Annotated in this window: 57 protein-coding genes, 2 pseudogenes and 1 riboswitch (1 of these 60 running past the window's edge); of the genes and pseudogenes, 48 read left to right on the forward strand and 11 right to left on the reverse strand. The window is 38.2% G+C overall.

Features of this window, described 5'->3' with window-relative positions; genetic code table 11:
* Positions 1-1030: 1030 nt before the first annotated feature.
* The 4 genes from HNQ85_RS05710 (at position 1031) to HNQ85_RS05725 (ending at position 4235) form a co-directional block, all read left to right on the forward strand.
* Positions 1031-1231 carry a site-specific integrase gene (locus HNQ85_RS05710; protein WP_246326787.1) on the forward strand — a complete coding sequence of 67 codons (201 nt, stop codon included), beginning with the start codon at positions 1031-1033 and terminating at the stop codon, positions 1229-1231.
* Between the two features lie 153 nt (positions 1232-1384).
* Positions 1385-3208, forward strand: a complete 1824-nt coding sequence (locus HNQ85_RS05715; protein WP_181536800.1) for an APC family permease — start codon at positions 1385-1387, stop codon at positions 3206-3208.
* Between the two features lie 160 nt (positions 3209-3368).
* Positions 3369-3500 carry an ArpU family phage packaging/lysis transcriptional regulator gene (locus HNQ85_RS05720; RefSeq protein WP_181536801.1) on the forward strand — a complete coding sequence of 44 codons (132 nt, stop codon included), beginning with the start codon at positions 3369-3371 and terminating at the stop codon, positions 3498-3500.
* 222 nt (positions 3501-3722) lie between these two features.
* Positions 3723-4235 carry a DUF3231 family protein gene (locus HNQ85_RS05725; protein ID WP_181536802.1) on the forward strand — a complete coding sequence of 171 codons (513 nt, stop codon included), beginning with the start codon at positions 3723-3725 and terminating at the stop codon, positions 4233-4235.
* Between the two features lie 253 nt (positions 4236-4488).
* On the opposite strand, the gene HNQ85_RS05730 is transcribed toward HNQ85_RS05725, so the two are convergent.
* Positions 4489-4734 (reverse strand): WGxxGxxG family protein, encoded by a 246-nt coding sequence (locus HNQ85_RS05730; protein WP_181536803.1) that lies wholly within the window; start codon positions 4732-4734, stop codon positions 4489-4491.
* A gap of 669 nt (positions 4735-5403) precedes the next feature.
* On the opposite strand from HNQ85_RS05730, the gene HNQ85_RS05735 reads away from it, so the two are divergent.
* Positions 5404-5997: a hypothetical protein gene (locus HNQ85_RS05735; RefSeq protein WP_181536804.1), complete on the forward strand. Its 594-nt coding sequence runs from the start codon at positions 5404-5406 to the stop codon at positions 5995-5997.
* A gap of 151 nt (positions 5998-6148) precedes the next feature.
* On the forward strand, positions 6149-7045 hold the full coding sequence (locus tag HNQ85_RS05740) for a CPBP family intramembrane glutamic endopeptidase (RefSeq protein ID WP_181536805.1): 897 nt from the start codon (positions 6149-6151) through the stop codon (positions 7043-7045).
* A 199-nt stretch (positions 7046-7244) separates the two neighbouring features.
* Here HNQ85_RS05740 and HNQ85_RS05745 read toward each other — a convergent pair whose 3' ends face one another.
* The 3 genes from HNQ85_RS05745 to HNQ85_RS05755 form a co-directional block, all read right to left on the reverse strand.
* Complete coding sequence (locus tag HNQ85_RS05745) at positions 7245-7964, reverse strand: polysaccharide deacetylase family protein (protein WP_181536806.1); 720 nt, start codon at positions 7962-7964, stop codon at positions 7245-7247.
* A 347-nt stretch (positions 7965-8311) separates the two neighbouring features.
* Positions 8312-8497: a hypothetical protein gene (locus HNQ85_RS05750; RefSeq protein ID WP_181536807.1), complete on the reverse strand. Its 186-nt coding sequence runs from the start codon at positions 8495-8497 to the stop codon at positions 8312-8314.
* A gap of 716 nt (positions 8498-9213) precedes the next feature.
* Positions 9214-10860: an alkaline phosphatase gene (locus HNQ85_RS05755; RefSeq protein WP_181536808.1), complete on the reverse strand. Its 1647-nt coding sequence runs from the start codon at positions 10858-10860 to the stop codon at positions 9214-9216.
* A 421-nt stretch (positions 10861-11281) separates the two neighbouring features.
* On the opposite strand from HNQ85_RS05755, the gene HNQ85_RS05760 reads away from it, so the two are divergent.
* The 4 genes from HNQ85_RS05760 to HNQ85_RS05775 all read left to right on the forward strand — a co-directional run bounded on the left by HNQ85_RS05760 (position 11282) and on the right by HNQ85_RS05775 (position 15819).
* Entirely contained in the window at positions 11282-11671 is a 390-nt protein-coding gene (locus HNQ85_RS05760; RefSeq protein WP_181536809.1) for a MerR family transcriptional regulator, read from the forward strand.
* A 1-nt stretch (position 11672) separates the two neighbouring features.
* Entirely contained in the window at positions 11673-13208 is a 1536-nt protein-coding gene (locus HNQ85_RS05765; RefSeq protein ID WP_181536810.1) for a class I adenylate-forming enzyme family protein, read from the forward strand.
* Positions 13186-14859 (forward strand): acyl-CoA dehydrogenase family protein, encoded by a 1674-nt coding sequence (locus tag HNQ85_RS05770; RefSeq protein WP_181536811.1) that lies wholly within the window; start codon positions 13186-13188, stop codon positions 14857-14859. The genes HNQ85_RS05765 and HNQ85_RS05770 overlap by 23 nt, the downstream gene beginning before the upstream one ends.
* A 195-nt stretch (positions 14860-15054) precedes the next feature.
* Positions 15055-15819, forward strand: a complete 765-nt coding sequence (locus HNQ85_RS05775; RefSeq protein WP_181536812.1) for an enoyl-CoA hydratase — start codon at positions 15055-15057, stop codon at positions 15817-15819.
* Positions 15820-16561: 742 nt separating this feature from the next.
* Here the strand turns inward: HNQ85_RS05775 and HNQ85_RS05780 are convergent.
* Positions 16562-17086 carry a GNAT family N-acetyltransferase gene (locus HNQ85_RS05780; protein ID WP_181536813.1) on the reverse strand — a complete coding sequence of 175 codons (525 nt, stop codon included), beginning with the start codon at positions 17084-17086 and terminating at the stop codon, positions 16562-16564.
* Positions 17087-17390: 304 nt separating this feature from the next.
* On the opposite strand from HNQ85_RS05780, the gene HNQ85_RS05785 reads away from it, so the two are divergent.
* From HNQ85_RS05785 to HNQ85_RS05805, 5 genes are all read left to right on the forward strand, one after another.
* Positions 17391-18743 carry an MDR family MFS transporter gene (locus tag HNQ85_RS05785; RefSeq protein WP_181536814.1) on the forward strand — a complete coding sequence of 451 codons (1353 nt, stop codon included), beginning with the start codon at positions 17391-17393 and terminating at the stop codon, positions 18741-18743.
* 493 nt (positions 18744-19236) lie between these two features.
* On the forward strand, positions 19237-19872 hold the full coding sequence (locus tag HNQ85_RS05790; RefSeq protein ID WP_181536815.1) for a DUF4004 family protein: 636 nt from the start codon (positions 19237-19239) through the stop codon (positions 19870-19872).
* A 3-nt stretch (positions 19873-19875) separates the two neighbouring features.
* On the forward strand, positions 19876-20610 hold the full coding sequence (locus HNQ85_RS05795; RefSeq protein WP_181536816.1) for a polymer-forming cytoskeletal protein: 735 nt from the start codon (positions 19876-19878) through the stop codon (positions 20608-20610).
* Positions 20611-20652: 42 nt separating this feature from the next.
* Positions 20653-21381 carry a polymer-forming cytoskeletal protein gene (locus HNQ85_RS05800; RefSeq protein ID WP_181536817.1) on the forward strand — a complete coding sequence of 243 codons (729 nt, stop codon included), beginning with the start codon at positions 20653-20655 and terminating at the stop codon, positions 21379-21381.
* A gap of 34 nt (positions 21382-21415) precedes the next feature.
* Positions 21416-22933, forward strand: coding sequence for an MDR family MFS transporter (locus tag HNQ85_RS05805; RefSeq protein WP_220129133.1), 1518 nt, complete (start codon positions 21416-21418; stop codon positions 22931-22933).
* A 97-nt stretch (positions 22934-23030) separates the two neighbouring features.
* On the opposite strand, the gene pdxR is transcribed toward HNQ85_RS05805, so the two are convergent.
* The gene (pdxR, locus tag HNQ85_RS05810) at positions 23031-24509 is read right to left on the reverse strand and encodes a MocR-like pyridoxine biosynthesis transcription factor PdxR (protein ID WP_181536818.1); all 1479 of its coding nucleotides are present in this window, start codon (positions 24507-24509) and stop codon (positions 23031-23033) included.
* Positions 24510-24607: 98 nt separating this feature from the next.
* Between pdxR and HNQ85_RS05815 the strand changes: the two genes are divergently transcribed.
* The 3 genes from HNQ85_RS05815 to HNQ85_RS05825 all read left to right on the forward strand — a co-directional run bounded on the left by HNQ85_RS05815 (position 24608) and on the right by HNQ85_RS05825 (position 26577).
* Entirely contained in the window at positions 24608-25516 is a 909-nt protein-coding gene (locus HNQ85_RS05815; protein WP_181536819.1) for a DMT family transporter, read from the forward strand.
* A gap of 95 nt (positions 25517-25611) precedes the next feature.
* A complete protein-coding gene (locus tag HNQ85_RS05820) occupies positions 25612-25983 on the forward strand; it encodes a manganese efflux pump (RefSeq protein WP_181536820.1) in 372 nt (123 codons plus the stop codon).
* A 240-nt stretch (positions 25984-26223) separates the two neighbouring features.
* The gene (locus HNQ85_RS05825) at positions 26224-26577 is read left to right on the forward strand and encodes a hypothetical protein (RefSeq protein WP_181536821.1); all 354 of its coding nucleotides are present in this window, start codon (positions 26224-26226) and stop codon (positions 26575-26577) included.
* A gap of 27 nt (positions 26578-26604) precedes the next feature.
* Here the strand turns inward: HNQ85_RS05825 and HNQ85_RS05830 are convergent, their stop codons facing one another.
* Positions 26605-27060: a hypothetical protein gene (locus tag HNQ85_RS05830; protein WP_181536822.1), complete on the reverse strand. Its 456-nt coding sequence runs from the start codon at positions 27058-27060 to the stop codon at positions 26605-26607.
* A 176-nt stretch (positions 27061-27236) separates the two neighbouring features.
* Between HNQ85_RS05830 and HNQ85_RS05835 the strand changes: the two genes are divergently transcribed.
* From HNQ85_RS05835 to HNQ85_RS05925, 18 genes and pseudogenes are all read left to right on the forward strand, one after another.
* Positions 27237-31478: a cation-translocating P-type ATPase gene (locus HNQ85_RS05835; protein WP_181536823.1), complete on the forward strand. Its 4242-nt coding sequence runs from the start codon at positions 27237-27239 to the stop codon at positions 31476-31478.
* A 60-nt stretch (positions 31479-31538) separates the two neighbouring features.
* Positions 31539-31808: a DUF5132 domain-containing protein gene (locus HNQ85_RS05840; RefSeq protein ID WP_181536824.1), complete on the forward strand. Its 270-nt coding sequence runs from the start codon at positions 31539-31541 to the stop codon at positions 31806-31808.
* A 26-nt stretch (positions 31809-31834) separates the two neighbouring features.
* The gene (locus HNQ85_RS05845) at positions 31835-32071 is read left to right on the forward strand and encodes a hypothetical protein (protein ID WP_343046483.1); all 237 of its coding nucleotides are present in this window, start codon (positions 31835-31837) and stop codon (positions 32069-32071) included.
* 145 nt (positions 32072-32216) lie between these two features.
* Positions 32217-32303, forward strand: a riboswitch (cyclic di-GMP riboswitch).
* Between the two features lie 170 nt (positions 32304-32473).
* Positions 32474-34165, forward strand: coding sequence for a methyl-accepting chemotaxis protein (locus HNQ85_RS05850; RefSeq protein WP_181536825.1), 1692 nt, complete (start codon positions 32474-32476; stop codon positions 34163-34165).
* A 307-nt stretch (positions 34166-34472) separates the two neighbouring features.
* A complete protein-coding gene (locus HNQ85_RS17430) occupies positions 34473-34673 on the forward strand; it encodes a DUF2243 domain-containing protein (RefSeq protein WP_409994120.1) in 201 nt (66 codons plus the stop codon).
* Positions 34674-34878: 205 nt separating this feature from the next.
* Positions 34879-35826, forward strand: coding sequence for a tRNA (adenosine(37)-N6)-dimethylallyltransferase MiaA (miaA, locus tag HNQ85_RS05860; RefSeq protein ID WP_181536826.1), 948 nt, complete (start codon positions 34879-34881; stop codon positions 35824-35826).
* A 32-nt stretch (positions 35827-35858) separates the two neighbouring features.
* Positions 35859-36083 (forward strand): RNA chaperone Hfq, encoded by a 225-nt coding sequence (hfq, locus tag HNQ85_RS05865; protein WP_181536827.1) that lies wholly within the window; start codon positions 35859-35861, stop codon positions 36081-36083.
* A 271-nt stretch (positions 36084-36354) separates the two neighbouring features.
* On the forward strand, positions 36355-37284 hold the full coding sequence (gene spoVK, locus HNQ85_RS05870; protein ID WP_181536828.1) for a stage V sporulation protein K: 930 nt from the start codon (positions 36355-36357) through the stop codon (positions 37282-37284).
* Between the two features lie 99 nt (positions 37285-37383).
* Entirely contained in the window at positions 37384-37743 is a 360-nt protein-coding gene (locus tag HNQ85_RS05875; RefSeq protein WP_181536829.1) for a YunG family protein, read from the forward strand.
* Positions 37744-37898: 155 nt separating this feature from the next.
* The gene (locus HNQ85_RS05880) at positions 37899-38075 is read left to right on the forward strand and encodes a hypothetical protein (protein WP_181536830.1); all 177 of its coding nucleotides are present in this window, start codon (positions 37899-37901) and stop codon (positions 38073-38075) included.
* A gap of 163 nt (positions 38076-38238) precedes the next feature.
* Complete coding sequence (locus HNQ85_RS05885; protein WP_181536831.1) at positions 38239-38694, forward strand: GNAT family N-acetyltransferase; 456 nt, start codon at positions 38239-38241, stop codon at positions 38692-38694.
* Positions 38695-39031: 337 nt separating this feature from the next.
* A complete protein-coding gene (locus tag HNQ85_RS05890) occupies positions 39032-40609 on the forward strand; it encodes a fatty acid--CoA ligase (RefSeq protein ID WP_181536832.1) in 1578 nt (525 codons plus the stop codon).
* Positions 40606-41751 (forward strand): acyl-CoA dehydrogenase family protein, encoded by a 1146-nt coding sequence (locus tag HNQ85_RS05895; RefSeq protein WP_181536833.1) that lies wholly within the window; start codon positions 40606-40608, stop codon positions 41749-41751. The genes HNQ85_RS05890 and HNQ85_RS05895 overlap by 4 nt, the downstream gene beginning before the upstream one ends.
* A gap of 21 nt (positions 41752-41772) precedes the next feature.
* Positions 41773-42858, forward strand: a complete 1086-nt coding sequence (locus HNQ85_RS05900) for a CaiB/BaiF CoA transferase family protein (protein ID WP_181537005.1) — start codon at positions 41773-41775, stop codon at positions 42856-42858.
* Between the two features lie 8 nt (positions 42859-42866).
* Positions 42867-43229: pseudogene (locus HNQ85_RS05905) on the forward strand (AMP-binding protein); the annotation flags it as partial.
* A gap of 371 nt (positions 43230-43600) precedes the next feature.
* The gene (locus HNQ85_RS05915) at positions 43601-43969 is read left to right on the forward strand and encodes a hypothetical protein (protein WP_181536835.1); all 369 of its coding nucleotides are present in this window, start codon (positions 43601-43603) and stop codon (positions 43967-43969) included.
* A 157-nt stretch (positions 43970-44126) separates the two neighbouring features.
* Positions 44127-44438 carry a hypothetical protein gene (locus tag HNQ85_RS05920; protein WP_181536836.1) on the forward strand — a complete coding sequence of 104 codons (312 nt, stop codon included), beginning with the start codon at positions 44127-44129 and terminating at the stop codon, positions 44436-44438.
* Complete coding sequence (locus HNQ85_RS05925; RefSeq protein ID WP_181536837.1) at positions 44422-44739, forward strand: hypothetical protein; 318 nt, start codon at positions 44422-44424, stop codon at positions 44737-44739. The genes HNQ85_RS05920 and HNQ85_RS05925 overlap by 17 nt, the downstream gene beginning before the upstream one ends.
* Positions 44740-44961: 222 nt before the next feature.
* Here the strand turns inward: HNQ85_RS05925 and HNQ85_RS05930 are convergent, their stop codons facing one another.
* Complete coding sequence (locus tag HNQ85_RS05930) at positions 44962-45306, reverse strand: hypothetical protein (protein ID WP_181536838.1); 345 nt, start codon at positions 45304-45306, stop codon at positions 44962-44964.
* A gap of 434 nt (positions 45307-45740) precedes the next feature.
* Between HNQ85_RS05930 and HNQ85_RS05935 the strand changes: the two genes are divergently transcribed.
* Both HNQ85_RS05935 and HNQ85_RS05940 read left to right on the forward strand, forming a co-directional pair.
* Positions 45741-45878, forward strand: a complete 138-nt coding sequence (locus HNQ85_RS05935; protein ID WP_181536437.1) for a YjcZ family sporulation protein — start codon at positions 45741-45743, stop codon at positions 45876-45878.
* Between the two features lie 57 nt (positions 45879-45935).
* Complete coding sequence (locus HNQ85_RS05940; protein ID WP_181537007.1) at positions 45936-46019, forward strand: YjcZ family sporulation protein; 84 nt, start codon at positions 45936-45938, stop codon at positions 46017-46019.
* A gap of 477 nt (positions 46020-46496) precedes the next feature.
* Here the strand turns inward: HNQ85_RS05940 and HNQ85_RS05945 are convergent, their stop codons facing one another.
* Positions 46497-46646 carry a YjcZ family sporulation protein gene (locus HNQ85_RS05945; protein WP_181536839.1) on the reverse strand — a complete coding sequence of 50 codons (150 nt, stop codon included), beginning with the start codon at positions 46644-46646 and terminating at the stop codon, positions 46497-46499.
* Between the two features lie 419 nt (positions 46647-47065).
* Here HNQ85_RS05945 and HNQ85_RS05950 point away from each other — a divergent pair, with 419 nt between their 5' ends.
* From HNQ85_RS05950 to HNQ85_RS05965, 4 genes and pseudogenes are all read left to right on the forward strand, one after another.
* Positions 47066-47329 carry a SunI/YnzG family protein gene (locus HNQ85_RS05950; RefSeq protein ID WP_181536840.1) on the forward strand — a complete coding sequence of 88 codons (264 nt, stop codon included), beginning with the start codon at positions 47066-47068 and terminating at the stop codon, positions 47327-47329.
* Between the two features lie 219 nt (positions 47330-47548).
* A pseudogene (locus tag HNQ85_RS05955) lies at positions 47549-48136 on the forward strand (AMP-binding protein); the annotation flags it as partial.
* Positions 48137-48231: 95 nt separating this feature from the next.
* The gene (locus HNQ85_RS05960) at positions 48232-49080 is read left to right on the forward strand and encodes a 3-hydroxyacyl-CoA dehydrogenase family protein (RefSeq protein ID WP_343046489.1); all 849 of its coding nucleotides are present in this window, start codon (positions 48232-48234) and stop codon (positions 49078-49080) included.
* A gap of 76 nt (positions 49081-49156) precedes the next feature.
* On the forward strand, positions 49157-50305 hold the full coding sequence (locus HNQ85_RS05965) for a thiolase family protein (RefSeq protein ID WP_181537009.1): 1149 nt from the start codon (positions 49157-49159) through the stop codon (positions 50303-50305).
* Positions 50306-50352: 47 nt separating this feature from the next.
* On the opposite strand, the gene HNQ85_RS05970 is transcribed toward HNQ85_RS05965, so the two are convergent.
* Positions 50353-50967, reverse strand: a complete 615-nt coding sequence (locus HNQ85_RS05970; RefSeq protein WP_181536841.1) for a trimeric intracellular cation channel family protein — start codon at positions 50965-50967, stop codon at positions 50353-50355.
* A 175-nt stretch (positions 50968-51142) separates the two neighbouring features.
* Between HNQ85_RS05970 and hflX the strand changes: the two genes are divergently transcribed.
* From hflX to HNQ85_RS05995, 5 genes are all read left to right on the forward strand, one after another.
* On the forward strand, positions 51143-52408 hold the full coding sequence (gene hflX / locus HNQ85_RS05975) for a GTPase HflX (RefSeq protein ID WP_181536842.1): 1266 nt from the start codon (positions 51143-51145) through the stop codon (positions 52406-52408).
* A gap of 13 nt (positions 52409-52421) precedes the next feature.
* Positions 52422-53690 carry a methionine gamma-lyase family protein gene (locus tag HNQ85_RS05980; RefSeq protein ID WP_181536843.1) on the forward strand — a complete coding sequence of 423 codons (1269 nt, stop codon included), beginning with the start codon at positions 52422-52424 and terminating at the stop codon, positions 53688-53690.
* Between the two features lie 207 nt (positions 53691-53897).
* On the forward strand, positions 53898-54311 hold the full coding sequence (locus HNQ85_RS05985) for a MerR family transcriptional regulator (RefSeq protein ID WP_181536844.1): 414 nt from the start codon (positions 53898-53900) through the stop codon (positions 54309-54311).
* Between the two features lie 54 nt (positions 54312-54365).
* Positions 54366-55700 carry a type I glutamate--ammonia ligase gene (gene glnA, locus HNQ85_RS05990; protein ID WP_181536845.1) on the forward strand — a complete coding sequence of 445 codons (1335 nt, stop codon included), beginning with the start codon at positions 54366-54368 and terminating at the stop codon, positions 55698-55700.
* Between the two features lie 262 nt (positions 55701-55962).
* Positions 55963-56664: a class I SAM-dependent methyltransferase gene (locus HNQ85_RS05995; protein WP_181536846.1), complete on the forward strand. Its 702-nt coding sequence runs from the start codon at positions 55963-55965 to the stop codon at positions 56662-56664.
* A 126-nt stretch (positions 56665-56790) separates the two neighbouring features.
* Here the strand turns inward: HNQ85_RS05995 and lexA are convergent, their stop codons facing one another.
* Complete coding sequence (gene lexA, locus HNQ85_RS06000) at positions 56791-57414, reverse strand: transcriptional repressor LexA (protein ID WP_181536847.1); 624 nt, start codon at positions 57412-57414, stop codon at positions 56791-56793.
* A gap of 155 nt (positions 57415-57569) precedes the next feature.
* On the opposite strand from lexA, the gene yneA reads away from it, so the two are divergent.
* Positions 57570-57671, forward strand: the start of a protein-coding gene (yneA, locus tag HNQ85_RS06005; RefSeq protein WP_181536848.1) for a cell division suppressor protein YneA. 204 nt of this gene lie beyond the right edge of the window; the window shows 102 of its 306 coding nt (coding positions 1-102); it begins with the start codon at positions 57570-57572; the stop codon falls past the right edge of the window.

Consider the following 57671-nt stretch of genomic DNA (forward strand, 5'->3'; position numbering starts at 1 on the left):
ACAGCAAGAAAGAAGGCTTTTTCTATACAGGCGGGGCGATGTACGAATTGAGAAGCTTGTAAGGAGGAAAATGCCCTAACTGTTTAAAGGAATTTGACGATCAAGATGAGTTCTTTGAGTATTACACGGCATGGTGTGAAAAAGTCGACGAACACATTTAAGAAACAAAATGATTATGATAAAGAGGGGGGAGAAAGAACGGATCAATGTCTAATGAATTCTAGGTACAATGCCAACGCTTTTGCCCTAAATGTGGAATGTTAGAAAGTGAAATGGAAGAAATACATACTGATTATTAAACAATAAAAACAGACCACGCTTTATGATAACGTGATCTGTTGCTCTTGACTGAATGGAAGAAGCATATAAAACGCATAAAACAATATTATAAATACAATAAGTGATAAGAATGAAGTGGATAGGAAATAAATGGATGATGTTATGAATAGACAATGAGAGTAGTACCTTTTTCCATTTTTCAGAATAATAGAAATCAGCAACAAGCCTATATCCTATGACAATAGCTAAACATCTATAAATAATTGAGATAACAAGAAAAAGGAGTATTCCTTCTGCATAGACTTTAGGATGATTCGACTCATATTGGATTAATTAGTTCCGAAATCGTATCAGGATTGGTTAAATCTTTAATCTCGTAAATAACTTAGAACAATGGCTAATAACAAGGTGATAAAAAAAGGAATCCATTCACTAAAATAATAAACTGCATCTTTCAATCATGACACCTCCATATATTAAACCATTTTTTGTATCGACATTATTTTTCAAAATTTGAGTTTTTTTGTTTAATATTTACAATGTTTACGAAAAATTTACCGATTGATGTAAATTAAAGTCGAAAAATGTAAATCTAGAATTGATAAATTTTTACATCAATGGACTGCTTGATTGACTCCTTCATTAAAAAGAAATACAAATGGTATATTGAGGGCAAAGAAGGAGGAGAATATACACAATGGATATAACAAGCCATCAGCAGCAACATCGCTTATAAAATTCTGAGGCAGGTGTGGAACGACTCCATTTAGACGAAATCAGAACGCATACGCGCTGTAAAACATTCTGTTATGACTTTTACCAGCAGACAAAAGAGGTGGCAATGCTGCAAGAAATCTGTCACTATCCATCGCCTACAATGACATTAAAGTATATTGGTGTTAACGAAGATTCAATGGACCGAGCTGATTTAATGCACGCATTGTTTCGTTAAGACTCGTTATTATTCCATTTATCACCTAATCCTTTTACTAATTATCAGAATGTAAGCAATATTAATAATTCAATCAAGGACTATTCATTTTCTAAGAGAAATGATAATATTTTCATTGATTTCATTGAAATTTTGCATATTGGTGGTGTATATATGTTTTCATCATTAAAACGATTCTTGATCGGCAGACCGTTGAAATCAACCGAACTGGGAGAGCAAAAGTTGAGCAAATTAAAGGCATTAGCTGTTTTATCTTCTGATGCTCTATCTTCGGTTGCGTACGGTACGGAACAGATTTTACTTGTTCTCGCGTCGATTGGAGTCATTGCATTTTGGTACTCCATTCCTATTGCGATTGGGGTTCTTATTCTATTGGTGGCCCTTATTTTATCGTATCGCCAAATCATTTATTCTTATCCGCATGGAGGCGGAGCTTACGTCGTTTCCAAAACGAACTTAGGTGTAAATCCGGGTCTCATTGCCGGAGGCTCTTTACTGGTCGACTATATTCTAACCGTGGCAGTAAGTGTGTCCGCGGGAACGGATGCCATTACATCCGCATTTCCAACTTTACATAAATATACAGTAGGAATTGCTATCGCACTGGTTGTGTTTATTACGATTCTTAATCTTAGAGGCGTAACCGAATCTGCTTCTGTTTTGGCATATCCTGTTTATTTGTTTGTGTTGGCACTCGTTATTCTCATTGGTGTTGGGATTTTTAATATTATAAATGGGCAAGTACCATCGACCTTACATACACCTATCGGTACTGCAGTGCCTGGAATTACACTATTCTTGTTACTGAGGGCATTTGCTTCTGGATGCTCTGCATTGACAGGGGTAGAAGCAATCTCCAACGCCATTCCAAATTTTAAGGAACCGGCGGCCAAAAACGCTGCCAAAACGTTAGTGATGATGGGTTTCATTCTTGCAATCCTATTTGCAGGAGTCACTTTTTTAGCATACTGGTATGGAATTGCTCCGAAAGCAGAAGAGACGGTTGTTTCCCAACTCGCTTCCGAAGTGTTTGGAAGAGGCTTTATGTATTACTTTATCCAAGGAACAACGGCCCTTATTTTAGTATTGGCTGCTAATACGGGGTTTTCTGCATTTCCACTGCTGGCATATAATCTGGCATCCGATAAATACATGCCAAGAATGTATCTTATGCGCGGTGACCGCTTAGGATATTCGAACGGAATCATCACGCTGGGTCTTGCTTCTATTTTGTTGATTATCGCTTTTAAAGGGCAAACGGAACAGTTAATACCTTTATATGCTGTTGGTGTATTCATTCCTTTCACTTTGTCGCAAACAGGAATGATTGTAAAATGGGTGCGTGAAAAACCAGCGGGGTGGATACCGAAGCTGCTTACAAACTTGCTAGGAGCTATCATTACATTAACCGTACTGTGCATTTTCTTTATTACAAAATTTACTCAAGTATGGTCTGTGCTTGTATTTCTTCCGATCATCGTATTTATTTTTCATCAAATCCATAAGCACTATGATGCTGTGGCAGAACAACTGAGAGTCAATCCAAATGAGATTCCGGACAAAATAGAAGGGAATGTCGTGATTGTACCTATTGCGGGAATAACAAAGGTAGTAGAGCACTCCTTAAATTACGCCCAATCCATTGGAGATTATGTAGTGGCTGTATATGTGGCATTTGACCGGGAAAGCGCACTCCGAATGGAAGAGAAATGGGAGAAATGGAGACCGGATGTTCGCCTTGTTACACTCATTTCTTCTTATCGCGATCTGATAGCACCCATTTCCAAGTTAGTGGATACCATTGAAGGTAAGGCAGAGGAAAGCAACCATACAGTAACGGTGTTGATTCCTCAATTTATACCGAAAAAGGGCTGGCATAACTTTTTGCATAATCAATCCAGCATTTTGTTGAGAATGTATCTTCTATATAAGAAAAATGTGATTGTCTCAACAGTTCCTTATCGACTCCAAAAGTAGAAGGAACGTGTTCTTTCTTAAATAGAAATAAAACCAAATATGTCCAAGGCCGAGAGTGCGAGGGCACTGATCGTACGGAGTAGCATGGCTGTCTCTGTATGATTAGTGTCCTCTTTTCTTTTTATCAAAATGGAAACGTGCGATTCTCATCCGCCGTTATATGACGGAAGACGATGTATATGATTACGAAATTTGCAATGACCTTGGAATGAGCGAGCGGAAATATTATTGCATCAAATCACGGGTGTTTTATAAGCCCGCTTTTGTTCTCAAAATTGAAGTATACAAATAAAGGAAGAAAGTGGAGTGATTTCATCATGAATTTTGTCCAGTCGATTCGAGATCTAGAGAAGGTTGATCTACCTTATTATGCATTACGCAAACTTCTTGAGGGTACCATCGTCCAGCAGTTTTCGTACTTGAAAACTTTACTTTTCTTTGCATAATTGTATTTCAATCAATCCATAATAGCTAAAGAAAAGGTGATATTATGAATTATTTTAGGAGGGCTATTATGGGAATTTTAAGCGGTAATCCAAAAGAAGAGCCGATGCACTACGGAGAAGTATTTGGTGTATGGTCGCATTTACTAGTGGCTAAAGGATTAGTAGCTGGGTATCAAACATTACTCAACCATACAGGTGATGAAGATTTAAAACGTTTTATTGAGGATAGTATTGAAAACGTTTTAAAACCCGAAATACAAGAAGCAGAAAACTTGTTAAAAGAAAATGGAATAGCACTTCCACCATCACCGCCAGAACGGCCAAAAGCGTGTTTGGAAGACATTCCTGCAGGTGCGAGATTTACTGACCCGGAAATCGCTGCAATGCTTAGTAAAGATATTGCGGAGGGCTTAGTAGCATGTAGTACGATTATGGGGCAGTGCATCAGGGAAGATATTGCTTTAATGTATGGTCAATTTCACATGAAAAAAGCACAATATGGTGCTATATTGCTTAGAATGAACAAAGAAAAAGGTTGGCTTGTTCCACCGCCGCTCAATTTGAAAAGTTCGGATTGTTAAAAGGAGCTTTAATATGTTTATAAAAGCTTGCGATGCCGCAAGCTTTTATTTTTTGACTCTGTTAAAGGTTTTCTTGTTCAACTAACGGGCAGTTTAGTTTAATAAGAAGTAACCATCAGGAAATTTCCCCATAAGAAAAGGATCCTTAGTAAGAAAAGGATCCTTAGTTTGAAGACAAACTCAACCGAGTGAGTTTGTCTTTTTTCGGTATATTAGAATTGAAAAAGATCAATTTATTAATAATATACTGGTTCTAATCTCTTCTGTCATTTCTTCTTCTTAACCCTAACAGTCCTGCTAAACCAACTAAACCAATCCAACCCCAATCTGTATCGTCATCATCATCGTTATCAGTCACGTCTGTATTTTGAGCCATGTGAGTTATTTTGTTTGTATTGTTATTAATATCAGTGTTATTATTTTGAGCATAAACGGCTGCCCCAAAAAGCATGACTGTAACTGATAGAGCAAAAAATAAATTGAGAATTTTTTTAAACAAGGTTTTTACCTCCTTTCAATATTTATTAACTTTAATATGTCCAATCAAAAGAACAATTATTCTGTAATAATATAATAAGGGAGCTATTTTAGGGGTAACTTATTCAAAAAACAAATGCGCTACTTCAAGAACAAGGAAGTAACGATTGATTACAGATGTAAAAAAACGAGAAATCAATCGCATTTACAAGGCATAGAACGTTCTATAAAAGAAGGGGAAAGTAGTAATTATCAAATGGATGAAGGTAGAGATTGGCGATTAATTTGTTATTCCACTAACGGGGAGCGATAGTTGAATAAGACACGCAAAAAGACCGGGAAATCTCGGTCTTTTTTCTGTGGTCTAAAAATCACTAAAAAATAAAAGCGCCCGCGGCAAAAATATAACGATCACAATAATCGTAGGCTGATCGGTGCTGGGCACAGAATCAGAAACGGAAATAACTATTTCTTATGCTATGCGCTATGCTTTTTCTTTTCTAAATAATAAAAGAGCCGTTTTTAAGGATGCATAACTACGCCTGACACTTTGCTTTTGAGTCAGCCCTTTATGTTTTGAATGAGTTAAAGAGGGTGTTGCTTTCTTCTGGAAGGACAGTTTAGTTGAAGTAGGAATAATCATCATTATTAAAGAATTAATAATAATAAAGTTAAGTTTGAGGAGGACATGATGAATCAACAATTTATCGAATCACTAAGTGACTTTATCTTTTTAGAGAGACAACATCTGTATAAAGAAGCTGATGTAGTTTTATACCATCCTGGTCATTTCCCGGAATTAAATAATGATATTTCCCGTTTATATATTGATGAGCCTTTCAAGAAAATCATGATTCCGAATGTACATAATGGCTTCCTAAATCAAAATGAGTACCATTATCACAAGAATATATTAATTGATAGGGGGATTCCAAAAGACATCATTCTTCCAATAGAAGGTGAAGCATATACAGCAAACGATGTGATCAAAAATGCAATGCTACAATTAAATCACAAAGAGGATCAAAAAATTCTTTTAGCGGGTAAGTCTTTCTTTTGTAGGAGATTTTTTCTTATTGCCTCAGCTTATGCAGAAGATAATATGTTGCTTGACGTACTACCCATAGAGGATAAAAGAGGGATAAATAAAGAAAGCTGGTTTCTATCCGATGTCGGAACGAATAGAGTTCTTAATGAGATGAAAATGATAAATGAATTTTTGCAAAAAAATAATAAAGAGTTATTAGATTCCTTATCAAAACAAGTTATTAAGAATGAACCATGACGAAATTCAAGATTTAGAGTATTCATTGTTACAGCTCTTTTATATTTCCGTGTTGATTTTAGACTACAAAAAAGACTGAAATCAATTAAATATGAGGATACTATGTTCAATACATACATAATGGATGAATTACATTAGAAGGGGTGAGGATATGAAGTCCAATTTTATTTATCCTGAATTAGGAAAAAATAGTCATATTCGTTATTTTTCTTCTTTTTTATTCATTTTATTGTTTATGATAGTAATCGGAGGTGTTATGTATATATTTTCTATTCTGATTACAGACAGTATAAATCCAAAAATAGTAGATTTAGAAAAATTGATACTTAAAGATTCATTGGTAGATTTGTTTTTATCTCATATTACTAATGTTTTTTGGATTTTGGGTATATGGATTTCGGCAAAAACCATACATAAACGTTCACTAATTTCATTTATTACTCCTTATCAAAAAATCAATTGGAAACGGGTATTTTTTGGATTTATTGTCTTTTTCGGACTATTATCTATCAGTCAAATTGTTGATTTTATTTTGTTTCCTGAAGATTATAAATGGAATGATTTTGATACATCTCGCTTTATTTGGTTATTAGTGGCTGCTATTTTCCTTGTTCCTATTCAAACTACTTCAGAAGAGTTATTTTTCAGAGGATTTTTACTGCAATGGATAGGAAAACGAATCAAACAACCAATTTTACTAGCCACGATCGTAGGATTAATCTTTGGATCGTTACATTTTGGTAACCCTGAGATGTCAAATGAAGCATTATGGGTAGGAATAGATTATATTTTCACTGGATTCATATGGACATACATCACTATTCGAACCAATAGTGCTGAATTCACCATTGGTGCTCATGCTGCTAACAATATGTTTTTATGTATCTTTTTAACATATGAAAATAGTTCATACCAAAACATTCCTTCTTTATTCGTTTTAACCAATGTAGATGGTATGCTTTCTACGATTTATTCGATTATTACATCTACTCTGCTTTTTATTATAGTTATTCATTATCATAATAAAAAAAGCAATATAGTGAAATAACGAATAAAAGGTAAGCAAACATATTGAACATGACTAATATGTGCTTACCTTTATTTTTTAGGGAATTTTTAGATTAAAAATCGGTCTTTTTTGTCAGTCTTATGCAGCAAGCGCCTTCGTTAGCTCAATCAAGTTCATTCCATTCATTTTTACCATATACATATCATGTCGGTTCTAATGTAAAACAAAAAAGTAAATATTAATTCATCTCTTCATAGTCAAGTAGTTCCGAAACAGTTTTAAATGTATACCCTTTTTCTTTTAATTCCGTTACAATTCCTTCAATGGATTCTAATGACTCTTTACGGCTTTCATACATAACGTGCAAAAGGATAATCGAACCCGGTTCAATCTTTTTCGTTACGTGTTCGATCATTTTCTTTGAATCAGACGCAATTTCTGGATAAGAGTCAGGTTCAATGTTCCAAAGAATGGTTTTTCTATTATGCTTTTTTAAATAATAAGGTAATACGATTAACTTTTTTCCATTTGGTGGTCTAAATTGAATAGTTCCTTCATAACCAGCTTTACGTATAAGTTTATCAGTATGCTCAATTTCATTTTTAATAAAATGAGGTGATTTGAAAATCATTCGTTGATGGGAATAAGAGTGATTACCAAGTTCATGTCCTGCATCAACAATTTTTTTTGCTTCTTCGAAATTTTTTTCGATTTCCTGACCAGTTAAGAAAAAAGTTGCTTTTATGTCTACTTTTTCAAGAATCTTTAGAACTTCATCCGTTTTTTTGGTTGGACCATCATCAAAGGTAAGAGCTACGACTTTTTCTTTTGTATCTACTTTTCTAACAATCCCCCCAAAAAATTGGAAACTTCTAGAGTTTATTACTTCTAATAAGCTGTAACCTAGTGTAATTAAAGATAAAATCGACACGATGAATATGATTAAGAACTTTTTCATCATTATTTACTCCTTGTTCTGTTTATGTCTACACTAATGAATTTTATAATAAGAACTTTCTAAAGAATAGTAATTTCATCTATGTTTGATCCGTTCTTTTTCAATGGTTATTTGTTGCAGGTTGATTTTTAAATATTATTAACATTTTTTAGGAGTCTCTCATCTCTAAATGGAGGGAGGTGAAAGAGGTTTTATGTACTAGATGAATATTCGAAAAACAGTGGCTGACCCATAAGTGTCTGACCTCATGCGTATTCCACAATATATAAGTCCATTTATCTAATGTGATGTTTTATATATTGTGTTGTGGGGTCTGATACTTTGCTTTTAGGTCAGCCTCCATAAAGTTATTTACCTGCTAGGGCCATTATTCCTTTAAATATAAGGACTAATGAAAAAACAAGAATAGTTAAAATCCCAATGAAGAACGTTATTGGTTCTATACTAGCTAAAGGTGAACCGGCTAAAGGAAGTTTTATTAGTGCAAACCCAGCAAGGATGCAAGCTAAGAACAAGAACACGAATTTATCCATGCTTCTTCCTCCTTTCAATAACAACATATTCACTGGCGAGAGAAGTGGTTCATGAATGAATATTTTAAGGTATCCGTTTTTCGATGCTTTTTTAGTGGAATGATATAGATGAAGATGAAGAATCTGTTGAATAAGCAATAAAATCAGGGTGATACATTCACAACCGAATAGTTCTGATGATGATTGAAGGGTGGAAAGATAACAGGATGATCATGCTTTCATTTGAATAAATTTTTATACCAACCAAACACCTTTTTTAGAGTAGTAGTATCAGCATGTCCAAGTTTAATAGATTTTTTACATAAGCTGTACTTACTAGCTGAATAACGTGACAGAAAGCCATCTTTTTGTCAGCTCAAGGTCCTGATGATCATAGTAAAAAGTATGTCAAGTTACATAGATCAACTGAGCAAATGATTTGGATCATTAGAAATAGACTTTAAAAAACCAAAATTCCCAAGAATATCATCATTGTTAGATCCAATCTGAATAGTTTATATAAATAACAAAAGCGCCAGCAATTTTGGAGGTAAAAGGAAAAAAGAATAGAATAAAATCATTCGACAAACGGGTCGTAACGGATGGACTAGATTAGGCTAACTACCGTTTTTGAAAGTTTGGAGAACATACACAGATATCTTGAAGGAAAAAAAGATTCAACAATATAAAAATTGAAGGCGCGACGGATGTCCGGTGCGCCTTAAGTGTGTAGAGGCTTATTTCGCTTGTTTTAACATTTTTACTGCCTGATTTGGTATCCAAAATTTGTTCGCGCTGTAGATAACAATTCCCTCTAGTTCATATGTTTTATCATTGATGATCATGATGTTTTTATTGACAGGAAATTTTGCGATTGTGCTTCCTTTTTTGACAACGAGGGCAAGATTTTTTTCATCTGTTCGGTCAATATCGACTGTTGCGCCTATTTTTTGGAATTCTTTTTCTGCATCAACAAATAAGCGTTTGTTTAATTCAGTTAAACTAAACCCCATTGCTTTTGCCATGATGCGGGCTAAGTCGCTATTTTCAAATGTGCCAATCGGACGGTTTGGACCATATGAGTATAAAAACACATCTTCTCCTGTATGGCCGCCTGTTGTGAATCCAAGATTTGCACGGGCGGCCAGTAGTTCTGCTAATGTTTTCTTCATATTAGTAGACTCAACTAATTTTTGCTTTTCCTCAGCAGATAAATCGTCCAATCCATATAATCGTGCCACTTCTTCGAGATTAGACTGATCTTCTTTTAATTGACTTACCGCACCTTCTAACGTCATTTTTGCTTTCTTAAGTGGGTCAATATATGCGGAAACTGGGGTTTCAGGATATGATTGATCAGTGTTACGATTTCCGATTGTAATACCGCTGTTGCCGTGGTCGCTTACTGCAATGACAAGTGTATCTCTGTTTTTCTTTGCAAACGCAACAGCTTCTTCTACTGCATCGTCAAATGCTAGCACTTCGCTAATGATTCCGACCGGGTCGTTTGCGTGCGCAGCCCAGTCTGGTTGGCTTCCTTCGACAAATAAGAAGAATCCATCCTTGTCCTTAGAGAGGGTTTGCAGCGCTTTTTTCGTCATTTCCGCTAATGTTGGTTCATTTGGTCTTGTATAAGGACGGTTCATATGTTGAGCAAGAGCATCGTTTGCAAAGACACCCCAGATTTTATCGGATTTTGAACGAAACAATTGTTCACGCGTTTCTACGATATCGTACCCTTTTTCTTCAATCACTTCTAGCATATTTTCTTTGTCTTTTCGATTGTTTTTCCCATCACCTGGAATTAAGGCGTCTTTTCCGCCGCCGAGAACAACATCTATATTTTGATATACTTGTTGTTCGGCAATTTCTTCAAAAAGGTTTCGATGGGTTACATGTGCAGAAAAGCCGGCGGGGGTGGCGTGCTGAATCGCTGATGTAGCGATAATGCCTGTTGATTTTCCCATTAATTTTGCTCCTTCTAGCACGTTTGCAACTGGTTTCATTGCCTCGTCTTTCGGAATAGGTTGAAGGCCAGGGGATGTAACAACGCTTGGGAGTATTCCGATATATTTATCGTTCGATTTAAATCCGGTTGCTAAAGCAGTAGCAGCAGGTGCTGAATCGGTAATGGCTGACTCCGCAGAATACGTTCTTACTGCTCCACTAGCCATTTCGTCTAATGCTAGTGGTTCTCCTTTATACCATCTTGCTAATGTAGTCGCTCCGGCACTTGTTCCATCCATCACCATCATAATGACATTTTTTACTGGTTTCTGCTCTTTCTTCGCTCCTCCACGCTCCACAATAGCAAAATTCAAAAAAACGACCGCAAGTGAACCTACTAATGCTAAACTAAGGATCTTTTGACTAAGATGACGCAAAGCGATTCCCTCCTCTAATGAAATAGTTGTTCTTACATTTATCATAGACGCTATTTGTTAATCAAATTTTTCTAATGGGTTAATGGTTTGTAAAAAGTTTGAAATATAAGAATAAAATCCCTTTATTTAAAATGAATGAACTATAACCTAATATGGAAGAAAAGAATGATAGTCGATTGAGAGATATGTATCCTGTAATTTTGTAGTCCATTTTGACAAGATTACACGTTTTTTCCATCGTTCTCACCTTAAATGTAATTTGATCTATTTTATTACAAACGGGACCATTTATAAAAATAACAGGATGAATCTGGGTGATTTTTATTTTTATGTAATTTTGAATTTTCTTAAAATATCATTTACGTTAACGTAAACGTAAGGTATAATTAAGTAAAAAATGGCCTTGTAACGGGTGAAAAACATGACTTACTATACAATCTCGCAGTTGTCTCAAGAGTTTGACATAAGCACACGAACGATACGGTATTACGAGGAAAGAGGATTCATCACGCCGATTCGAACGGAGACGGGACAGCGGATTTACTCCAAAAAAGATCGCGCTGTATTAAAGCTCATTCTCCGCGGCAAACGATTCGGTTTTTCGTTAGAAGAAATTCAAGAAATGATTCAGTTGTTTGATAAAGATAGAACAGGGAAGAAGCAACTCGAAAAAACAATCGAATATGGGGAACAAAAATTAAAGGAGGTGAATGAAAAAATAGAAGATTTGATGCAGTTAAAACATGATATGGAAGCGATTTTAAAAAATTTTAAACAGCGGCTTAAAGAATGGAAGGAGAAGGAGGAGTAACATGAATATCTCCGAGTTGCTTGCCCGCAACGCCCGAAAGTTTCCGGACAAGGAAGTAATCATAGAAGGAGAAACAGCGCTTACGTATGCCGAGCTTGATGATAGCGTCAATCGCTTAGCTTCGAGTTTAGCGAGACTAGGAATTCAAACGGGAGATAAAGTGATTCTTTATATGCCAAATACACAAGAATTTATCATTTCCTACTTCGCCGTCCTCCGTTTGGGAGCCATCGTTGTGCCGATTAACGCAAGATTGACGGCGGAAGAAGTGAAGTACATCATTCATCATAGTGAAGCAAAAGCGCTTATTGCCTACGATTGTATTTATAAAGCGTTACAATCTCTCGTTGCCGATAACAACATTTTATGGATCAAAACAGGAGATGAACAAGACGGATGGCTGTCATTTGCGCAACTACTAGAAAAAGGAACGTCTAAATCTATTGTCTGCACGTTAGATGAAGATGATGAAGCAGCCATTTTGTACACTTCAGGAACGACAGGACGTCCTAAAGGCGTGTTATTTACGTATCGTAACATTTTAGCGGTGGCTGTGATGATGGCACTTGAAACAAAAATGGATGCAAAAAGTCGAATATTACATATGATGCCGCTCAGCCACTCAGCACCGCTTCATTTGTTTTTTATTGCTGGGATGTATGTAGGGGCTACACACGTCTTATCACCAACGTTTTCTCCAGAAGTACTTCTTGGATTAACCGCCAAGCACCAAATTACTCACTTCTTCGGAGCACCAGTTGCCTACTTATTAACCGCAAAACATCCGCACATTCACCACTACGATCTTACATCAGTGAAGTATTGGGTATACGGTGGAGCACCTCTTTCAACGAACGAAGTGAAATTCATTCAGGAAAAATTTCGTACCAATCGTCTCATGTGCGTATATGGGTTAACGGAAGCTGGACCAAATGGAACATATCTTTCCCCAGAAGAGCATGCGATCAAAGCTGGAAGCATCGGCAGGCAGGCAGCGCTGAATTGTGAAGTGAAAATTGTCGATGACCATGGACGTGAAGTTCCTGTTGGTGAAGTAGGGGAACTCATTTTATCCGGCGAAGGAACGATGAAAGGTTATTACAAAGATGAAGAAAATACAGCAGAAACGGTCAAGGATGGTTGGCTTTATACAGGAGATTTAGCACGCCGTGATGAAGATGGGTATCTATGGATGGTCGATCGAAAAAAAGACATGATTATTTCTGGTGGTGTCAATATTTATCCAAAGGAAGTGGAAGATGCGCTAAGACAACACCCTTCGATTGCCGATGTAGCAGTCGTCGGAGTTCCTCATCCAGAATGGGGAGAAACGGTAAAAGCGTTCGTTGTAATTTCAAAGCCCATCGAAAATCTTAAACAAGAATGTAAACGTTTTCTAGAAGGGAAAATCGCTGATTATAAAATTCCAAGACTTTATGAAGCCATTGCGGAGTTGCCAAGAAACGCTACTGGCAAAATTTTAAAACAAGCATTAAAGAACAGGGGGATCAACAATGAAATCGTTGCGCGAGGCTGATCCGAATTTATTATTTAATTTAAAAAAATATTTGGATGAAGAGCTTTATCAATATGCGGAAGAAAAGTTGGAACAATTTTGGCGGCTTTGTATGACCGAGATCGACAGGAGGGCAGTACATACTGATCGGGAAGGACAGCCGCGTTTAATCAAGTATGACCGCTTTGGTAACGATATTTCTGAAGTTTGGGTGAATGAAGGGTATAAGAAAACGGTTGAGCAAACATACAAGACGGGAATTGTCGGCTATGTCCATAAGGAAATTCCTGAACTTGGACGGAAAGGAAATTATGTGTACTCCTATGCGCAAGGATATCTTTTGTCACAAGTAGAGCCGGGATTTTATTGTCCGGTGACGTTAACGATGGCGACGGCGTATTTGCTTGAGCACTTTGCAGACGAAGAACTGAAGAAAAAATATTTGCCGCATGTGATTTCAACTGGGGAAATAGAATTGTATGAGGGAGCGACATTTTTGACCGAGCGTCAAGGCGGCTCGGATGTTGGTGCTAATGAAGTGCGAGCGGTGCCATGCGGTGATCATTATAAAATTTACGGTGAAAAATATTTTGCAAGTAATGCCGGAATGTGCGGGGTGGCAACTGTACTTGCGCGCATTGAGGGAAGTCAGGCAGGCACGAAAGGTCTTAGTCTATTTCTTGTTCCATGGCGCAACGAGGATGGAACGCTCAATGGGATTCAAATCCGTCGCTTAAAAGATAAATTAGGAGTTAGAGCGGTACCGTCTGCGGAAGTCGTTTTTGAAGGAGCGAAAGCGTATTTGATTGGCGATGCGAAAAAAGGTTTCTACTACATGATGGAAGCATTGAACCTTTCAAGAGTGTGCAATGCTGTTGCTTCGATTGGAATAATGAAACGGGCGTTTGATGAAGCAAAGCAATATGCATACAATAGAACAGCTTTTGGAAATCCGCTTGCATCATATCCTATGGTAAAAGAAACGTTAGCGAACTTAGCGGTAAGGCAAGAAGTGCAAACAAGCGCTTGTTTTGCATTGATTTCCTTTTTTGACCGAGTCATGAACGAGCCGAAAAGTGCTTCCGAGATGGAAAAAGCGTGGAATCGTTTATTAATTGCTTTGTTAAAGATGCGCACGGCAGAAGAAGCGATTTCCTTTGCCCATGAAGCAATTGAAATGCATGGAGGAAATGGATATATTGAGGATTTTGTGACGCCACGGTTGCTTCGCGACGCGCAAGTATTAACCGTTTGGGAAGGAACTGCGAATATTTTAGGCTTAGAAGTATTGCGTCTCATTCGCAAGTTCAATGTTCATGACACATTTATCCAATCCATGAACGATGAACTAAATAAACTTTCTAATCATGTTCGTTCTTTTATCGCTCCTGTAGAAAAAGGACTGAAAGAACTAGCTTCTTTCTTGAAGAAATTAGGCAGACAATCGGAAGAAGTGCAAATCTATCATGCAAAGAGAATGGCTAATAGGATGTGTGATATTTACTTAAGCATTATTGCTTTAAAAGATGCGGAATTAGGAGGCGAAAGGAAAGAAATCATTGCCCGTCTTTTCTTACAGCACATTTGGAATAAAGAGACCATTGACGAAGAAATGTTACCTCTAAAGTACTTTGATTTGTTAATGAATGAAAAAAACAAGCTAAGCGTGTAAGCGGCAAAATTTAATCATATTTCTAAAATCTCGAGGCTGACCCAAAAGCCAAGTGTCAGACCCCATAACTGTAGGTGGCGCTTGAGGTCAGACACTTTTTATGGGTCGGCCCTTAGATTTTTAAATGTAATAAAAAGGATTTTTCTCATGCGTGCTGAATAGTTAAGAAGAAAGTAATTGAAGGAGAGGGAGAAAATGGAGACGGTATCACTTACTTTTTCAAATCAATTGGCGATCTTGGAATTGAATCGTCCGGAATCATTGAATGCGATGAATGAACAAATGTTGACAGAGTTGCTGGCAAAGTTACAGGAAGTTGAAAAAAGCGATGCTCCTATTTTACTTATTACAGGAAAAGGAAGAGGTTTTTCAGCAGGCGGTGATATTAAAACGATGTTAAAGGAAGCAGATCATGAAAAATTTTTAGACATTATGGAAACCATTAAACAATTAATGGTCACATTGTATCGTTTACCAAAATTAGTGGTGGCTGCGATTCATGGACCAGCGGCAGGATTAGGATTTAGTTTCGCTTTGGCAAGCGATTATTTAATCGCCACGAAAGATGCCCGTTTAGCAATGAATTTTATTGGAATTGGCTTAATTCCAGATGGAGGAGGGCATTTCTTTTTAGAAAGGCGATTAGGTGAGGCGAAAGCAAAGCAACTGATTTGGGAAGGAAAACCGATGAATGCGGAAGAAGCATTCCAGCTTGGGTTAGTCGATGAAATCATTGAAGATGCAAGCGAAATTCATGAAAAAATTGCGCAATGGCAAACAAAGCCGCTTCAGGCAATGATTGAAACGAAGAAAATATATACAGAGTTAAATAAAGACCGGTTGCTTCAAGTATTACATCTTGAAACAATCGGACAGCAAAAAATGAGACAAACGGAAGACCATCGTGAAGGGGTTCGCGCCTTTTTAGAAAAACGTCAACCGAATTTTATTGGCAAATAAATGGAGTAGTAAAGTGATATTTGTCAAAAACGATAGATAAGACGGTTAGAATACCTGTTCCGGATGAAGTGAACATCAATCACTCGATGGATGGACTGGAAAGATTAAATATTCGATACAGTCTCTATAAAAAACGTTAAGCGCAAACCCTTTTGTTACGATAAGGATTTGCGCTTTTTTGAGCTATTATTGTTAAACTTCTTTAATAAACAAACTCCCGGTATTTGTAAATCCCTGCTTTTTATAGAATTCTTTTGCCGAATGATGATCACACCAATCATCTCATTCAATTATGTCGATGTGATTGGTTTTTGCGATATGATAAATTTCCTCCATTAGCTTTGAGTCCAATCTTTTCTTTCTGTGAGATTCTGAAATACTGATTGGATGTACATAGACAGATGGATATGCTTTTTTAAACGAATTTTCCGGGTAATATAGCCAAGATATTGTTCGTCATCTTCTAAAAGAAGAAAAAGGTGCTACGGGTGGTTAACAATCTTTTTAAAGAACTCTTTAATCGCCTCAATGTTATATTCCATGAACCTCTCCCACCTACACATTGTTTAGAGGTGGGAGACTTCTCGGTGAACATGTTAAAATACTTCGGATACAGTTTTGTATGTAATTCGTGTACATAGCGATTTAATTTTGCGATGATCTCATAATTGGTAGTTCGACTTATTTTCATACGCTAGCACTCCTTTTCGTCATAGAATCATATGAATCTTGTAAGCATTAGTTACAGCTCTATCCCAAACCTTTTGACAACATTTCCGTCTTCTGTCACATAGTCGGTGTCGCGTATGCCGCCATTATTTAAAATTGTTTTTTCTGAACCTATATTATCCGCGTCACAAACAACAAGAACTTTTTGGATCCTTAACTCTTTCACTTTTTCTAACGATAAAGATAAAAGCTTCGTTGCATATCCTTTTCGTCTCTCTGATGGGCGGATCCCGTAGCCGATATGTCCACCAGAGTGAAATAATTTTTCCGTTAATCGATGCCGGATGTTTACCACCCCGATTATTTTTCTGTCTTCATTCACTAACCAATAAGTAGAACTTGGTACCCAGTGGTTCGGAATGTTTTCATCTTTTTCATTATCTAGGAGAAATTGAATCATTCCTTCAAAATCGGCTGGATCTTTACGAATTACCCACGGAATCATTTCTTCTCCGCTTTCTTTCCATTCCTGATAGAAAGAGAGATATTCATCTTGTAAATTTTTAATCGGTTTTGACAAAAACACACGCTTCTCCATCATTCTCTCCCCCGTAAAATGAATTTCAACCATTTTATTACAATTTTTAAAATGTGAAAATAGGTTTAAAAAAATGATGACAGAGATTGTTTCATTTCTTTTATATGTTTTAAACTTCCATGTTTCTAGGAATTCCTGTTTTCTGTACAAGCATTGTCTAATTTGTAGTATAAATCGGGAATGTGAATGGCTGTTTTGAAAGGATTTATATCTTTTTCCTAGAAAGGATAAGATGTTTTCGTTGTGAAGTTTTGGAAATGTGTTGTATAATGCCTTATTGATACATATAGAGGGGGGACAATGATTGAAAAGTAGAACAACTGTAATGATCAGCATCGTTCTTGCGATGTTAGTGGCATCGATGGATACGACCATCATGAACACGACAATGCCAATTATTACGAAAGAACTAGGTGGCTTTGAACTATATGCTTGGGCATTTGCGGCATACATGATTACAACAACCGTTCTTTCACCGATCGCAGGGAGATTATCTGACATTTTTGGAAGGAAAAGAGTATTTGGATTTGGAATTGTCTTGTTTTTAATTGGCTCGTTGCTTTGTGGAATGTCACAAAATATGTTGCAGTTAGTCATTTTCCGGGCGGTGCAAGGAATCGGAGCCGGATTTATGATGCCGTTTCCAGCCATCATTGCAGGAGACCTTTTTCCAATCGAAAAACGCGGGAAGATTCAAGCATTCTTTACAGCGATGTGGGGACTTTCGGCTCTTCTCGCACCTTTACTTGGGGCCTTTTTTGTAGAGTACATGTCATGGCGCTGGATTTTTTATGTCAATTTACCAATTTGTTTGCTATCATTGCTAACGCTTCTTCCATATCAAGAAGTGTATGAGCCGAAAAAGGCAAGTGTCGACTATATCGGTGCGATTTTGTTTGCTGTTGGTGTAAGTTTTCTTCTGTTAGATACGGTTGTTGAGAAAAATCAGTTGATTTACGCTATTCTAGGAATCTTATTTATTGCTATTTTTTATCTTTTTGAAAAGAAACAGTCTTCACCGCTTGTTCCGCTTTCGATGGTTAGCAATAAAACGATTAAATGGATGAACATTAACGGCTTTTTAGGTTGTGCAGCATTATTTGGCACATCGAGCTACATTCCTTTGTTTTTACAAAATGTCGCTCATCAATCGTTATTTATAAGCGGAGTGGCTCTGCTTGGCATGGCGATTGGTTGGATGTTAGTATCTGTTCCAGCAGGAAAATGGATATTAAAGTATGGTTATCGTTTTTTACTCATCATCGGCAATGTTTTGCTAGTAGCGTCAGGGGCCTTGTTAGTGATATTAAATCAAAGTCATGGTTTTTGGTATGTATTTATAACCATGTTTGTACAAGGACTTGCATTTGGTTTAACATCTACGGTAGGAGTGATAGGTTCACAACAAATGGTTGAACCGTATCAAAAGGGGATTTCTACTTCCTTTTTTATGTTTAGTCGTAACATTGGTACGGCAATAGGAGTAACGATTATGGGGGCGTTTTTAACAAAAGCGCCAGATTTTATGACCGGAATTCATAACCTCTTCTTATTCGGCCTTGTTGGAAGTATCATTGCTTTACTCACATCGTTCCTGATCAAAAATGACGCAACAGAAGAAAAAAGAAATGTAAATGTACAGAATCAAGTGGTGTAAATAAGTGAATTTCTTTTATTAAGAAATACGGAAGGGAGCTAAATATGGATGATGTAAAATCTGAACCATCCTAGTTTTCCTTCTGCATGGCTTTATATGTTTCTCTGTTTTTTCACTCGTGCTTGATATGTCAATAAAAAGAAACGATTCACCTTATTTTAGTGATTGATGAGGATATCATTTTTGATGAACAATCAACTTTTGCGTGAAAAACACATCACAAATGAACATCGAATGGTGAAGGATTCTTAAATTGGTAATAAGGTGAGGGGTTGAACAAAAGAGAAGAGGTTGACCCGTAAGTGTCTGACCTCGTGTTCTTCTTCCGTGTTATGTTGTATATATTTGTGATTGAGGGGGCTGACACTTTGCTTTAAGGTCAACCTCCTTTTTTATGACCTTACATAAACGGATAAGTAGAAGGGAGCATTAGAATTTTCATTTACAATGTAACATTGTTATGTTACGATTAAGCTCGAGGAGGTGCGTTCAAGTGAGTGATGATTTGATATCTAAAAAGGAGTTATTAGAGCTTACAGGTATATCTTACGGTCAATTGTATCGCTGGAAACGGAAAAATTTGATTCCGGAAGAATGGTTTATTCGCAAATCCACTTTTACCGGACAAGAGACGTTTTTTCCAAGAGAAAAAATATTAGCGCGAATCGAGAAAATTAAAGATATGAAAGATGATCTTTCATTAGATCAACTAGCTGATATGTTCTCTCCGAATCCAATGGAAACGACACTAAATAAGGAAGAAGTATTAAAACGAAACATTGTTTCAAAGATAGCGCTTGAATTTTATGTGAGTCATGAAGGAGAACGAGACCTCTTTACATTTGAACACATTCTTCATGCTTACATTCTTGAAAAGCTTCTACAAACAGGGGAAATGAGTTTAGAGGAAGGAACGATTTTACTAGAAGTATTAGGAACACATTATGAAAAATTCCGCGGAAAAAGCTGCGACTTGATATTGTTGCGTAAAATGGGAATTTCTACGTTTATTCTGCTTTCAAATCCAAGCGAAATTTATTTCGATACGGGGGCTAAGGTAGTTGCTCGATTGAATGTAACAAGTTGTATCGAGGAATTAAAAATCAAAATATCGGAGTCGGAGGGATAATTGGTGGAAGAAAATCATCGACGAGACTTAGTCATTGCCGGTACAGGAAGCGCAGCGGGAGGTTCCTATCATCTCGTAAAAGTAAGTGGCAATGGGAATTTAAGTGGCGATTTTAATTGTGTCAATTTAAGAATTCATGGAAAAGCCAATATCGATGGGAACGTAACGGCCCAATCAACTCTAATATCCGGTACCGCGAATATTAACGGTGATTTACGTTCAGAGCAGATGAAAATTCAGGGAACAGCTAAGGTCAATGGTGATATGACATGCAATGATATGAAATTGCACGGCAATACGAAAATAAAAGGTAACCTCGTAGGAGAAGAGATTAAAATTGAGGGAGGGACAACGATTGCCGGAGATTGTGAAGCGGAGGAATTTTTTATTAAGGGCGTTTTTTCTATAGGTGGATTGTTGAATGCGGGTAACATTGAAATTCATTTATATGGAGGATGCCAAGCGAAAGAAATTGGCGGCGAGAAAATTAAAGTGAAAAAGCCAAGTATGGCGTTTCATTTAAAAAAGCTGATTTTAACTTATCTTTTCCAAATCAATGTTGGACTTGTTACTGACAGCATTGAAGGAGACGAAATTTATCTCGAGCACACGAAAGCGAAAGTCGTGAGAGGAAACAATGTTACGATTGGTCCTGGATGTGAAATTGAGTTAGTAGAATATAAAAACAGTTTCGATTGTGACAAAGGATCAAAGGTAAACGAGAATCAAAAGATATGAGCGGTTATCGTTCGAAAGTAGATTGATAAGGAGGACTTAGCAATGAAAAAAGGACGTGCACGCCATTTGGTTATGAATGGATCGGGCATCTCTTCTGGCGGGAACTTCGATAAAGTCCGGATTAGAGGGGATGGAACCGTAAATGGGGAATTACATTGTCTGGAGTTGAAAGTGTTTGGGAGCGCTGACTTAAATGGAAAGGTATCGACCTCATCGTTTGAAATTTTTGGTCAAGGCTATATCGGGGAAGACATTGTAACTGAAAAGATGAAGATTTTCGGGGAGGCAGATATCCGCGGGAATGTATCGGTGAAACAGTTCAAACTCATCGGTTCAACGGAGATTCACGGCAAGCTGGTCGGCGGAGATATTCGTGTGAATGGCGAAACAACGGTTGAGGGTGATTGTGAAGCGGACCTCTTTCGTCTAAAAGGTGTTGTCCATATCGGCGGAATGTTGAACGCAGAAAAAGTTGAAATTCATTTGCACTTTGGAGATAGCCGAATTTCAGAAATCGGCGGTGAGAGCATTCAGGTGAGAAGAGGAAAATTTGGTGTATTCAAGCTTTTGAATTTATTTCAAAACCATGCTGCAGAGCTCTTGGTTGATAATATTGAAGGGGATGAGGTTTATCTTGAGTATACGCGAGCGAAAGTAGTGAGGGGAAATCGGGTTACGATTGGTCCTGGCTGTGACATTGAGCTCGTAGAATACAAAAATGAATTTGTGCAAAATGAAAAGGCGAAGGTAGCAGAAAGTCGAAAATTATAAATCAAGCAAAGGAGTGAGGGTATTGGTGAGAACGATGGAGACGAAATTAGGATTTGTTGTTGCAGGACTTTTGTTAGGAATTTTTATTGCCTCAATGGATAATACGATTGTATCGACAGCCATGGGAACAATTGTCGCGGAACTGGGAGGTCTTGATAAGTTTGTTTGGGTGACATCGGCCTACATGGTCGCTGAAATGGCGGGAATGCCGATTTTCGGTAAACTGTCTGATATGTATGGCCGAAAACGCTTTTTTATTTTTGGGTTAGTGATGTTTCTCGTTGGCTCGATTTTATGCGGAATGGCGCAAAGTATCGAACAGCTAAGCATTTTCCGAGCGATTCAAGGAATTGGCGGCGGAGCGTTAGTGCCGATTGCCTTTACGATTATGTTTGACATCTTTCCTCCAGAAAAACGTGGAAAAATGGGTGGACTTTTCGGGGCAGTCTTTGGTTTATCAAGCATTTTTGGACCGTTGCTTGGCGCGTACATTACGGACTATTTAAACTGGCGCTGGGCGTTTTATATCAACATTCCTTTAGGACTTTTAGCATTCTTTCTTGTCATTGTGTATTACCGTGAATCGGCTAAGCATTCGAAGCAAAAAATTGATTGGTGGGGCGCTTTTACTCTCGTGCCGTCCATCGTTTGTTTAATGTTTGCACTAGAACTTGGCGGTAACAAATATGATTGGAATTCTCATATCATTATTGGATTGTTTTCTGCATTTGCTGTCTTATTCCTAGCGTTTCTATATGTGGAAACGAAAGCAGAGGAGCCAATTGTATCGTATCAAATGTTTAAAAAACGTTTATTTGCGACAAGTAATCTCATCGGGCTGTGTTCCGGTGCCGCTTTTATCGTCGCTGCTGTGTATATCCCGATTTTTATTCAAGGGGTGCTCGGCGGTTCGGCGACCAATTCAGGATTAGTTTTATTACCGATGATGCTTGGAACGACAGTATCTGCCCAATTAGGGGGCTTTTTAGCCAGTAAAATGAGCTATCGTAATGTCATGATTATATTCACAGTGATTTTTGTTGTAGGAATGTACTTATTAAGTACGCTATCGCCGGATACGACTCGCTTGACCGTTACGATGTATATGATTATTGCCGGGCTTGGAATCGGTGCTTCATTCTCGGTGCTCGGAATGGCAGCGATCCACCATTTTGATGAAACGCAGCGGGGAGCAGCTAGTTCTACTAACTCGTTTGTACGTTCACTCGGCATGACGCTTGGAATTACGATCTTTGGAATTATCCAGAGAAATCTTTTTACGAATAAATTAGCGGATGCTTTTCACGGAATGCCACAAGTTCCTCAAGGAGTAACATTTAAAGATCCGCGTGCGATTCTCTCACCGGAAGCGCGTTCGCATATTCCGAAACCGGTACTTGAGCAAATCACAGCAGCGTTGTCCTCTTCGATTGCTCATACTTTTATGTGGGCCTTGGTTCCTGCAGTGTTGGCGCTCGTCTTCGTGTTTCTAATGGGAAATGAACGGTTAACAATCATGAGAAAAGATACACAAATCAGCAACTCGAATTAACTTAAAAAAATTTACTGAAGGGACAAACTCGCTTGTTCTCGTAAAGCACAAAGAGCAGAACTATTCCATGCATAGTTCTGCTCTTTTTTGTTGCCGCTTAAAAACTTGGGTAACTTTCTATAGGATAATATTTATGAGCACTAGACAGGGTGTTGACCATCTCACATAAAATTTCAATCGCCTGTTTTAACTCTTCTTGAGGAAGTCCAGCATAGCTTATACGGATATATTGATTCGGTACATGTGTCGGAAAGCAAGCGCTTCCTGGTAAAAATGAAAGTTGTTTCATATGACAATATTCCAAAAGAAGATCAGCATGAACATGTTGAGGCAATTTTACCCAAATGGTATTTCCGCCATTCGGTGCACGAAAAGTCAGCTGTGATGAGTGTTGATGCAATAATTGGATACATTGTTTTCCGCGATTCTTTAAATCCGTTCGCAAGTTTTGCAGAACGTTGTTTAATTCTTTCGATTGTAACAATCCCGCGATAATTTTTTGCGTTAATAATGGCGAGCCTAAATCAGAAATGCTTTTAGCCGCGATAAGCTTTTCTAATAAAGGTCCTTCCGTGACTAACGCACCGATGCGGCAAGCAGGCGATAAAAATTTGCTGAACCCTTTTAAATAAATGACATGACCGGACGTATCAAAACTTTTAATCGGAGCAGGAGGTTTTTCTTTAAAGTACAGTTCACTCCAAGGATCATCTTCTAGAATGAGAAAATGATAGCTTTCGGCAATATCGACAAGTTCTTTTCGTTTTTTCACGCTTAAGGTAGTGCCTGTTGGATTTTGAAAAGTTGGATTAATGTAAAGTAATTTCGGGTGATATTGATCACAAAGTTTTACGAGCATTTTTGTATCAATTCCATCATGCTCGACGGGAATAGGGATAATTTGCGCTCCTCTTGATTTAAAAATATCGATACTTCCCGGATAAGTAGGAGCTTCCATAAATACAACATCATTAGGTCCGATAAATGTTTTCGCCACAAGTTCAATACCTTGTTGCGCTCCGCTGACCGCTAAAATATGTTCCGGTGCAACCGAAAGCTGTTTCGTTCGCAGATAATCGCTTACCGCTTTTCGGAATTCCATGTCACCGTTGGCACTGCTGTATTGTCCTAACAGTTGTGGATGCTGTTCGATCACTTGCATGGTCACTTTTTTGATCCACTCTGTATGCAAGAGGTTCCCGTTAATACAGGCGGTTCCTAAATGATAGCGGATATTTCGCAGCGGTTGTGAGATGGATAATGATTGGGCGCGCGGTACATAATCAGGGATAACCATATGCCAATTCGTGTGTGTATCGTCAATATCTTCTTTTAGATGAGTGGATTTCACGAATATTCCTTTACCTTGAAAGCTTTCGACGTATCCTCTTTGTTGCAGTTGTTGATATGCTTTCTGCACGGTCACTAAAGAAACGCCTAACTCTTTGGAAAGCTGTCGAACAGACGGAAGCCTCTCGCCATCTTTCATTATTTTTGAAGAAATACGGTCAATAAAATACTGACATATTTGCTCATGAACGGGGAGATTGGAGTGTCGTTTCAAATGAATATTCATCACCAACATCCTTTAACTGTTATACTATAAGTTTTACTGTTATATATCGATTGTATCATTATATAAATAAAAATAACATGAAAAGGTGATGAATATTTATGGTTTTAGTAGGTTATCTTACGATGTGTCTTATTTTCGGTACTACATTTTTAGTGATTAAAATCGGTTTGGAAGCGGGATGGACACCGTATTTTTCCGCTGGATTTCGTTTCTTTATTGCCGGATTGCTTGTCGTGATATATGGTGTTGCAACAAAACAATTTCAAACTCCAACAAAGAAAAACTTGATTGAATTTCTTATAACAGGTTCATGTATGACAGGTATAACATTTGGAACACTTTATTGGTCGGAACAGCATATTCCTTCAAGTTTTGCTGCTCTATTATCGGCGACCGGTCCGCTTTTTGTTTCGTTGTTCCATTCGAGAATGGAGAAGGTAAAAATCACACGGGCACAGTTTGCGGGATTAGCGTTAGGGTTCCTCGGAATTGGCTTGATTACGGGACCGTCGCTCTCAGTCGAATTTAATTTATTTTGGCTTATTGCTTGTCTAGTCATTATCATTGGCGAAAGTTTTTACGCATTCGGCACGATTTATTCGAAAATGGTGTTAAAACAAGGTGTATCCCCGCTGATGTTAAATGGATATCAAATGTTATTCGGCGGACTGTTATTAATCATCCTTTCTTTTGCATTTGAAAATCCCAGTTTTTCAGGAATTAGCTATAGTGGATGGATTTCTCTTTTATATTTGATTGTGATTGGCTCTGTTTTAGGACACGGTTTATATTATTGGCTGATCAAAAAAACAAACCCAGCCTTTCCTTCTACATGGCTCTATGTTTCTCCGTTTATTTCACTCGTGCTTGATATATGGATAAAAAAAGAGGTGTTCCATCCTCTATCGATTATTGGTGGCATTGTCATTATAGCAGGCGTATATTTCATAAACAGTCAAACTTTACGAGAAGCTTTTGCAAAGAAACCAAAAAGTATTGCTTCATAAGTTAGCATCAAAAGTTGAAATTGTTACAACAACATAGTTAGTTTCCTCCTTGTTCATTTTATACTTATGCATTTTTTGAGCAAGGAGGAAGCAGGATGTTTCTTTCACTAATGATGCTGGCATTTGCTGTATGCATGGATAGCTTTGAGATTGGATTTACGTATGGATTACGAAAAATGAAAATTCCGTTGCTATCCATATGTATCATTGCACTATGTTCATCGATTGTGTTATTCCTATCGATGCATTTCGGCACGCTATTAACGAAGTTCTTTTCTACTGAGCAAACGGAAATGGTAGGTGGTTGTATCTTAATCGGTATAGGTTTCATTTCCATTGTCAATCTATTTCGAAAAAGTAACTCATCTGCTGAAACGGTTGACCTTGATCAATCTGGAATCATTACTGGAAAGGAAGCATGGCTTTTAGGGCTTTTTATGTCAATCGATGCAGTTGCTGCGGAGTAGGTGCGGCATTTATTGGTTTTTCTCCATTTTTGACAACAGCTGTCATTGCTTTTTTTAATGTTTGGTTACTATTTTTCAGTGTTAAGCTAGGTGAACTATCATCAAACAGAGATATAATCAAGAGATTGTCATTTCTTCCAGGAATGCTGTTAATCATATTTGGTGTATTAAAAATCTTAAAGCCCTAATGAATTGTTCCTCCTTTGGCTATACTAAACAAAAATAAAGGAGGAATTTTTTATGTTTAAAGGCGCACCGTTTTGGTCAGGGATTTTATCTGGAGGAATTTCACAAATGGAAGATGTGAGGTCGTACATAAAAGGAGAAATCGACAGAAAAGATTTAACGGTTTATACGATGCGAAATATTACCGGAGCAGCAGGAATCATGGCGGGAATGGAATATGGTGCATTGGTAGGAACTATGGTGTTTCCAGGAATCGGAACGTTTGTTGGTTCCTTGGTTGGATACATAGTGGGAAACAGAATTGGTAGTACGATTGGATACAAAACAGGAGATTTTCTTGTAAACGTGAAACGCCACGAGTATTTATTAGAAAACAGAGAAAGGTTACAGCAACCTGTCTTAAAATAAAAAACGAGCTTAAAATAAGCTCGTTTTTTAATGCAATTGTTGTTCAATTTCTTGTAATTTTTGTTTAATCGACTGGTCATTTAATACATTATAAGCTTTCAACGTTTCATCTTTTTTTGCTGGTTCAACATCATCAAATAAATGGCTCATTGATTCCTTTGCACTTTGCATAACTTGTTGGGTTTTCTCCATTCCGCTTTCAATTCCTTGTTTCATCATCTCACCGCTGCTTTTTATGACTTCAGTCATATCAGGCAGCATCATCATTTCCTTTTCTGCTTTTGCTTCTTCCATAATAGAACCAATTTGTTTCCGAACTCCACTCGTTAAACCTTTCATTTGGTCTCCTAAAGCTAATACAGCACCGGCTCCTTTCACTAATAGTTTTCTTGTCCCTCTTCGTGCTTCAGGGGATAGAGCGAGAAGAAGTGTTACAGAAGTTATCGCTAAACCAACAGGGTTGCTGATAAATTTTTTTATCATCCATCTAACCTCCTTGTAGATTCTAAATTATAGTTATGGACAAATGGCTCTGATTTTATTTCTATTCTTTTCAAGTTTTTTGTTTTTTTGCACGCATAGCGCATAGAAAGAAAAATCTTGTCTAAACTAGCATTTATACAAAACGTAAAACGCACGAAGGGGGGAAAAACAAGAGAATGAATGAAATATCGTTTAAACCAAGAGATATCCACATTCTCCCTGGCAGGGTAAGGTTTGAATTGTTTGGTTTGAAGCATAATGCACAAATTGCAGAGAAATTTGAGGCGATTTTCTCTACTATAGACGGAATTATAAAAGTTCATGCGAACAGCGCTACGGGAAAAGTGCTGTTATTTTATGATGCAGAAAAAATCAGCCTTGAAATTCTTTCGCTATTTATTCGAAAGTTTGAAGAAGTGTTGTTTAAGAAGAAATATACAGCCGAAGAGCAGGAAGGTATTCAAGAACATACAGAGGCAACCTCGGCTATCTACGAAGAAGTTGCAGCAGTGGCTGAAAGTCCGAGTATGGAAGGAACTTCTTATTTTGAAGCGATTCCTTATGAAAGAAACACGACTGCCTCAGAGGAAAGAGTCCCACTTCCACTCGCATTATCGGTGACAGGACTCGGAGTGCTAGGAATCAAACAGTTGTTTTGGGGAAGGTCAGCATTAGCAAGACACCCGCTTCCGTTTTATTTGAGCGGTGCCATTGCCATTACAACCGGTTATCCTTTTTTGAAAAAGGGATTGCAAAAATTTGAACAAAGAAGAAAACTAAATCTTGATTTACTGCTCGGTGCAAGTTCATTAGCTTTAGCATTGATTCGCGAAAATCTCATTGTCTTAGCAGGTATCAGCATTCTTCAATATTTAAATTGGAAACGAAAACAAGAGTTGAAAACAGACACGGACATATTGGATCAAGATTATGTCTCACCGGAGATTGAATCATATGGTCGACGGATGAGCAGATTTGGTATTGCCGCTGCGGGAGTAAGTTTGGCTGTTACGCGAAATCCGCTATCGGCATTAGGTGTATTATTGGCGGCAAATCCACGTCCAGTATTAACATCGACGGAATACACTTGGAAGCAAGCAGATTATGTAGCAAGGAAAGCGCAAAAGTGCCTTCCAGAGAACGGTTCAATGTATCAATTATCACAAACGAAAGCAGTCATCTTTGATGATGCATCGCTTATTGTTCATAATGGAAACATCAGAGAAGAAACAGATGCTTATTTTCGGGAACTGCGGCCAGGTACGATGGTAGCTGTGTTGAAAAACCGAAAAAATGTGGATCTTTACGGCTTAGCAAGCTATTTATATGATAAGTATCAATTGAATTTTACCGAAATCAATGAAACATTCCCTAAACAAAGACATGAAGTGTTATTTGTTACGGAAAAAATTATAAATACATCAGAAAATATCGTTTCCTTTTATCCTTCGATCGAAATCAGCAAATTACCTGAGCTTGCGAAAAGCTGTCATCAAGCAAGACAGCTAGACAAACTAGTAAAAAGAAACGCAAGGCTCACATCGATTTGGAATGTAATTGGAACAATCATTGCTGCTCCTTTATACGTTAGTGCTCCACTCATTAATTTATTTGCCGATGGGCTCACATTAAGCCTTTTATCAAAAGCAAAACGATGGACGGAGCGTAATCTTGGAGTTGAGAAAAAAGAGTTAAAGCACGAAGGACACGGAAATGTTGAAGTTCTTCCATGGCATGCGATGGACGCCGAAGAGCTTGTTACGTATCTTCAAACAAATAAAAAACATGGTCTAACCGATGAACAAATCGAAGCGGCGTTGCGAACATATGGCTATAATCAATTGCAATCGAAAAAACGTCCGCATTGGATCAAGAGTTATTTAGCACAATTTAAGGAATTTACAACCATTATATTGGGAACAACCGCTTTATTAAGCATGGTTTCAGGGCATCTCTTTGATGGATTAGCGATGACGGTTATTCTCATGCTTAATGCGGGAATTGGCACGATTCAAGAGCGAAAAGCGGAGCGTGCGGTTGAAACGATGGCGCAGTTTGTTCCGCCAAATTGTGTTGTCATCCGCAATGGAGAAAGAAAAGAGATTCCTGCTGATGAATTAGTTCCTGGAGATATTGTTGAATTAGAAGCAGGGGACCGCGTTCCAGCCGATATTCGCTTAATTCAAGCAATGAATGTGGAAGTGAACGAATCGTCGTTATCAGGAGAGTCACTGCCTGTACGTAAAAATGTTGAAACAGTAGGTAAAGACGAAGCACTATCGGATCGAACGAATATGCTCTATATGGGAACACATTTGACGCGCGGAAAAGCCATTGGTGTTGTTGTACAAACTGGTCGTCATACGGAAATGGGACATTTAGTTTCCTTGTTGAGTGAGGAAGAAGACCAAGAAACCCCATTACAAAAACAAGTCACTTCTATCAGTAAGACATTTATGAAAGGCGCACTCGTTGCTGGAGCTGTTGTGTTTGTTGCCGGTTTATTACGAGGAAATTCGATTTCACAAATGATTACCACTTCATTGGCACTCACTGCATCCGCGATACCAGAAGGCTTGCCAATGACGATTACCATTGCACTAACCGCGGGCATTTTTCGCATGGCAAAGAACAAATCGCTTGTGCGAAAACTTTCTGCTCTTGAAACGTTGGGAAGAGCAACGATTATTTGTTCGGATAAAACAGGAACGTTAACAAAAAACGAAATGACGGTGAAGAAGATTTCGACCGTTAATGCTGAATTTAACGTGACGGGTGATGGTTACAATCCAGAAGGAAAGATTCTTGATGAAAATGGAATGGAACAAGAATCAAAAGAATTAGAAAAGCTGTTGAGAATCGGACTATTGTGCTCAAATACGACATTACAGCAAGAAAATGGACGATGGGGAATTAAAGGTGACCCAACAGAAGGTGCAATTGTTACATTAGCAGCAAAACGCAACATCCTTATTGACAATCATAATCGATGGAAACGATTACATGAAGTGCCATTTGACTCTTATTCAGGAATGATGACGGTTGTTTGTAAAAATGAAGACAACCATAAAGATTGCTATGTGATGTCAAAAGGGTCAGTGGAGAAGATTTTAAATTACTGTACACATTATCAAAAAAATGGTCGGAAATATCCGTTAACAAAAGATATAAAAGAAAAAATTTTGCAGAAAAACGAAGAATACGCGAAGCAATCTCTACGGGTACTAGGATTTGCTTATCGTCCAATCGAGCATAAAGAAGGGGAAACTTGCTTTGACAATCTTCATGAACAATTAATTTATGTTGGTATGGTTGGAATGATTGACCCACCTAAACCTGAAGTAGAAAAATCTATTCGTGAAGCGTTGGAATTAGGCATTAAGCCAATCATGATCACAGGAGATCATCCAATTACTGCGTTAGCGATTGCCAAACAAATCGGCATTTGCGATGGAAGCAAAAAAGTGATTACGGGTACAGAACTAGAGCAAATGTCTGATGAAGAATTAGAGGTAATCATCGATGATGTTTGTATCTTTGCTCGAGTGACACCAGAGCATAAGCTCCGCATTGTTATGACATTGCAAAAACAAGGTCATATCGTCGCCATGACGGGTGACGGTGTCAATGATTCTCCTGCGATTAAGCGTGCCGATGTCGGGATTGCGATGGGGCAAACGGGAACACAAGTAACAAAAGAGACAGCTGATATGGTACTGAAAGAGGATCACTTCGGTTCGATTGTTGACGGTGTCAAAGAAGGGCGCACAATTATCGGTAATATCCGCAAAGCACTTGGTTGCTTGCTCAGTGGAAATTTAGCGGAAATCATTATCACGAGCATAGCCGTGATTGCTGGAATGCCACTTCCAATTGTACCAATTCAAATTTTATTGATGAATTTACTGACAGATGCATTACCAGCAATGGTATTAGCGGTCAATCCAGGGAATAAAACAAAGCAGACAAAACGTCAAGAAATTGCTGATGCGTCGTTGTATAAACAAGTCGTTACACGCGGCGTATTATTAGGCGCGGGTTCATTAGGTCTGTTTGCTTTAAGTCTTGCTGGTGGTGCATCATTAGCAACAGCAAGAACGATCGCCTTTGCTACATTAGTGGCAGGTCAGCTAGTTCAAACATTCTCATGGAGACAAGCAGATTCAAAAGAAAACATTCGCGACTGGTCAAAAGATCGTTTCCTTGTTAGCGCACTAGGAGTTTCTTGGTTGTCACTATTAGCAACGATTTATATTGGCCCGCTCAATGGTGTGTTCGGTACCGTTGCGTTACCAATTGCTGCGTGGGCACCAATATTGGCGGTTGCGGGTAGTTCAGCGGTGTTAGCCAAACCAATTGCTCGTATGTTCGAACGTACACAGCCAGCTGTAGCACCACCAAGATTGTCAGTGGCTTAGGTATAAAACGACCAATAGTAACCAATAATATATTAATAATGCCAATAGGAGGAAAAAATCGTGCAAAGAGGGTTGCAGCGTTTGATTGTCGGTTCTGCGCTTGTCATCGCATCAACGGTCATACTACCAATTGCGAGAGAAACATTACGACCAATTATGAAGGATTTATCTAAACAGATGAAATATCTTCTTGTGTCTACGAAAGAGGGCATTGAGGATATTGTTGCGGAAGTGAAATTTGAACGGATGAAAAAGCAATTAGATAAAGATATGGTTATTGATTGTGAAGTAATCATTGAAGAACCGGAAAGAGAACGTATTTTCAGTTAATTCGAAATGGTGAAGGAGGGGAAATCGTGAAAGAACAAGATGAAATGGTAATCAGTCATTTAAGGCAGGCTCTCTCTCATTTGGATACCGCCTTAAATATGACCATTGAATCTCTTCGTGAAAATCCTGATTCAAAAAAGACAGTTGGTTCGATTTGGGAAGAGTTTCTTGGAACATTTTTTGGAAAAGTACGCAGGAAAGGAAAAGAAAGTAATATCAACCTTTTAAGCCTCATTTCTTTTCCAAAGCTACGGAAGTTTTGATGATAAAGCAGTCCATAACGGGCTGCTTTTTCTTTTTAATAAATTGTTCAATATTTGGATTTATATAGTAGCTATTCTTTATTTGTCTGTGATATATTATATAGGTGTAAAAATCAATCTACAAATTTCTGCAAATTATGCTAGTATACGACAAAGGCAAACCTTCCGAAAGGTTGGGACGCAAAGCCATGGGTCTAAGGCTCGAAGGAGCTATGATTGCCAGGCTGCCGGATAGCTTCTTGGCGGCTATTCAGCACTGAATAGTCTTTTTTGTTTTTTGTACATAACCCATTGTCCTTGTTTGTGTGTGGCAGCGATACCAATTTTTCAATGTAAATGGCTACTTACTTTATTTATTTTCTGAACATAAAGATAGAGTTGAAAGATTGGAGGAAAACAAGTATGAAACTCACGGTTAGGAAAAAATTATTTGCGGGATTTTTGTCGGTTTTAATCATTTTATCATCTATTGTAGCAGTAAGTTTTTACCAAATTTCCAAGGTTGACCGTACATACAACAAACTTATAGAAGAAGACGCCGAACAATTATTGATGACAAAAGATTTATTAATTTTGATGAGAAAAGCACAGTCTAGTCAACGCGGCTATCTGCTTGCTGGCGACGAAACATCTTTACAAATCTTTTCCAAAGCTCATGATGACTATCAGGCGTTAAGTAAAAAACTAATGGAGGCAAATATCGATTCGAAAGAAAAACGAATCCTTGAAGAATTAAATGAATTAGAAGAGGAATTTTATCAATTTAGTAATGAGCTTTTTGAGTTGAAGAGACAAAATAAAACAGCTGAATACAGCGCTCTCGTTATAACAAAAGGGCGGGAGTTATTAAATCAAGTTGAAGAAAAAGTGGCGGAATTAGAAGATTATGAAAAAGCGATATTAAGCTCAAACAGCAAAGCAACATCTGCGGAAGTGGAATCTGTTAAATCATTTGTGTTAACGTTAGCCATTATCTCGGTGATTGCTGCCATCATCATTGCTTTATATATTGGCCATATTATTTCAAGTCCAGTTATAGCGATTGCAGGTGCCGCTCAAAAAATTGCTTCCGGCGATTTGACAGTAGATGAAATCAAAGTAAAAAATAAAGATGAAATTGGTGATTTGGCAAAATCATTTAATCAAATGGTGAAAAATTTGCGTGAATTGATTCATCAAGTTGCATCAAGCGCCGAGCAAGTGGCGGCATCCGCAGAGGAGTTGACAGCAAGTGCGGAACAAACAAGCAAGGCAGCTGAACAAATTGCGGCTACTATGCAAGAGGTGGCCGCTGGTGTTGATAAACAAGTGCAAGGCGTCGAAGAAACATCACAAACCGTGAATGAAATGTCCATCGGTGCCCAGCAAATTGCAAGCAATGTTCAAAATGTATCTTCTATTGCTGTGGAGACGGCAGAAAAAGCAACTCATGGTGGAAAAACCATTGAGGTTGCTATTAAGCAAATGAACTCGATTAATGAAACGGTGAATGGACTAGCAGAAGCTATCAAAAGTTTAGGAGAACGCTCGAAGGAAATCGGTCAAATTACGAACGTTATTACTGGAATCGCTGAGCAAACGAATCTTCTTGCCTTAAACGCAGCGATTGAAGCGGCAAGGGCAGGAGAACAAGGCCGCGGGTTTGCTGTTGTAGCTGACGAGGTACGTAAATTAGCGGAGCAATCAGCTCAATCGACGCAACAAATTTCTCAATTAATTTCTGCGATTCAAGAAGAAACAAATAAGGCAGTTCAATCGATGGAAGCTGCAACAAAGGAAGTAGTAGAAGGGATCGGAGTTGTGAATACGGCAGGAGAATCTTTTCATCAAATTCAAAATGCGGTTGATGAAGTTACTTCGCACATTCAAGAAATTTCGTCTGCGATTCAACAAATGGCTGCTGGTACAGAACAAATGGTGCAATCGGTGCAGCAAATCGCGAAAGTAGCAGAAACTTCTGCGGCAGGAACACAAGAAGCATCTTCTGTAACGGAAGAACAATTAGCATCAATGGAAGAAATTTCGTCTTCTGCTGAATCACTTTCTCATATGGCGGAAGAGTTACAAATGTTAATTGGGAAATTCAAGATATAAAAATGAGCAAGAGGCTGGCTTATCCATTACCTGAAGTCAGCCTCTTTATCATTTTTAAATGTTGTTTTCATGAATTTTGACTTTCAAAGTTTCTTATTTTGTATAACATGACAAAAAATTGTCAATAAAGGTGATAGATTATAAAGAAGGCAAGGAGATTAACAAATGGCATAAAAAAGAATGATGACATTTTGAGGAAGTTTTATTTTAGGATTGGGTTTACCTGGCGCGTTTGATGGGATTGTTTTTCATCATCTTTTGTAATGGCATCGTGTATATATGCAATACGGATTGACAAGGGTAAATTATTAGCGACGGTCTTTTTCACGCTTTTACAACGATTGCGCTTATGTGGGGAGCAATTATGTTTTGGCATGCTGGAAACCCTAATAGCATTGAACGAGGAAAACGCCTTCTTTTGTCAGGGGTATTCATCGGTGGCGGAACGTTTAATCTTGTTGAAGGCATCATCGACCATCATATTTTGCGAATCCACCACGTAAAGTAAGGCGACCCAAACGAATTATTTTATGCTTTGGCGTTTTTAGTTTTGGGATTGATTCTTGTGCTCATAGGGATGGCGCTCAAACATAGCACCGAAAATAAGAACAGCAACTATGAACTCTCTAACTAAAAAAGACAATCACCATCTTTTATGATAAACTTTTAATAGTTTAGTGTGACATATTTAGATAGAAAGTAGAGGTTCTTTCATGGGAGAGAAGCTGGTTGTTATTATTGGACCGACGGCGGTGGGGAAAACGAAATTGAGCATTGAGCTCGCCAAACGGTTAAACGGAGAAATTATTAGCGGTGACTCGATGCAAGTATATAAAGGAATGGATATAGGTACAGCGAAAATTAAGCCGGAAGAAATGGAAGGGATTCCTCACCATCTCATTGATATTAAAGAGCCGACCGAGTCCTTTTCTGTTGCAGAGTTTCAGCAGATGGTGCGCCCGCTCATCAGTGAAATTACAAAGCGCAATAAGCTGCCAATCATTGTTGGAGGAACAGGGCTATATATCCAATCCGTCATTTACGACTACCAGTTTTCCGATGCTCCGTCTGATGACGACTATCGACGCAAGTTAGAAAAATTCGCTCAGGAACGGGGTGTTGTTGCGCTTCATGAAAAACTAAAAGAAATTGATCCGCACAGTGCTGAGCGGATTCATCCGAATAATGTGCGTCGAGTCATTCGTGCGATGGAAATTTTCTATTGTACTGGCAAAACGATGACGGAGTGGCAGAAACAGCAAACCCCAGATTTGTTATATGATGTAGCATTAGTAGGTCTTACGATGGAGAGGGAGCAGCTGTACCGTCGCATTAATGAGCGGGTCGATCAAATGATGGCTGAAGGACTTCTTGATGAAGTGAAAACATTATATGAAAGCGGCGTTCGTGATTGTCAATCGATTCAGGCAATTGGTTACAAAGAAATTTATGAGTATTTAGACGGCCGCATTTCATTGGCGGAAGCGGTTGAGCAGCTGAAACAAAATTCACGACGTTATGCGAAGCGCCAACTAACGTGGTTTCGCAACAAGATGCCTGTTCAGTGGTTTGACATGACCGATTTATCGGACTTTCCAACGAAAGTGGAGGAAATTTTACACTATATTGCAGGAAAGCTTCAATTAAAAACGAATATATAAGTATAGGTAGAGAGAAAAGAGGAGGCCGAATCATGAAAAACACAATTAATATTCAAGATCAATTTTTAAATCAATGTCGCAAAGATGGGACACAAGTAACGGTGTACTTATTAAATGGCTATCAATTGCGAGGTTGTATTAAAGGGTTTGACAATTTTACGGTTCTTTTAGAAGTAGATGGTAAGCAACAGCTGATTTATAAGCATGCCATTTCTACGTTTGCTCCGCTAAAAAATGTCCAGTTTGAAATGGAATAAAGGAAACAAAAATCACTTACTCTTTATAGGGTAAGTGATTTTTTATTCGTAAAAGTCAGTGGACACGAATAGGATATATAAATAATATTTCTCGGGAAAGCGCAGAAATAGACAATGATTGTCGAAGTATGCAAAACATTGTGATGCACGCATCTTTTTTAGGCGGGTGTCACAAATCGAAATCATGTTACGTATATTAACCAAGAGATGAGAAGGAAACGGTGCTTAATAAAGTTGCCGCTTTAAGAAGTTAAAGAGAGGTGATAAAGCCTTGTCGGAACTAACGATGAATAAAACAAAAGGACAGATTAATATTGTATTAAATTCGAAAAATATTAACCATTTAGTAAAAGATGAGAAAATGGAGCGAATCGATTATGATCAGCACACGGTATTAAAGGAGATTCAAAAGGAGCTTGACCAGCTTATTGGATTGGGTAATGTAAAAAAATTAATCAAAGAAATTTATGCTTGGCTGTATATTAACAAGGCGCGGAAAGAGAAAGGATTAAAGTCAAACAAACAAGCATTGCATATGATTTTTAAAGGAAATCCTGGGACAGGTAAAACAACAGTAGCGCGTTTATTAGGGAAGTTGTTTTTTGAAATGAATGTGTTATCAAAAGGTCATTTTATTGAAGCAGAGCGGGCTGATTTAGTTGGTGAATACATTGGTCATACGGCTAATAAGACAAGAGATTTAATCAAAAAAGCACGCGGCGGCATTTTATTTATCGATGAGGCCTATTCGTTGGCGCGTGGCGGTGAGAAAGATTTTGGAAAAGAGGCGATTGATACATTAGTCAAAGGGATGGAAGATTATTGTGAAGACTTAGTTGTCATCCTTGCGGGGTATCCAGCAGAAATGGATTATTTCCTTTCTTTAAATCCAGGTTTGCCATCACGATTTCCTCTTATGATCGAATTTCCTGATTATACAGTTGATGAATTAGTGAAAATCGCAAAGCAAATGCTTCACGAGAGAGACTACGAGTTTACAATCGAAGCTGAACGCAAGCTATATAACCATATTGAAGAATTGCTGGAAGGTCGATCGGGCGGAAAATTCAGCAATGGGCGTTACATCCGCAATTTAATTGAAAAAGCGATACGGAAACAGGCAGTGCGCCTGTTACATGAAGGAAGATATGATAAAAAAGAGCTAATGTTAATCCGGGACAGGGATTTAATAAGCGGTTAAAGCGAAATAAAACACCTTTTATACAAGGGTGTTTTATTCTTTTACAAGGAAATTTTCTTTAAGGAGTAGAAGTAATATTATTGTGGAAAGGAGATGACTATGCACAAATACGAGGCAGAAAAATTGCTGAAGATCTTATTTAATGTGTGGAGCAAGCAGTCAAGTACGAAATGGTGTAAGGAAAATCCAGCGAAAGGGCAATGTGGTGTTACCGCTTTAGTTGTGCAAGACTTATTTGGCGGAGAAATTTTCAAAACTCCGACTGTCGGAGGATGGCATTATTACAATCGCATCAATGGCGAGAGATACGATTTTACAGAGTCACAATTTAGCGAACCGATTAAATATTTGGACATACCATCTAGCAGAGAAGAAGCATTTTCCGATACGAATATGAGTCAATATTCGTATTTGAGAAATAGCGTGCTGAAGGCTTGGAAAAACGGCAATTTCAATTAGAAAATCAGCGAGTATTCTTTTAATAAATGGCTCTGTTAAAGCCTAGTGTTGGGTTTCGCCTTTTCTTATTCAACTAATGAGCAGGATATTGAAATGCAACTGTTTTTTAAAATCAGCAAGGAAAAAATCAATATTAAGAAATGAGGGGACACTATATGAAAAAACATATTTTGAGCTTTATAGTTACATTTCTTGTATACTACCTCCTTATTTCTTTGCTTAATCATCAGTGGAAAGATACCATTGTAGATGCTCTGTTTTTTGCTATTGTTTTTGAACTGTTATCCATATTATTTGATGTTTGGCAGAACAAACGCAAAGCAAACAAATAACAGTTATTTACACTAATCCGGGATCGATAATTTAATAAAGAGTAACAAACCCCACATAATCATAGGTGGCGTTTCTATTGATTGGAAATTAACAACAAACAATAACAGAACCTAATAAATATATGCAATAAAATCAAGCAAGAAGCTTTTGGGGGAGAGAGTTTTGGAAATTTATACTGAACGTTTATTCATTGTTCCATGTACTTTAGAGAATTACTCCAAATTATCCAACCAATATAATATGGGACCTCATATTGAAATGTATTTGGAGCAATTAAAGAGAGATTCTTCCGTTAAAGGCTGGGGCGTTTGGTTTGTCATACTTAGGAAGAATCATCAAGTGATTGGTGATATTGGATTCAAGGGGAAGCCTAATGAACAAAAGACAGTGGAGATAGGGTACGGTATCATTCCGACTGCACAAAATAAAGGTTTTGCAACCGAAGCAGTTCAAGGATTAATTGATTGGGCATTTTCTTCTGGACAAGTAGAGAAAGTGATTGCTGAATGTTTAGAGGACAATGTTGCATCCATCAGAGTTCTTGAAAAGGTGGGAATGGAAAGAACGTTTGCTAAAGATGAAATGTTATATTGGGAATTAGAGAAACCTTTTAAGTAGCGGAAATCATTCATTATGAAAAAAGATAAGAAAAAGCATGGGGCTGACTCATAAGTGTCTGACTTCATGTGCATTTCACAAGATATCGTTCATGAATCCAATGTCATGTCCTATATATTGAGTTGTGCGGTCTGACACTTTGCTGTTGGGTTAGCCTTATTTTATATCTCAAAAATCAACATGAAAATTTAACAGAGTCTTTTATTAAAAAAACAAAAAATTCAGAGTATAAAGAAGGAATATTTGTGTTGAGGGTGAAATATTTTATTACAGCTACAGCAAACAAGCTGTATTCTTTTGTGTAAGCGTTTACGTAAAAGGAAGGGGGAATAATAATTTGTATGTAACGTTAGGTGAATTGTTCGCACAAACGGTTCGGAAGTTTCCGAAGAGGGAAGCGATTGTTGATATTAGAAGGAATTTGCGTCTCACTTATGAGCAGTGGGATACTGAAGTGAATAAACTGGCAAACGCCCTTTTGGCATCAGGTGTGCAAAAAGGTGATCGTGTATCTACATTTTTATTTAATACAAGTGAGCTGGCAACCGCTTTTTTTGCATGTGCAAAAATCGGGGCCATCTTCAATCCGCTCAATTTCCGTTTAAAAGCCCAGGAAGTTGCCTATATACTAGAAGATGCTAAACCGAAAGTAGTCTTATTCGAGAAAATGGTTCAACCCCATGTAGCAAGCATCCAAGCTGATTTTCCGCATATCTCTTTTTGGTACATCAATGAAGATACCCCAACATATGCAGTGAATTATCATGAACGTGTAAAAATAGCTCCATCGATATCTCCGCAAATCCAAGTTTCAGAGAATGATATATACGCAATTATGTATACGAGTGGTACAACCGGTAAACCAAAAGGCGTCATGCACCGCCACCGCGACATGGTGGAACAAAGTTTGATTTGTCATTCTATCATGAGAATACGTGAGACAGAACGTGGACTTGTTACAGCACCGATGTTTCATTGTGCTGAGCTGCATTGTTGCTTCTTACCGCGCGTCCATGCAGGAGCAACCAATATTATTCTCCATCATTTTGATCCAAAAGAAGTATTAGAAGTTATCGAACAGGAAAAAGTGACAATCCTGTTTGCGGCACCGACAATGTGGAACATGCTTTTACAAGAGCGGCTCGAAGATTATGATTTGTCATCGCTTCGCGTCGGTTTATACGGTGCCGCGCCAATGGCTCCTGTACTTGTTAAGGAATGTAAGGAACGTTTAGGAATCGATTTAATTCAAGCCTATGGCATGACAGAAATGGGACCAGCAGTGACGTTTCTCTTAGAAGATGAGCAGTTCACAAAAGCAGGTTCTGCCGGCAGGCCTTGCCTTAATCATGAAATTCGCATCGTAAGACCGCGGGAAGACGGCCCATCAGACCCTGATGATGTATTGCCGCCTGGAGAAGTTGGCGAAATTCTTGTAAAAGGGCCGTGTATGATGGTCGGTTATTACAACCGTGAAGAAGCTACCACGAAGGCGATGTATAAAGGATGGTATCATTCCGGAGATTTAGGCTATATGGATGAAGACGGGTATTTATATGTCGCTGACCGCGTCGATGATATGGTGATTAGCGGCGGTGAAAACATCTATCCACGCGAAGTAGAAGATGTGCTGTATGAGCATAAAGGCGTCTTAGATGTTGCTGTTCTCGGTGAGCCTGATGAAAAATGGGGAGAAAAAGTCATTGCTTTTGTAGTGAAGAAAGATCCGAATTTAACGACGGAAGAGCTTGAAGAGTTTTGTAAAAACAGTGATAAGCTAGCTGCTTACAAGCGTCCGCGTGCCTATTATTTTGTCGACAGCTTGCCGAGGAATGCAAGCGGAAAAATTCAAAAATTTTTGCTGCGGCAAAGAGTGAGAGAAGCAGCAAACATTATAGAAGGGGAGTTGCGATGACGGCCAGATATATTCGCGAAGAGCATCACATTTTTCGTGATGCTTTTCGCAAGTTTTTAGAAAAGGAAGCATATCCATATTTTCATGAATGGGAAAAACAAGGCATCATTCCGCGAGAGTTTTGGCGCAAAATGGGAGAACAAGGATTTTTATGCCCTTGGGTAGATGAACAGTATGGTGGATTCAATGCCGATTTTGCCTATTCTGTTGTTATTAACGAAGAATTAGAAAAAGTCGGCTCAAGCATGATCGGCATCGGATTGCATAACGACATTGTCGTTCCTTATCTCTCAGAATACGGAACGGAGGAACAAAAAAGAAAGTGGCTGCCTAAATGTATTTCCGGAGAAATCATTACCGCGATTGCCATGACAGAACCAGGAGCAGGATCCGATTTAGCAGGGATAACGACGACAGCTGTGAGAGATGGAGAGCATTATATTGTAAATGGTCAGAAAACATTTATTACAAACGGAATACATGCCGATTTAATCATTGTTGTCTGCAAAACAGATCCTAAAGCTGTTCAGGCGCATAAAGGAATCAGTTTGCTTATTGTTGAGCGGGACACGCCAGGTTTTACGAGAGGACGAAAATTAGAAAAGGTAGGTTTGCATGCGCAAGATACAGCAGAATTATTTTTTACTGATGCAAAAGTGCCGGCAGAAAATTTGCTTGGTGAAGAAGGAAAAGGATTTTATTATTTGATGGAAAAGCTTCAGCAAGAGCGCCTTATTGTCGCTATCGCTGCGCAAACGGCAGCTGAAGTGATGTTTCGCTTAACGAAAGATTATGTAAAAGAACGCACAGCCTTTGGCAAGAAAGTCAGCCAATTTCAGACCGTACAGTTTCGTTTAGCGGAGATGGCGACGGAAATTGAACTAGGAAGAACATTCCTTGACGACCTTATTGAGCTTCATATGAAAGGAGAAAATATTGTTACAAAAGTGTCAATGGCAAAATGGTGGATTACGGAAATGGCAAAAAGGGTGGCGGCAGAAAGCATGCAGCTGCATGGCGGTTACGGCTACATGGAAGAATACGAGATTGCTAGACGCTACCGCGATATTCCGGTAAGTGCCATCTATGCTGGGACAAATGAAGTGATGAAAATGATTATTGCAAAAAATCTTGAACTATAACGGGAGGAAAGACAAATTATGCTGTTAGATGGAATGAAAGTGCTAGATTTCTCGCACTATATCCCTGGACCATTTGCCAGTCTCCGTCTCGCTGATTTCGGAGCGGAAGTGGTGAAAGTTGAGCCGCCCAATGGAGATTTAGCCCGTTCGGAAGAGTTTAATAATATTTTTCAAGCAAACAATGCAAATAAGAAAAGTATTTCGCTTAACTTAAAAGACCAACATGATTTAGAAATAGTGAAACAACTAATAAGGAAAGCAGACATACTCATTGAAGGATTTCGCCCTGGTGTCATGAAACGATTAGGTCTTGCCTATGACGACGTCAAGAAAATCAACGAAAAAATCATTTACTGCTCGATAACAGGATATGGCCAACAAGGAGAGCTTGCATTACTCGGAAGCCATGACATTAATTATATGTCGCTGAGCGGAGTTCTTTCTCAATTAAAGGACAAGTCAGGCAAACCGATTCATCCATCGATCACGTTAGCGGATATGGTTGGCAGTTTTGTTGCTACTGAACAAATTTTAGCCGCACTTTATGCGCGAGAAAGAACGGGAAAGGGAATGTATATCGATGTATCATTGCTCGATGGCCTTCTTTCGATGATGAACAACCATTTTATGATAGAGCATGATAGCGGCTTGCAAAGAGGAATGGAACAATTAGCTGGCACCATCGTCTCGTATTACATATATGAAACAAAAGATGGACGCTTTGTCAGTCTTGCTGCATTGGAACGAAAATTTTGGGAGCATTTTTGTATCGCGTCACAGAAACAAGAATGGCTTGATTTTCACCAGTCTCCTGCAAATGAAAGCAACCCTGTCTTTGTGGAGATTTGTCAATGGTTTAAAAGCAAAACGTTGTCAGAATGGATAGAGTTTAGCCGGAAGGTTGATTGCTGTTTAACTCCCGTGCTGGAAGTGCATGAAGCGAAAGAATGGTTTTCAAAGGAACATAGCCGAAAAATGGTCGATATTCATGACGATCGTATCCATATTGCAACAAGATATGATTGTCAAATCTTTCATAAAAGAGCACAAGCCCCGAAATTGGATGAGCATCGCGAAGAAATTATAAAAAGATGGAGGAACTCATAAAAAGATGTATGATGGACATTCCATTAAATATCTCGACAATGCTTGAGAGAGCAGAAATGTTTTTTGCGAAAAAGCAAGTTGTTTCGCGTACAAAAAATGGAATTGCGCACCATACATACAGAGAAATAGGGAAGAGAACAAGAAGATTGGCAAGCGCGTTAAAAACAATCGGTGTTGGAACAGGCGATCAGGTCAGAACATTTGTTCGGAACCATCATCGCCATCTCGAAGCGTATTTTGCGATTCCAGGAATGGGAGCCGTATTGCATACCATCAACATTCGTCTTTCGCTCAATCATATTGCCTATATTATTAACCATGTGGAAGATAAAGTATTATGGATTGAAGAAGACTTAGTGTCTTCCATTGAAAAATACAATCTAACACAATATGATAAGGTCGGAAAGAAGAAACCAGTGAAAGTTGCAGCTTAAAAAGCAGAACTTAATGTTTACATTGTTAAGAAAAGCGATACGCTTACTGCGATTGCGAAAAAATATAAAACAACGATGCAAAGCCTTGTGAAGCTGAATAACATCAAAAACCCTAACTTCATTAAAGTCGATCAGAAATTGAAATTAAAGTAACCCCTGCCGTTTTTGGTGGGGGATTTTTAGCTTTGTTAAATGTCTCTGTTATTGAATAAACTTATGTTAAATAGTGCCTGGAATAATGAAATCTAATTCAACAAAGGATGGGTATTCAAATGGACAAATGGGGTTGTATTACAGGGGGATTTATAATGGTGCTTATTCCTATTCTATTTTTAAGCTTCCACATATCTATGAAGGAAGAGGAACAAGAACTTGATTCCTTCACCTTTAAAAAAAGCGAATCTCCAAATCTCATCAATATTATTGAATTTAGAGAAATGACTTACACAGAAGATCCTTATACTGTTCTTTATTCCATGAGAATCTATTATGGAAAACGGGGCAGTATTCTAAAGAAGTATAAAGAGTTTAAGCCTGGCAACAGCCCTATAGATATAAACGATGACTTTAAAATTCATTGGGAAAATGACGAACTAGTTACGATAGATGCAATAAGGAAAAATGAAAAAGGAGAGTCTTATTTAGTGGAAACTTTTAAGATTGATCTGTCTCAGTAAATCAACATAGTTAATTAACAAAGCTATTTTTAAATAGGCTCTGTTAAAGAATGTTGTTGATTTTTTTGTTAAACTAACGAAGCAGGTTACTTGAAGAAGGCTATTCTAACATCTAAAGAGAAAGTTAATAGTATAAGTGCTTTAAGGGGGTGGAAAAATGAATGTAGAAATTGAACTTATTTCTGAAAAATCCATATCTGATATTCCAGTAGCTGGAGGTTATTTTCCCTTTGCTATTGATGGAAAGACTCCTTATATTATTGACTTCTTTTTTTGGGAAAGAGAAGTAGAAGAAGTGGAAAAATTTTTTTCTAACTGGATGAATATTTTAAATCAATATCCAATGTATGTTTTCTTTGAGGGCTATGACTTCCAGCAAGAAGAATTTGAACGAGATTGTTTAAAACACAACATTGAATATGAATTATTCCAACGGAAAAAACGTGATTTTTATGATAACTACCAATGAACAATTTAATGTGATACTTCCCCATTTATACGGTAATGGAAGTATGAATAACTTTGCTGGGTGGTCTTTAGAAAAAGATGTCTTTAGCCTCGGTAAAAGAGATTTTAAGACATTCTTGGGTACAAAAAAGTTTGAAACACCAATTATAACGATTTCGGAAAATACCACAATTTTTTGGGTTGGATACGATGGGGACAATGTAATAGCCCTTTCAAATGATGAAAAATTTTCAAAGTTATCTTCTGTAATAAGTACTTTACCAAAAGATATAAATTTTACAATTGTAGAGTGCTCCGAGTAATTACAATTTTTATAAACGAAAACCTTTATTCATATTCTACTAACAGGGGCGTTAGTTTAATAAGAACTCAAAAAAGGACTCATTGCGGTCCTTTTTTATTTGCTAAATTATCAACATGATCGTTTAACAGAGCCTTTAAATAAGAAAAGCCTTTCTTATTCGAGAGGGGGTCAGTTTGTCGACAAAGCTAACAAGCTGAACCTTCTATGATATTTTGTTGTATTACATCTTTTCTTCATATTTTGAAATTAGATATTCATCGTTTCCGACTAGTCCTAGCTTAAACGCTTTATTGACAATTTTGGCTGCCTCTGTTGAAAAAAAGGCATTTGTACCGTACTTCAATTTGTCTTCAAGTATTTGTTTATGATATTTTGAAGTTTCTCTAGATAAATTTTTGTTAACAACTTTATCCTCTTCAATCGCTTTTTGGAACTCTACGAAATTCATCGATTTATTTTGTCCTTCTTTCCCTCCAAAAGGCTCACCATTTCGAATATGATTTATAAACTTAGCTTCTAAAGTTAATTGTGTATATGCGGCAAAAGTAGCTTTATTGATGTTCATAATTGTCATCCTCTGCTTTTAAAAATTAATTTAATTTCAATAGTTATATCGGAAATAATTCGGAAAAATTAATCAGTTTTTTTAAAATTAGTTAATCAGTAATGGAAATAAATAGATTTAAAACAAAGATTATATATTAAAAATTAAAAATTTCATTGAGGGATTTTTATTTAGAGAAAATGTATGACAATGCTCCTAATCAATGGATCTAAATCAGAGCTGATCTCTTTTAATGTAATATACCATTTTACATAAATTAGGATTGTTAGAAATGCAATTAAATAGTATCTATATCTCTATATCTATTAAACAAATGTGGAATTTTCTTATCAGTTGATGAGTTTATCCAAGCTAACTCTTTTTAAGAACATACCTTAAAAGTAGGGATTGAATATTTAGCAATCCCTTCATACTCAATAGGAGGTGAAACATTTATGTGTTGGGGATATGGAAGATATGACGGTGCAGGATATGGATATGGTGGCTACGGTGGCGGTGGCTTCAATTTTGCGTTGATTGTTGTATTGTTCATTTTATTAATTATTGTAGGAACTGCTATTTGGAGCGAATAATAAGCCTAACGATCTTATAAAAAACAGACTGCTTACCATAAATAGGAGGTGTTAGATATGAACACTTTTACCTTAGTTGTTATCTTATTCATCCTGCTTATCATTGTAGGATGTTCTTGTACAGGTTTAGGCGGTTATTAATTCCCCACAAGGTGACATTAACCTCTCTTAATTTCCTCATTTAATCGGAATAGGTGGTTTCGTTTATTGAAAAAGAGAAGGGCAGGTTGGGTTAATCTGTATAGACTTCTGAAATGAAAGGAGGATGAATTAAATGCCATTTTTTGGATTCGGTCGAAGAGACTTCTTTTTTCGTGACGACTTTAGAAGAAGACGGTTTTTCCCCTTTGAAAGACGGTTTCTCCCATTTGAAATATTCGAAATAGAGAGAAGAAGAAGACGCAGATTCTAATTGAGCAAATGATTTAAACAGTGTTTCCATAAACGATAATAGAGCCTATTTAAAAATGAAGAATAAATAAAAGCCCTTTCTCATTTGAAGTGACCCCTGTCTACTTGACAGGGGTCACTTCACTTTTGTGTGTTTTGTTCAACCATGGCACTCGTTGAACGGGTAAGCATTTTTAGCAATTCTCCAATCTTCATAAGAAGGGGGGACTACCAGAATCCAAATCCTGGTCCATAACCACCGCAGCCAAAGCCTCTACCAAAGCCCCCGACCATACAACCACAACCAACAATGATTAATAAGATGAACAGAATGACGATTAATGCAAAGCCAGAACCTGCATATCCTCCACCACTCATTTAAATACACCTCCATTTATTTACCTTCAGTTTATAATACAGGACTTTTTATCAGTTTGATTGGACTCCTGTAATTTTCCGCGAATGCTGATTATTTATTATTGAATTATACTGTTACGTTAGTTGAACAAGAAAATCACCAACATTCTTTAACAGAGCCGTTGAAAAAAGAGGGCAGAGATCATGCTTTACCTTAGTCTTTTTATTGTGTATTCATTGTCCCATCAGTCAGAAAAGAGAAGCTGGAGAAGTGATGCCGATAATATGAGGTTTTGTGTAAGCAGGAATTCTAAAAACTCTTACAGAATGAATGAAGAGGGCAGAAAAATAGCGGCTCTTTGGATTATGTGGTGGAAATATCGAATGAAATTGAAGGAAATGATTATGCACTACTTCATTGGAAGGTTGGAGGAAATGTTATGTCAGGGATAAAAATAGAACAATTAAATGATAATTTAGTTATTAGTTGGCTATTATCGAAAATCGAAATACCCATTTCTGAGATTGTAGAAGTAACACTTGACGATACTTATGGTGGGGAGGAGAAAACAGCTATCAGAATAGGTACACCATATGGTGAAACGGATAGAGTTGTCATTCATACACATTCTAACACCTATATTTTATTTACGACCAATGGAGTTTCAATTAAAAATAAAATCAGTTCGTTTATGAACGATTAATTCAAACAAAGACTAAGCTGCTGAAGGAATATCAGCGGCATAGTGTACCACATCAAATAAATACCATTGATCAAATAAAATAAGCGGGATTACTCCTGCTTTTTTCTTTTGGAAGGATGGACATTGGCTTGACCACATGACTGCATTTTTGCATAGATTTTGTATAAGCAGGAATTTTGAAAGCGTAAACATAATAAATAAAAGTAGGCAGAAAAATATCATGCTTACGGTATGACGGAGACAAGCCCGCTTGTTGTTTTGTCAAGATTGAAAAGCTACCAGCAAGATTGATCGGGCGAAGAACGATTGGAAATTCGTTCGAAGCAAGGATTCCTCGTTCCTGGTGTGGAAATGAAAGTAATCGGCAAAGACGGAGAGGTTCAATGGGATGGCGCTGAGATGGGAGAATGATGCTTGCGTGGTCCGTGGATTGCTGATGAGTATTATCAAGATGAGCGGAGCGAAGAGGCATTTCGCGATGGCTGGCTTCATACAGGAGATGTTGTCACAGTTGATGAAGAAGGATTTATGAAAATTGTCGACCGAGTGAAAGATTTAATTAAAAGTGGTGGGGCGTGAATTTCTTCTGTTGATTTGGAAAACGCGCTCATGGCTCATGAGGCGGTGTTTGAAGCAGCGGTCGTGGCGGTACCGCATGTTCAGTGGCAAGAGCGCCAAATCGCTTGTAAAGAAGGAAAACATGTGACGAAAGAAGAACGGTATGACTTTTTACGACCACAGTTTGCGAATTGGTAGCTTCCAGACGATATCGTCTTTATGAACGAAATTCCGAAAATAAGTGTCTGAAAATTCTTGAAAATGAAGCTGCGTGAACAGTTAAAAGGCTATTTTTTAAACGTTGAGTAGAATTTATGCAAATGATTGGAGGGTTTTATGTGGAAATAAAAATAGTAGCGGTCATTGGTGCAGGACTGATGGGAAGCGGGATTGCTCAATCGATGGCGATGGGGAAGAAAGACGTATATTTATATGATATTTCTGAAGAAGCGCTTCACAAAGGAATCAAGTCGATTGAAAAAAGTCTGTCCAGATTTGTAAAAGGGGGACATATAAGCGAGGAAGAATCAAAACATGTCCTGCATCGTATTCATAAAACGCTGGATTTACAAGCAGCGGTACGTGATGCGGATATTGTGATTGAAGCTGTTCCGGAAAATTTAGAGTTGAAAAAGAAGATTTTTAAACAACTAGATGAGTTTTCAAAAAAAGAAGCCATTTTGGCAACGAATACATCCGAACTAAGCGTGACAGCTATTGCAGCAGCGACAATGCGCCCAGAAAAAGTCGTTGGAATGCACTGGTTCAATCCAGCGCCGGTGATGAAACTAATTGAAATTGTCCGAGGAATGGCGACTTCGGAGGAAACGATTGAAGTCATTAAACAAGTTTCTGAGGAAATCGGCAAGGAAACGGTTTTGGTAAAAGATGCACAAGGATTTGTAACAACAAGAGCATTAGCCGCACATATGATTGAATGTATGCGTATATACGAAGAAGGAATTGCATCAGCGGAAGATATCGATAAGGCGATACGCCTAGGATTAAATTACCCGATGGGACCGCTAGAACTTGCCGATTTAGTCGGATTAGATACGATGTTATTTGTCAGCGAAAATATGGTTGAGGCGTACGGTGACCGTTTTCGTCCGCCGCAGCTGTTAAGAAAGCTCGTCGAAGCGGGACATTTAGGAAGAAAAACAGGAAAAGGATTTTACACTTACAATAAATAAAGATAAGTAGGATTTATGATTGTTCGTATGTTTGTCCGGTGGTGGACAGTTAAATCTGTATAAAGAGGTGTTGACTTTGAGAGAAGTAGTCATTGTGGAAGCGGTACGTACCCCTGTCGGTAAACGAAATGGCGTTTTTCGGGAAAAACATCCTGTTCATCTTGCGGCTATTGTGCTTGATGAAGTGGTAAAAAGAGCCGGGATTGAAAAACATCTTGTTGAAGATATTGTGATGGGCTGTGTCACTCCAATAGAAGAGCAAGGTTATAATATTGGCAGACTTTCAGCATTGGAGGCAGGGTTTCCGATTGAAGTGCCGGCTGTGCAAATTAATCGGATGTGCGGCTCTGGCCAACAAGCCATTCACTTTGCCTCTCAAGAAATTAAAGCAGGCGATATGGATATTACGATTGCTGCTGGTGTTGAAAGCATGACAAAAGTGCCAATATTGAGCGACGGAAATGAGCGGACGATTCCTTCGTCTTTACATGAAAAATACACGTTTGTTCATCAAGGCATTTCGGCTGAGCTTCTCGTAGAAAAATATGGATTAACGCGCCAGCAGCTTGACGAATATGCATACGAAAGCCACCGACGGGCTGTTCAGGCACAGGAAGCGGGAAAATTTACAAAGGAAATTGTACCGGTTGAAGGAATGGACAAAGACGGGAATCCGATGATGGTAACGAAGGACGAAGGTCCAAGACGGGACACGTCCCTTGAGGCGCTTGCTGCATTAAAACCGGTATTTAAATCAAACGGAGTAATTACCGCAGGCAATGCGAGTCAAATGAGTGACGGTGCGGCTGCCGTGCTGTTAATGGAACGGCAAAAGGCAAGTGAATTAGGTTTAAAACCAAAGGCGAAAATCGTTTCCCAAGTTGTGGTCGGTTCCGATCCGACATATATGCTTGATGGCGTTATTCCGGCAACGAAAAAAGCATTACAAAAAGCGAAACTGACGATTGATGACATGGATGTAGTTGAAATTAATGAAGCGTTTGCCTCTGTTGTGCTGGCATGGCAAAAGGAAATAGGGGCTGATTTGGCAAAAGTCAATGTAAACGGCGGGGCCATTGCTTTAGGTCATCCGTTAGGAGCAACCGGAGCAAAATTAATGACATCTCTTGTTCATGAATTGGAACGCAGAGAAGGAAAATACGGGTTATTGACGATTTGCATCGGACATGGCATGGCAACAGCAACGGTTGTTGAAAGATTGTGAGTTCATTTTACTGACTAAAAAGGGAGAGGAATTACCCTCCCTTTCACTTATTCAACATGATACGTTTTCAGTGATTTATTCGGCAATTTCCAATTGTATGTATAAGATAATATGCGCAGCACAGCAACAATGACAAATAGTACATAAAGCTCAACTGGTGATTTGGCTATTTCTAAGCCAACAACAAAGCCCGCTATAATCGCCCAGACGGCATAAATTTCCGCGTGAAGCACAAGCGGCTTTCTACCGGCAAGTAAATCACGAATGATTCCACCGCCGCTTCCTGTTAGTACAGCAGCGACAATAACGGCACTTAATGGATGATTCATTTTCACTGCATAAAGCGCGCCTTGAATCGCGAATGCAGAAAGTCCGATTGCGTCAAAAAAGTTTCCCCATCGTTTCCAGTGAGGCAGTGTTTTATGAGGAAATAAATAAACAATCGTCATCGCTGCAAGTGCGATATAGAACAACATTCCTTGTTCCCAAAGAGCAGATACCGGAACGCCAATTAACAAGTTACGAATCGCGCCGCCTCCGAAAGCGGTTACAATCCCAAGAATATAGACGCCGAGTATGTCATATTCTTCTTCCATCGCTACAATGGCACCACTAATAGCAAAGGCGATGGTACCGATAACGCTTAACACTTCCCATGTCATAGCATGAACCCTTTCTAAATGAACTAATGATACCGTAACGATTGTATTCATTATTTTCAAGAAAATCAATCTATTTTTTATCACGAAAAGGTAGAGAAGAGGTTCATATGGCATGTGAGCGTAAACTTTGATATGATAATGCTTGTTAAAATTCGTAAGAAAGAAGGTACAACGCTTGAAAGACATTCAAACGAATGAGCGGGAAAAAGCTATTTTAGTCGGCTGTCAGCTCCCACATGTCGATGATGAGCGTTTTTCTTATTCTATGGAAGAGCTGAAATCGCTGACAAAGACGGCAAACGGAGAAGTCATCATGACGCTAACACAAAAACGCGAAAAAATTCATTCGGCGACATACATCGGAAAAGGAAAAGTCGAGGAATTAGCAAACCTTGCAAAAGAGTTGGAAGCGGACGTTGTGATTTTCAATGATGAATTATCACCAAGCCAAAACCGCAACCTTTCAAAGCTTTTAGATGCAAGAGTCATTGACCGTACGCAGCTGATTTTAGACATTTTTGCGCAACGGGCACGTTCTAAAGAAGGAAAATTACAGGTTGAGCTTGCACAGCTTGAGTATTTACTGCCACGTTTAACCGGTCAGGGAACAGCACTTTCCCGTCTTGGCGGCGGTATCGGTACAAGAGGGCCGGGGGAAACGAAGCTTGAGACAGATCGCCGTCATATTCATCGCCGTATCGATGAAATTAAAGAGCAGCTGAAAATTATTGCAGAACACCGTGAACGCTACCGTGAGCGACGTAAAAAAAATCAAGTATTTCAAGTGGCGCTTGTCGGCTATACAAACGCAGGAAAATCAACATTGTTCAATCGTCTCACAGATGCCGACTCATTTGAGGAAAATTTATTGTTTGCCACTTTAGATCCGTTAACCAAAAAATTGACATTACGAGGCGGATATACGGTGCTGCTTACTGATACGGTCGGTTTTATACAAGACTTGCCAACGACTCTTGTTGCTGCATTCCGCTCTACGCTTGAAGAAGTGAAGGAAGCTGATTTAATTTTACATGTTGTTGATTCGTCCAACCCAGATTATTTTAACCATGAGGAAACCGTCTATGAACTGCTTGATGAACTAAAAGTGACGGGCATTCCAATCATTACAGTTTATAACAAGCAAGATATTGTACATCCTAACTTCGTGCCAAGTTCGAAAACGGAGAGCCTGATGATTAGCGCTTTTCGCGAAGCGGATTTGATTCGTCTCCGTCAAATGATCGAAGAAACGGTTGTTAAATTAATGAAACCATATTATGCACTGATTCCGAGTAATGAAGGAAAACTGCTTGCTCAATTAAAATCAGATACGATTTTGCGCGAATTGCGTTACGATGAACAAACCGGTATGTATGAATGCCATGGATATATACTGGCTAATCACGCACTGAATGGACAATTAAAACCATATCAAAAATAGAAAGGGTAGTCACATGTTTCAGCATTTGAGAAACGGAGAAAAAATTGCACAACTAGTAGCAGAAGTAGAAGCACAAATTGCTCCTATTCATAAAGAAATCGAGGAGCGCATCGATTATAATCAATATCGCGTCTTGCAAAGCTTTCGTAATCATAAAGTAAGTGATACTCATTTTATTCCATCAACAGGATATGGATATGATGATACGGGGCGCGACACATTAGAAATGATATATGCTGATGTGTTTGGAGGAGAAGCAGGTCTTGTCCGCCCGCAAATTATTTCTGGAACACATGCGATTTCCATTGCATTATTTGGGATTTTACGTCCAAATGATGAACTTCTTTATATTACAGGCAAACCGTATGATACATTGGAGGAAATTGTCGGAATTCGTGGGAGTGGGATTGGTTCACTAAAAGAATTCCACATCAGTTATAATAGTGTACCTTTAACTCCTGAAGGACGTGTCGATTTTGCTGCGGTAAAAAGTGCTATTTCTGAGCGGACAAAAATGATTGGTATTCAGCGCTCAAAAGGGTATGCAACCCGTCCATCTTTCACGATTGCTGAAATAAAAGAAATGATTGATTTTGTTAAATCGATTAAACGGGATGTTGTTGTATTTGTTGACAATTGTTACGGGGAGTTTGTTGAGGAGCAGGAGCCGTGCCATGTTGGGGCCGACTTAATTGCAGGTTCGCTCATTAAAAACCCGGGAGGCGGTCTTGCGAAAACGGGCGGTTACATTGTTGGAAAAAAAGAGTATGTCGAAGCGTGCTCCTATCGGATGACTTCACCGGGAATTGGTGCCGAAGCAGGCGCATCCCTTTATAGTCTGCAGGAAATGTATCAAGGGTTTTTCTTAGCGCCGCATGTTGTTGGTCAAGCTTTAAAGGGGGCTGTATTTACCGCGGCGATGCTTGAAAAACTCGGAATGAATACGCATCCTAAGTGGAATGCCAAGCGTACCGACTTAATTCAATCCGTCCAATTCGATGATCCAGAACAAATGATTGCGTTTTGTCAAGCGATTCAATATGCCTCTCCGATTAATGCACATTTCACTCCTTATCCAAATTACATGCCTGGTTATGAAGATGATGTCATCATGGCAGCCGGCACTTTTATACAAGGAGCTAGCATTGAATTGACAGCAGATGGCCCAATTCGTCCACCATATGTCGCTTATGTGCAAGGTGGACTGACGTATTCTCATGTAAAGATTGCGATTTGCACTGCGCTTGATCAGCTAATAGAGAAAAACCTTATTACGATATAGCGGCTGACTCATAAGTGTCTGACCTCACGCACAATCCATCATAATATAGTGTTTTTTCCGGTGTTATATACTATATTATGATTGTGGGGGTCAGACACTTTGTTTTTAGGTCAGTCTCTTTTTGTGATGTAAGAAAATATAACATATCATTGACAAAAAATATTACATAGAATAAAATAAGACATAAGAGTAAAGGGGGAATTTGACATGAGTAGCAACATTCGCCGTTCAATGCCATTGTTCCCAATGGGCATTGTAATGCAGTTAACTGAGTTGTCTGCTCGTCAAATCCGCTATTATGAGGAGCATGGACTCATTTCTCCTGCCAGAACGGAAGGGAATCGGCGGCTCTTTTCATTTAATGATGTCGATCGCCTTCTTGAAATTAAAGAATTAATTGAGCAAGGAGTTAATTTAGCGGGAATTAAACAAATTTTTGCTGCGCGGCAGTCAACGATGCCGTCGAATGAGCCAGTTGCCGAAACAGTAAAGGAAAAAGTAAAGAAGCCGGATTTAACAGACGAAGAACTGCGGAAATTGTTAAGAGCTGAATTGGTAGAGGCAGGGCGATTTAATCGTACGTCACTGCGTCAAGGCGACATGGCGAGATTTTTCCATTAGTGGTTGATGTTTTTTAACATATCAATACTTTTTTTATACCGGGGAGGAGTTAGTATGGCAAAGTATACAAAAGAAGATATTTTCCGAATTGTGCAAGAAGAAAATGTCAAGTATATCCGCCTGCAATTTACAGATATTCTTGGCACGATTAAAAACGTGGAAATTCCAATCAGCCAATTAGAGAAAGCATTAGATAACAAAATGATGTTTGATGGTTCTTCAATTGAAGGATTTGTGCGCATTGAAGAATCGGATATGTACTTATATCCAGATTTAGATACATTCGTTATTTTCCCGTGGACTTCGGAAAAAGGAAAAGTAGCCCGCTTCATTTGTGATATTTATAATGCGGACGGAACACCGTTTGAAGGTTGTCCACGCTATAACTTAAAGCGTGTATTAAAAGAAATGGAAGAGCTAGGTTTTACGGATTTCAATCTCGGTGCAGAACCGGAATTTTTCCTATTTAAGTTAGATGAAAAAGGAGAGCCTACGCTTGAATTGAATGATAAAGGCGGCTATTTCGATTTGGCTCCAACCGATTTAGGAGAAAACTGCCGTCGTGATATTGTATTAGAGCTTGAAGAAATGGGATTTGAAATCGAAGCATCTCACCATGAAGTTGCACCTGGTCAGCACGAAATTGACTTTAAATATGCCAATGCAATTAGAGCGTGCGATGATATTCAAACATTTAAGCTCGTCGTCAAAACGGTTGCCCGTAAACATGGTTTACACGCAACATTTATGCCAAAACCTTTATTTGGTGTTAACGGCTCAGGTATGCACTGCAATCTATCATTATTTAAAAATGGCGAAAATGCGTTCTTTGATCCAAATGGTGAGTTACAATTAAGCGATACAGCGAGACATTTTATCGCGGGTGTGTTGAAGCATGCGCCTAACTTTACCGCTGTAACAAATCCGACAGTAAACTCATACAAACGTCTTGTGCCTGGATATGAAGCACCTTGTTATGTAGCGTGGTCTGCACGCAACCGCAGTCCGCTCATTCGCATTCCGGCATCTCGTGGTATGAGCACACGCATCGAAGTGCGTAGCGTTGACCCAGCTGCGAATCCATATTTGGCGATGGCTGTACTTTTAGCGGCTGGATTAGACGGAATTAAAAATAAACTAACTCCTCCGGCCCCGGTTGATCGCAACATTTATGTAATGACAAAAGAAGAGCGTCTTGCTGAGGGAATTGTTGATTTGCCAGCAACTTTGGCTCATGCACTTGAAAACTTAAAGTCTGACGAGGTCATTATCAACGCATTAGGTAAACATTTATTTGAGCATTTTGTAGAAGCGAAAGAAATTGAATGGGATATGTTCCGGACAGCAGTTCATCCGTGGGAACGCGATCAATATATGACATTATACTAATAAACAAAAACATTAAATACAATGATGAGAGGATACGATGTTCAATATAAGAACATATATCCTCTTTTTTTATGCGTGATAATAGATATTGAAAACATTGTCAAATCGAAAATAAAGCAATGGCGAGAACCGTTGAAAGTAGCTTACGTAGAGGGTTATAAACGGTTGAATAAACTTTGTTTCTAAAGTCGGAAAAAGAGGTTAAAATTACCAAATTTTTATGTTAAAATGGTTTTAAGTTAGTTAGGGGAGGTGAGCTTAGTTGAGTAAGGTAGAGCAGAATACAAAATTAGATTTAGAACGAATCGTTTTTATTGGAAGAACGTTTGAAGAGTATATGGACATGTTTTCTCTTTCAATGGAGGAGCTAAAGGGAAAGAGAATACTGGATTGTCCAGCAGGAGCATGTTCGTTTACGGCAGTAGGTAACAAACTAGGATTAGACGTAACCGCGTGTGATATTGCCTATTACCATTCGATAGAAGACCTTGAAAATAAAGGTTTGCAAGACATTGAACATGCGATGGAACACATGGAAAAAGCGAAAAATAATTATATGTGGGATGATTTCAAAGATATAGAAGGGCTCAGAGAACATCGTTTGAGAGCATTAAAAGATTGTGTTAACGATATGAGGGAGGCTAACGAACGATACGTTCCAGTTACTTTACCTTCTTTACCGTTTAAAGATGCTGAATTTGATATGATTCTTTCTGCACATTTTCTATTTATGTATGCGGATCGCTTAGATTATCAATTTCATATAACAACGCTAAAGGAGTTATTAAGAGTTTCTAAAGAGGAAATTCGTATTTTTCCTTTAGTAGATTTAGAAGGAAAACGATATGAGTATTTAGACCATTTAGTAAGTTACCTCACAGAAAGTGGCTGTACGGTCGAAGAAGTGAAAGTTCCATATGAATTTCAGAAAAATGCTAATTCGATGTTAAAAATAAAAATCTAAAGCACTATATTACATGAAACATGAAAAAGGTAGGCACATCTTAGTTATGACTAAGATGTGCCTACCTTTATTTTTTAGATTTTAGCTCTTGATCATCAAAAGTTAGCTTTTTTGTTTATGAGGAAATTAATGAATCATCCGATATACGCCGATTACTTTGCCGAGTATCGTTACGTTGCGTAAAATAATTGGTTCCATGTTTGAGTTTTCCGGTTGAAGGCGGATGTAATCTTTTTCCTTAAAGAAACGTTTGACGGTTGCTTCGTTCTCATCTGTCATTGCCACGACAATATCCCCGTTGTTCGCTGTTTGCTGTTGGCGAACAATGACATAGTCTCCATCTAAAATTCCTGCCTCAATCATGCTGTTGCCCATAATTTCTAACATAAATACTTGGTCGTCTGGAGAAACAAGTCGGTCTGGGATCGGAAAATATTCTTCTACGTTTTCCACTGCTGTAATCGGCTGACCAGCTGTCACTTTACCAATGACGGGAACATTGACAACATTGCTTTTTGGAACAGAAGAAGTAAAATCCGGATCGAGTATCTCAATTGCGCGTGGCTTTGTTGGGTCACGGCGAATTAATCCTTTGCTTTCCAGCCTTGCGAGATGTCCGTGTACCGTTGAACTGGATGCAAGTCCTACCGCTTCGCCAATTTCCCGAACAGATGGTGGATATCCTTTCGTTTGCACTTCTTTTTTAATAAAATCTAAAATTTCTTGTTGACGTTTTGATAGCTTTGTCATTTTATGCACCTCGTATCATCAACTTTTGTTTTGATTATATCATGATTTAAGAACAAGTACAAACATAAGTTCGAAAAAACTATTGACACAAACAAATGTTCTAGTTATGATAAAAAACAGAAAAAACGAACAAACATTCTCTAGGAGGAAAGTCCATGAAACAAAAGTTGGTACACTATGTTACATTTTCGATTCTTTCACTTCTGTTAATAGGATCGTTTTTATATGCGACAAAACCCATCAATAAAGAAGACTAT

This window comes from [Anoxybacillus] calidus (genome assembly GCF_013760845.1).
In the GTDB taxonomy this organism is placed as follows: Bacteria; Bacillota; Bacilli; order Bacillales; family Anoxybacillaceae; genus Paranoxybacillus; species Paranoxybacillus calidus.

Excerpts from the sequence above, each read along its gene's own strand:
- HNQ85_RS05715 (WP_181536800.1), top strand. The coding sequence starts at position 1,385 with ATGTTTTCATCATTAAAACGATTCTTGATCGGCAGACCGTTGAAATCA.
- HNQ85_RS05720 (WP_181536801.1), top strand. The coding sequence starts at position 3,369 with ATGACGGAAGACGATGTATATGATTACGAAATTTGCAATGACCTTGGA.
- HNQ85_RS05725 (WP_181536802.1), top strand. The coding sequence starts at position 3,723 with ATGGGAATTTTAAGCGGTAATCCAAAAGAAGAGCCGATGCACTACGGA.
- HNQ85_RS05735 (WP_181536804.1), top strand. The coding sequence starts at position 5,404 with ATGAATCAACAATTTATCGAATCACTAAGTGACTTTATCTTTTTAGAG.
- HNQ85_RS05740 (WP_181536805.1), top strand. The coding sequence starts at position 6,149 with ATGAAGTCCAATTTTATTTATCCTGAATTAGGAAAAAATAGTCATATT.
- HNQ85_RS05745 (WP_181536806.1), bottom strand. The coding sequence starts at position 7,964 with ATGAAAAAGTTCTTAATCATATTCATCGTGTCGATTTTATCTTTAATT.
- HNQ85_RS05750 (WP_181536807.1), bottom strand. The coding sequence starts at position 8,497 with ATGGATAAATTCGTGTTCTTGTTCTTAGCTTGCATCCTTGCTGGGTTT.
- HNQ85_RS05760 (WP_181536809.1), top strand. The coding sequence starts at position 11,282 with ATGACTTACTATACAATCTCGCAGTTGTCTCAAGAGTTTGACATAAGC.
- HNQ85_RS05765 (WP_181536810.1), top strand. The coding sequence starts at position 11,673 with ATGAATATCTCCGAGTTGCTTGCCCGCAACGCCCGAAAGTTTCCGGAC.
- HNQ85_RS05770 (WP_181536811.1), top strand. The coding sequence starts at position 13,186 with ATGAAATCGTTGCGCGAGGCTGATCCGAATTTATTATTTAATTTAAAA.
- HNQ85_RS05775 (WP_181536812.1), top strand. The coding sequence starts at position 15,055 with ATGGAGACGGTATCACTTACTTTTTCAAATCAATTGGCGATCTTGGAA.
- HNQ85_RS05780 (WP_181536813.1), bottom strand. The coding sequence starts at position 17,086 with ATGGAGAAGCGTGTGTTTTTGTCAAAACCGATTAAAAATTTACAAGAT.
- HNQ85_RS05800 (WP_181536817.1), top strand. The coding sequence starts at position 20,653 with ATGAAAAAAGGACGTGCACGCCATTTGGTTATGAATGGATCGGGCATC.
- HNQ85_RS05805 (WP_220129133.1), top strand. The coding sequence starts at position 21,416 with ATGGAGACGAAATTAGGATTTGTTGTTGCAGGACTTTTGTTAGGAATT.
- pdxR (WP_181536818.1), bottom strand. The coding sequence starts at position 24,509 with ATGAATATTCATTTGAAACGACACTCCAATCTCCCCGTTCATGAGCAA.
- HNQ85_RS05815 (WP_181536819.1), top strand. The coding sequence starts at position 24,608 with ATGGTTTTAGTAGGTTATCTTACGATGTGTCTTATTTTCGGTACTACA.
- HNQ85_RS05820 (WP_181536820.1), top strand. The coding sequence starts at position 25,612 with ATGTTTCTTTCACTAATGATGCTGGCATTTGCTGTATGCATGGATAGC.
- HNQ85_RS05825 (WP_181536821.1), top strand. The coding sequence starts at position 26,224 with ATGTTTAAAGGCGCACCGTTTTGGTCAGGGATTTTATCTGGAGGAATT.
- HNQ85_RS05830 (WP_181536822.1), bottom strand. The coding sequence starts at position 27,060 with ATGATAAAAAAATTTATCAGCAACCCTGTTGGTTTAGCGATAACTTCT.
- HNQ85_RS05835 (WP_181536823.1), top strand. The coding sequence starts at position 27,237 with ATGAATGAAATATCGTTTAAACCAAGAGATATCCACATTCTCCCTGGC.
- HNQ85_RS05850 (WP_181536825.1), top strand. The coding sequence starts at position 32,474 with ATGAAACTCACGGTTAGGAAAAAATTATTTGCGGGATTTTTGTCGGTT.
- miaA (WP_181536826.1), top strand. The coding sequence starts at position 34,879 with ATGGGAGAGAAGCTGGTTGTTATTATTGGACCGACGGCGGTGGGGAAA.
- hfq (WP_181536827.1), top strand. The coding sequence starts at position 35,859 with ATGAAAAACACAATTAATATTCAAGATCAATTTTTAAATCAATGTCGC.
- HNQ85_RS05875 (WP_181536829.1), top strand. The coding sequence starts at position 37,384 with ATGCACAAATACGAGGCAGAAAAATTGCTGAAGATCTTATTTAATGTG.
- HNQ85_RS05880 (WP_181536830.1), top strand. The coding sequence starts at position 37,899 with ATGAAAAAACATATTTTGAGCTTTATAGTTACATTTCTTGTATACTAC.
- HNQ85_RS05895 (WP_181536833.1), top strand. The coding sequence starts at position 40,606 with ATGACGGCCAGATATATTCGCGAAGAGCATCACATTTTTCGTGATGCT.
- HNQ85_RS05915 (WP_181536835.1), top strand. The coding sequence starts at position 43,601 with ATGGTGCTTATTCCTATTCTATTTTTAAGCTTCCACATATCTATGAAG.
- HNQ85_RS05920 (WP_181536836.1), top strand. The coding sequence starts at position 44,127 with ATGAATGTAGAAATTGAACTTATTTCTGAAAAATCCATATCTGATATT.
- HNQ85_RS05925 (WP_181536837.1), top strand. The coding sequence starts at position 44,422 with ATGATAACTACCAATGAACAATTTAATGTGATACTTCCCCATTTATAC.
- HNQ85_RS05930 (WP_181536838.1), bottom strand. The coding sequence starts at position 45,306 with ATGAACATCAATAAAGCTACTTTTGCCGCATATACACAATTAACTTTA.
- HNQ85_RS05935 (WP_181536437.1), top strand. The coding sequence starts at position 45,741 with ATGTGTTGGGGATATGGAAGATATGACGGTGCAGGATATGGATATGGT.
- HNQ85_RS05940 (WP_181537007.1), top strand. The coding sequence starts at position 45,936 with ATGAACACTTTTACCTTAGTTGTTATCTTATTCATCCTGCTTATCATT.
- HNQ85_RS05945 (WP_181536839.1), bottom strand. The coding sequence starts at position 46,646 with ATGAGTGGTGGAGGATATGCAGGTTCTGGCTTTGCATTAATCGTCATT.
- HNQ85_RS05950 (WP_181536840.1), top strand. The coding sequence starts at position 47,066 with ATGTCAGGGATAAAAATAGAACAATTAAATGATAATTTAGTTATTAGT.
- HNQ85_RS05970 (WP_181536841.1), bottom strand. The coding sequence starts at position 50,967 with ATGACATGGGAAGTGTTAAGCGTTATCGGTACCATCGCCTTTGCTATT.
- HNQ85_RS05980 (WP_181536843.1), top strand. The coding sequence starts at position 52,422 with ATGTTTCAGCATTTGAGAAACGGAGAAAAAATTGCACAACTAGTAGCA.
- HNQ85_RS05985 (WP_181536844.1), top strand. The coding sequence starts at position 53,898 with ATGAGTAGCAACATTCGCCGTTCAATGCCATTGTTCCCAATGGGCATT.
- glnA (WP_181536845.1), top strand. The coding sequence starts at position 54,366 with ATGGCAAAGTATACAAAAGAAGATATTTTCCGAATTGTGCAAGAAGAA.
- lexA (WP_181536847.1), bottom strand. The coding sequence starts at position 57,414 with ATGACAAAGCTATCAAAACGTCAACAAGAAATTTTAGATTTTATTAAA.